The sequence below is a fragment of the Achromobacter spanius genome (assembly GCF_003994415.1).
Lineage (GTDB): Bacteria > Pseudomonadota > Gammaproteobacteria > Burkholderiales > Burkholderiaceae_B > Achromobacter > Achromobacter spanius_C.
Genome location: NZ_CP034689.1, coordinates 1873569 through 1930352 on the forward strand (window position 1 = coordinate 1873569; position 56784 = coordinate 1930352).

The 56784-nt window shown below is 63.6% G+C and carries 51 protein-coding genes and 1 pseudogene (1 of these 52 cut by a window edge); 32 read left to right on the plus strand and 20 right to left on the minus strand.

Annotated features, from left to right (window positions below; genetic code table 11):
- Positions 1-200, minus strand: partial view of a recombination-associated protein RdgC gene (locus ELS24_RS08500; RefSeq protein ID WP_050446026.1) — the beginning only. It extends 700 nt beyond the left edge of the window; the window shows 200 of its 900 coding nt (coding positions 1-200); the start codon lies at positions 198-200; the stop codon falls past the left edge of the window.
- A 151-nt stretch (positions 201-351) separates the two neighbouring features.
- Between ELS24_RS08500 and ELS24_RS08505 the strand changes: the two genes are divergently transcribed.
- Positions 352-561 carry a hypothetical protein gene (locus ELS24_RS08505; RefSeq protein WP_050446025.1) on the plus strand — a complete coding sequence of 70 codons (210 nt, stop codon included), beginning with the start codon at positions 352-354 and terminating at the stop codon, positions 559-561.
- A 309-nt stretch (positions 562-870) separates the two neighbouring features.
- Here ELS24_RS08505 and ELS24_RS08510 read toward each other — a convergent pair whose 3' ends face one another.
- From ELS24_RS08510 to ELS24_RS08520, 3 genes are all read right to left on the minus strand, one after another.
- Positions 871-2532, minus strand: coding sequence for an MFS transporter (locus ELS24_RS08510; protein WP_050446024.1), 1662 nt, complete (start codon positions 2530-2532; stop codon positions 871-873).
- Positions 2533-2752: 220 nt separating this feature from the next.
- Positions 2753-4129, minus strand: coding sequence for a sensor histidine kinase (locus ELS24_RS08515; protein ID WP_127186278.1), 1377 nt, complete (start codon positions 4127-4129; stop codon positions 2753-2755).
- 112 nt (positions 4130-4241) lie between these two features.
- Positions 4242-4931, minus strand: a complete 690-nt coding sequence (locus ELS24_RS08520; RefSeq protein ID WP_006218337.1) for a response regulator transcription factor — start codon at positions 4929-4931, stop codon at positions 4242-4244.
- 274 nt (positions 4932-5205) lie between these two features.
- On the opposite strand from ELS24_RS08520, the gene recA reads away from it, so the two are divergent.
- On the plus strand, positions 5206-6267 hold the full coding sequence (gene recA / locus ELS24_RS08525; protein WP_050446021.1) for a recombinase RecA: 1062 nt from the start codon (positions 5206-5208) through the stop codon (positions 6265-6267).
- 137 nt (positions 6268-6404) lie between these two features.
- Positions 6405-7157, plus strand: coding sequence for a recombination regulator RecX (recX, locus tag ELS24_RS08530; protein WP_240669469.1), 753 nt, complete (start codon positions 6405-6407; stop codon positions 7155-7157).
- 75 nt (positions 7158-7232) lie between these two features.
- Here the strand turns inward: recX and ELS24_RS08535 are convergent, their stop codons facing one another.
- Positions 7233-8153 carry a LysR family transcriptional regulator gene (locus ELS24_RS08535; protein WP_050446019.1) on the minus strand — a complete coding sequence of 307 codons (921 nt, stop codon included), beginning with the start codon at positions 8151-8153 and terminating at the stop codon, positions 7233-7235.
- A 141-nt stretch (positions 8154-8294) separates the two neighbouring features.
- On the opposite strand from ELS24_RS08535, the gene metE reads away from it, so the two are divergent.
- From metE to ppa, 11 genes and pseudogenes are all read left to right on the plus strand, one after another.
- Positions 8295-10592 (plus strand): 5-methyltetrahydropteroyltriglutamate--homocysteine S-methyltransferase, encoded by a 2298-nt coding sequence (gene metE, locus ELS24_RS08540; protein ID WP_127183849.1) that lies wholly within the window; start codon positions 8295-8297, stop codon positions 10590-10592.
- 235 nt (positions 10593-10827) lie between these two features.
- Positions 10828-11429: pseudogene (locus tag ELS24_RS08545) on the plus strand (DUF2889 domain-containing protein).
- 10 nt (positions 11430-11439) lie between these two features.
- A complete protein-coding gene (sucC, locus tag ELS24_RS08550; protein WP_050446016.1) occupies positions 11440-12600 on the plus strand; it encodes an ADP-forming succinate--CoA ligase subunit beta in 1161 nt (386 codons plus the stop codon).
- 103 nt (positions 12601-12703) lie between these two features.
- Positions 12704-13585, plus strand: a complete 882-nt coding sequence (gene sucD, locus ELS24_RS08555; RefSeq protein WP_050446014.1) for a succinate--CoA ligase subunit alpha — start codon at positions 12704-12706, stop codon at positions 13583-13585.
- 287 nt (positions 13586-13872) lie between these two features.
- The gene (locus tag ELS24_RS08560; RefSeq protein ID WP_050446013.1) at positions 13873-14571 is read left to right on the plus strand and encodes a TerC family protein; all 699 of its coding nucleotides are present in this window, start codon (positions 13873-13875) and stop codon (positions 14569-14571) included.
- Between the two features lie 117 nt (positions 14572-14688).
- The gene (locus ELS24_RS08565) at positions 14689-15408 is read left to right on the plus strand and encodes a TerC family protein (RefSeq protein ID WP_039883011.1); all 720 of its coding nucleotides are present in this window, start codon (positions 14689-14691) and stop codon (positions 15406-15408) included.
- A gap of 118 nt (positions 15409-15526) precedes the next feature.
- On the plus strand, positions 15527-16474 hold the full coding sequence (hemC, locus tag ELS24_RS08570; RefSeq protein ID WP_127183850.1) for a hydroxymethylbilane synthase: 948 nt from the start codon (positions 15527-15529) through the stop codon (positions 16472-16474).
- Positions 16474-17274 (plus strand): uroporphyrinogen-III synthase, encoded by an 801-nt coding sequence (locus tag ELS24_RS08575; RefSeq protein WP_050446011.1) that lies wholly within the window; start codon positions 16474-16476, stop codon positions 17272-17274. Before hemC ends, ELS24_RS08575 begins: the two co-directional genes overlap by 1 nt.
- A 37-nt stretch (positions 17275-17311) precedes the next feature.
- Entirely contained in the window at positions 17312-18505 is a 1194-nt protein-coding gene (locus ELS24_RS08580) for a uroporphyrinogen-III C-methyltransferase (protein WP_127183851.1), read from the plus strand.
- Positions 18506-18510: 5 nt separating this feature from the next.
- The gene (locus tag ELS24_RS08585) at positions 18511-20130 is read left to right on the plus strand and encodes a heme biosynthesis HemY N-terminal domain-containing protein (RefSeq protein ID WP_050446010.1); all 1620 of its coding nucleotides are present in this window, start codon (positions 18511-18513) and stop codon (positions 20128-20130) included.
- A gap of 32 nt (positions 20131-20162) precedes the next feature.
- Entirely contained in the window at positions 20163-20693 is a 531-nt protein-coding gene (gene ppa, locus ELS24_RS08590; protein WP_050446009.1) for an inorganic diphosphatase, read from the plus strand.
- Here the strand turns inward: ppa and ELS24_RS08595 are convergent, their stop codons facing one another.
- The 4 genes from ELS24_RS08595 to ELS24_RS08610 form a co-directional block, all read right to left on the minus strand.
- Positions 20694-21530, minus strand: a complete 837-nt coding sequence (locus ELS24_RS08595; RefSeq protein ID WP_127183852.1) for an IclR family transcriptional regulator — start codon at positions 21528-21530, stop codon at positions 20694-20696.
- Positions 21531-21545: 15 nt separating this feature from the next.
- The gene (locus ELS24_RS08600; RefSeq protein WP_127186280.1) at positions 21546-22307 is read right to left on the minus strand and encodes an SDR family oxidoreductase; all 762 of its coding nucleotides are present in this window, start codon (positions 22305-22307) and stop codon (positions 21546-21548) included.
- Entirely contained in the window at positions 22307-23518 is a 1212-nt protein-coding gene (locus ELS24_RS08605; protein ID WP_050446003.1) for an ABC transporter substrate-binding protein, read from the minus strand. Before ELS24_RS08605 ends, ELS24_RS08600 begins: the two co-directional genes overlap by 1 nt.
- A gap of 99 nt (positions 23519-23617) precedes the next feature.
- The gene (locus ELS24_RS08610) at positions 23618-24016 is read right to left on the minus strand and encodes a cupin domain-containing protein (protein ID WP_050446001.1); all 399 of its coding nucleotides are present in this window, start codon (positions 24014-24016) and stop codon (positions 23618-23620) included.
- A 174-nt stretch (positions 24017-24190) separates the two neighbouring features.
- Here ELS24_RS08610 and ELS24_RS08615 point away from each other — a divergent pair, with 174 nt between their 5' ends.
- The 7 genes from ELS24_RS08615 to ELS24_RS08645 all read left to right on the plus strand — a co-directional run bounded on the left by ELS24_RS08615 (position 24191) and on the right by ELS24_RS08645 (position 29663).
- Positions 24191-24970, plus strand: a complete 780-nt coding sequence (locus tag ELS24_RS08615) for an SDR family NAD(P)-dependent oxidoreductase (protein ID WP_127183853.1) — start codon at positions 24191-24193, stop codon at positions 24968-24970.
- 10 nt (positions 24971-24980) lie between these two features.
- Complete coding sequence (locus tag ELS24_RS08620; protein WP_127183854.1) at positions 24981-25751, plus strand: ABC transporter ATP-binding protein; 771 nt, start codon at positions 24981-24983, stop codon at positions 25749-25751.
- A gap of 1 nt (position 25752) precedes the next feature.
- Entirely contained in the window at positions 25753-26445 is a 693-nt protein-coding gene (locus ELS24_RS08625) for an ABC transporter ATP-binding protein (protein WP_127183855.1), read from the plus strand.
- Between the two features lie 13 nt (positions 26446-26458).
- On the plus strand, positions 26459-28336 hold the full coding sequence (locus ELS24_RS08630; protein ID WP_050445996.1) for an ABC transporter permease: 1878 nt from the start codon (positions 26459-26461) through the stop codon (positions 28334-28336).
- Positions 28336-28638 (plus strand): Dabb family protein, encoded by a 303-nt coding sequence (locus ELS24_RS08635; protein WP_050445994.1) that lies wholly within the window; start codon positions 28336-28338, stop codon positions 28636-28638. The genes ELS24_RS08630 and ELS24_RS08635 overlap by 1 nt, the downstream gene beginning before the upstream one ends.
- A 151-nt stretch (positions 28639-28789) precedes the next feature.
- Entirely contained in the window at positions 28790-29485 is a 696-nt protein-coding gene (locus tag ELS24_RS08640; protein ID WP_050445993.1) for a fumarylacetoacetate hydrolase family protein, read from the plus strand.
- A 46-nt stretch (positions 29486-29531) separates the two neighbouring features.
- Positions 29532-29663 (plus strand): entericidin A/B family lipoprotein, encoded by a 132-nt coding sequence (locus tag ELS24_RS08645; RefSeq protein WP_006218367.1) that lies wholly within the window; start codon positions 29532-29534, stop codon positions 29661-29663.
- A gap of 115 nt (positions 29664-29778) precedes the next feature.
- Here ELS24_RS08645 and ELS24_RS08650 read toward each other — a convergent pair whose 3' ends face one another.
- The 3 genes from ELS24_RS08650 to ELS24_RS08660 are packed head-to-tail and all read right to left on the minus strand — an operon-like array spanning position 29779 to position 32458.
- Positions 29779-31479, minus strand: a complete 1701-nt coding sequence (locus ELS24_RS08650) for a PhoH family protein (protein WP_050445992.1) — start codon at positions 31477-31479, stop codon at positions 29779-29781.
- 56 nt (positions 31480-31535) lie between these two features.
- Positions 31536-32000 (minus strand): peroxiredoxin, encoded by a 465-nt coding sequence (locus ELS24_RS08655; protein ID WP_050445991.1) that lies wholly within the window; start codon positions 31998-32000, stop codon positions 31536-31538.
- Positions 31997-32458: an Mth938-like domain-containing protein gene (locus tag ELS24_RS08660; protein ID WP_050445990.1), complete on the minus strand. Its 462-nt coding sequence runs from the start codon at positions 32456-32458 to the stop codon at positions 31997-31999. Before ELS24_RS08660 ends, ELS24_RS08655 begins: the two co-directional genes overlap by 4 nt.
- A 280-nt stretch (positions 32459-32738) precedes the next feature.
- On the opposite strand from ELS24_RS08660, the gene alaC reads away from it, so the two are divergent.
- From alaC to ELS24_RS08680, 4 genes are all read left to right on the plus strand, one after another.
- Positions 32739-33926 (plus strand): alanine transaminase, encoded by a 1188-nt coding sequence (gene alaC, locus ELS24_RS08665; RefSeq protein WP_050445988.1) that lies wholly within the window; start codon positions 32739-32741, stop codon positions 33924-33926.
- Between the two features lie 47 nt (positions 33927-33973).
- A complete protein-coding gene (locus tag ELS24_RS08670; RefSeq protein WP_127186281.1) occupies positions 33974-35278 on the plus strand; it encodes a homoserine dehydrogenase in 1305 nt (434 codons plus the stop codon).
- A complete protein-coding gene (gene thrC / locus ELS24_RS08675) occupies positions 35275-36684 on the plus strand; it encodes a threonine synthase (protein WP_127183856.1) in 1410 nt (469 codons plus the stop codon). Before ELS24_RS08670 ends, thrC begins: the two co-directional genes overlap by 4 nt.
- A 183-nt stretch (positions 36685-36867) precedes the next feature.
- Positions 36868-37089 (plus strand): YgdI/YgdR family lipoprotein, encoded by a 222-nt coding sequence (locus ELS24_RS08680; protein WP_050445986.1) that lies wholly within the window; start codon positions 36868-36870, stop codon positions 37087-37089.
- A gap of 80 nt (positions 37090-37169) precedes the next feature.
- Here the strand turns inward: ELS24_RS08680 and ELS24_RS08685 are convergent, their stop codons facing one another.
- Positions 37170-38195, minus strand: coding sequence for a class 1 fructose-bisphosphatase (locus ELS24_RS08685; RefSeq protein ID WP_050445985.1), 1026 nt, complete (start codon positions 38193-38195; stop codon positions 37170-37172).
- A gap of 10 nt (positions 38196-38205) precedes the next feature.
- A complete protein-coding gene (gene pepN, locus ELS24_RS08690) occupies positions 38206-40911 on the minus strand; it encodes an aminopeptidase N (protein ID WP_127183857.1) in 2706 nt (901 codons plus the stop codon).
- Between the two features lie 150 nt (positions 40912-41061).
- Between pepN and ELS24_RS08695 the strand changes: the two genes are divergently transcribed.
- The gene (locus ELS24_RS08695) at positions 41062-41709 is read left to right on the plus strand and encodes a DUF4136 domain-containing protein (protein ID WP_050445982.1); all 648 of its coding nucleotides are present in this window, start codon (positions 41062-41064) and stop codon (positions 41707-41709) included.
- Positions 41710-41796: 87 nt separating this feature from the next.
- Here ELS24_RS08695 and ELS24_RS08700 read toward each other — a convergent pair whose 3' ends face one another.
- A complete protein-coding gene (locus tag ELS24_RS08700) occupies positions 41797-42180 on the minus strand; it encodes an H-NS family nucleoid-associated regulatory protein (RefSeq protein ID WP_050445980.1) in 384 nt (127 codons plus the stop codon).
- An 816-nt stretch (positions 42181-42996) separates the two neighbouring features.
- Here ELS24_RS08700 and tldD point away from each other — a divergent pair.
- From tldD to glcF, 6 genes are all read left to right on the plus strand, one after another.
- On the plus strand, positions 42997-44457 hold the full coding sequence (gene tldD, locus ELS24_RS08705; protein ID WP_050445979.1) for a metalloprotease TldD: 1461 nt from the start codon (positions 42997-42999) through the stop codon (positions 44455-44457).
- 278 nt (positions 44458-44735) lie between these two features.
- The gene (gene aroG, locus ELS24_RS08710; RefSeq protein WP_050445978.1) at positions 44736-45809 is read left to right on the plus strand and encodes a 3-deoxy-7-phosphoheptulonate synthase AroG; all 1074 of its coding nucleotides are present in this window, start codon (positions 44736-44738) and stop codon (positions 45807-45809) included.
- Positions 45810-45948: 139 nt separating this feature from the next.
- Positions 45949-47358 (plus strand): FAD-binding oxidoreductase, encoded by a 1410-nt coding sequence (locus ELS24_RS08715; protein ID WP_050445977.1) that lies wholly within the window; start codon positions 45949-45951, stop codon positions 47356-47358.
- A gap of 162 nt (positions 47359-47520) precedes the next feature.
- Entirely contained in the window at positions 47521-49020 is a 1500-nt protein-coding gene (locus ELS24_RS08720) for an FAD-linked oxidase C-terminal domain-containing protein (protein ID WP_100857076.1), read from the plus strand.
- Between the two features lie 11 nt (positions 49021-49031).
- On the plus strand, positions 49032-50138 hold the full coding sequence (glcE, locus tag ELS24_RS08725) for a glycolate oxidase subunit GlcE (protein ID WP_127183858.1): 1107 nt from the start codon (positions 49032-49034) through the stop codon (positions 50136-50138).
- Positions 50139-50144: 6 nt separating this feature from the next.
- The gene (gene glcF, locus ELS24_RS08730) at positions 50145-51380 is read left to right on the plus strand and encodes a glycolate oxidase subunit GlcF (protein ID WP_127183859.1); all 1236 of its coding nucleotides are present in this window, start codon (positions 50145-50147) and stop codon (positions 51378-51380) included.
- Between the two features lie 115 nt (positions 51381-51495).
- On the opposite strand, the gene ELS24_RS08735 is transcribed toward glcF, so the two are convergent.
- From ELS24_RS08735 to ELS24_RS08755, 5 genes are all read right to left on the minus strand, one after another.
- Positions 51496-52935, minus strand: coding sequence for an NAD(P)(+) transhydrogenase (Re/Si-specific) subunit beta (locus tag ELS24_RS08735; protein ID WP_050445973.1), 1440 nt, complete (start codon positions 52933-52935; stop codon positions 51496-51498).
- On the minus strand, positions 52932-53249 hold the full coding sequence (locus tag ELS24_RS08740) for an NAD(P) transhydrogenase subunit alpha (RefSeq protein ID WP_008164347.1): 318 nt from the start codon (positions 53247-53249) through the stop codon (positions 52932-52934). Before ELS24_RS08740 ends, ELS24_RS08735 begins: the two co-directional genes overlap by 4 nt.
- 2 nt (positions 53250-53251) lie before the next feature.
- Positions 53252-54370: a Re/Si-specific NAD(P)(+) transhydrogenase subunit alpha gene (locus tag ELS24_RS08745; protein ID WP_050445972.1), complete on the minus strand. Its 1119-nt coding sequence runs from the start codon at positions 54368-54370 to the stop codon at positions 53252-53254.
- Positions 54371-54788: 418 nt separating this feature from the next.
- Positions 54789-55664, minus strand: coding sequence for an N-formylglutamate amidohydrolase (locus tag ELS24_RS08750; protein ID WP_127183860.1), 876 nt, complete (start codon positions 55662-55664; stop codon positions 54789-54791).
- 70 nt (positions 55665-55734) lie between these two features.
- Positions 55735-56724 carry a Bug family tripartite tricarboxylate transporter substrate binding protein gene (locus ELS24_RS08755; protein ID WP_050445970.1) on the minus strand — a complete coding sequence of 330 codons (990 nt, stop codon included), beginning with the start codon at positions 56722-56724 and terminating at the stop codon, positions 55735-55737.
- Positions 56725-56784: the final 60 nt, after the last annotated feature.

Consider the following 56784-nt stretch of genomic DNA (forward strand, 5'->3'; position numbering starts at 1 on the left):
GCGCGCAGGCTAAGCAGGATCTGGCCATTCACCACATGGGCCAGGCCGCCGTTTTCGCGCGGCGGCACCCAGCCCAGGCTTTGCATTTCAAGGTTGTTGCCCGCTTGGTAGGCGTGGCGCGCAAGCGTTTCTTCAAGCTGGTCGCCAACGAGAGTCCACGGCGAGGAAAGGCGGTAAATCTTGAGGTTTTTGAACCACATGAGCGTCGGCCAAAAGGGTTGATTCTATACGACGCGGACGGTTTGCCGAAGCGGTGCAATACGCTTGCGACAGGCGACACGTTCTGTCACTGACAGGGGGCGGCCCATGCGTTAACTTCCGCGCACCGACTTAGAACCGGAGAGGAAAAACATGAAAATCATTGGCGCCATCCTGATCGTCCTGGGCATTGCCGCTTTGGCCTACAAAGGCTTTAACTACAAGTCCGAAGAGACCGTTTTACAGATAGGTTCGGTCAAGGCCACGGCCGAAACCGAGAAGTCGGTGCCGATCCCGACCTGGGCCGGCATCGCCGCCATTGTGGCGGGCGTGCTGGTCATCGGCGTGGGCATGCGTCGTTAAGCGCAAAAAAAAAGCGGCCCGGCTCAATAAAGGCCGGGCCGGTACGGGAGCACACAATACCGCGTCATAAAAGGCTCGCGGGGAACGCGGTATCGGTGTCAGAACACTAGCCCTGCAATCGTCTGACAGGGGGATCAATCGTCAGTCGATCTACCGCAAGGCCGTAATCTGAAGCGCCAGTCTAAGCGTGAGGGTCTGACATCGTCCTGAAAGCGGCCGCGCCCGCCGGCTCAGGGCAAAAAAAAAGCTCCATAAGGAGCTTTCAAGGCCGGGCAGGCGCAGCAGTCCCGCCCGGCGGGGGATGGTCGTTTATGCGTTGATGTCGTTGTCCTTGGATTCGCGCACGAACAGCGTGCCGATGACCAGGGTCATGACTGCAATGATGATCGGATACCACAGGCCGTCGTAGATGTTGCCCGTGGCGGCCACTACCGCGAAGGCGACCGGAGGCAGGAAGCCGCCGAACCAGCCGTTGCCGATGTGGTACGGCAAGCTCATCGAGGTGTAGCGGATGCGGGTCGGGAACATTTCAACCAGCATGGCCGCGATCGGGCCGTAGACCATGGTCACGTACAGCACCAGGATCGTCAGCAGCACCACCACCATGACGTAGTTGATTTGCGCCGGATCCGCCTTGGCCGGGTAGCCGTGGCCGCGGATTGCCGTGGTCAGCGCCTTGTCCAGTTCCGCCGCCCGGGCCTTGAAGTCGGCGGGAGCCATGGCCTTGCCGTCGAACGATTGGAACTCGTCGTTGCCGATCTTGACCTTGGCCACCGAACCAGCCGGCGCGGCTTCGTTCTGGTAGTTCACGGAGTTGCGGGCCATGAACGACTTCACGATGTCGCAAGAGCTGGTGAACGCCGAGGTACCCACCGGATTGAACTGGAACGAGCAGGTGCTGGGGTCGGCAATCACCGTGACCGGGGCCGTGGCCTGGGCCTTCTCCAGCGCCGGGTTGGCGAAGTGCGTAAGGCCTTGGAAGATCGGGAAGTACGTCGCCGCGGCGATCAGGCAGCCCGCCATGATGATGGGCTTGCGGCCGATCTTGTCGGACAGCCCGCCGAAAATCACGAAGAACGGTGTGCCGATCAAGAGCGCGATGGCGATCATGATGTTGGCCGTGTTGGCGTCGACCTTCAGCGTTTGCGTCAGGAAGAACAGGGCGTAGAACTGGCCCGTGTACCAGACCACGGCCTGGCCGGCGGTCAGGCCCAGCAGCGCCAGGATCACGACCTTCAGGTTCTTCCATTGACCGAACGATTCAGCGATCGGCGCCTTCGAGCCCTTGCCTTCTTCCTTCATGCGCTTGAAGGTGGGCGATTCGCTCAGTTGCAGACGGATCCACACCGAGATGCCCAGCAGCACCACCGAGATCAGGAACGGAATGCGCCAGCCCCAGGCTTTGAAGTCGTCTTCGCCCATGACCGTGCGGATGCCCAGGATGACCAGCAGCGACAGGAACAGGCCCAGCGTAGCGGTCGTCTGAATCCACGATGTGTAGAAGCCGCGGCGGCCGTGCGGGGCGTGTTCGGCAACGTAGGTTGCCGCGCCGCCGTACTCGCCACCCAGCGCCAGGCCTTGCAGCAGGCGCAGCACGATCAGGATGGCCGGAGCGGCCAGGCCGATGCTGGAGTAGCTGGGCAGCACGCCCACCAGGAACGTGGACAAGCCCATGATCACGATCGTGACCAGGAAGGTGTACTTACGTCCGACCAGGTCGCCTAGCCGACCGAACACCAGTGCGCCGAATGGGCGCACGGCAAAACCGGCGGCGAACGCCAGCAGGGCGAAGATGAAGCCCGCGGTGGGATTCACGCCCGAGAAAAAGTGCAATGCGATGATGGCCGCGAGCGAGCCGTAGAGATAGAAGTCGTACCACTCGAAAACCGTGCCCAAGGATGACGCGAAGATGACGCGGCGTTCTTCCTTGGTCATCGGGCGCGGTTCCGCGGAAGGGCCGCGGCCTGCCATGGTTGTTGTGCTCATGATGTCTCCTCGTTTTATGGCCGGCGGTTTTCCGCCGTGCTTAGCTCTTTGCCGACGCACCGACACCGAGCCTTACGCAACATTGAGGCGCAACCCTGACGAGGTTCTGACGTAACCCTTACTCGAATCTTAAAATTGAAACTAATAGTAACTGTTGCGTGCGCGGCTAGGGATAGTCCCTATCGGGCTGAAGTGCGTAGCAGACCTAGCTTTCGTACGAATCCGGCGCGTCCATGTAAAGCGGGAACACCACGCTGATGCGTGTGCCCGGCAGGTCCGAGTGCGGGTTGGGGTGGTCGTTGATGAGCACGCTGGCCCCGTGCTTTTGCGCAATCTCGCGCACGATCGCCAGCCCCAGGCCGCTACCGTCGGATGCCGTACCCAGCACACGGTAGAAGCGGTCGAATACGCGTTCCCGTTCGTCTGGCGGGATGCCCGGGCCTGAATCCTCCACTTCCAGCAGCGCCTGGTCGCCATGGCGCATCACACGCACGGTGATGTGGCCGCCGAGCGGTGTGTAGCGCAGCGCGTTGTCCACCAGATTGTTCAGCAGCTCGGCAAGCAGCAGGGGGTTGCCGTTGATGTTGACGGGTTCGTCGGATCCTTCAAACCCCAGGTCGGTACTCAGCGACAGCGCCTGCGGCACCCAGTGCATGGCCTGCTCGTAGGCAATGGCGTTGAGGTCCGTGCGCGTCAGCCCGATCGCGCTGGGGTTTTCAGCGCGGGCCAGCAGCAGCAACTGGTTGACCAGTCGGGTAGCGCGTTCGGATCCCGTCACCAACTGCCGCAGGCTCGACTGCATTTCTTCGGGGCTGGCGTCGCGCAAGGCCAGTTCGGCCTGCGTGCGCAGGCCGGCAAGCGGTGTCTTCAACTGGTGCGCGGCGTCCGCCACGAAACGGCGTTGGGCCTGGACGTTGGCCGACAGCCGGTCCAGCAGGTCATTCATGGCGGCCACCAACGGCGCGATTTCGGACGGCGCCGCCCGCTCGTCAATGGGCGACAGGTCGTCGGGCCGGCGCGCGCGCAACCGTTGCTGCAGCGCGTTCAGTGGAGCCACCCCACGCGACAGGCCAAACCAAACCAGCAGCACCGCGATCGGCAGCACCACGAACTGCGGAATGATCACGCCCTTGATGATGTCGTTGGCCAACTGCGTGCGCTTTTCCACGGTCTCGGCCACGAGCAGCAGCGCGGGCTGCGTGTTGGCCAGGTTCAGGTCCACCCACGTGAACGCCAGGCGGATGCCGAAGCCACGCAAGGTGTCGTCTTCGTACTGGACTTCGCCCGGGCGCGGTTGGCCCACGGTGGCCGGCAGCGGCAGGGCGCGGTCGCCCCCCAGGTATTCACCGCGGCTACCCAGCACCAGCCAGAATACGCTGTCGGTTTCGTCCGCGCGCAACACGTCACGCGCGGCGTCCGTCATCTTGAGCACCGCGCGGCCGTCCTGCGCATGGACCTGCCGGGTCAAGACATGCAGATTATTGGCCAAGGCGCGGTCATACGGCACGTTGGCGATATTCTGGGCAACCACATAAGTGATGGCGACGCTCATGGGCCACAGCAGGAACAGCGGCGCCAGCATCCAGTCCAGGATTTCGCCCAGCAGCGAGCGCTGCGGAGGTGCAAAGCTTGGGCCCTTGGACCCCGCTTGCATGATATCCAGCGCTTCCTGATTCAGTGGCTCTGGCCGGGCATCAACTGGCGAGGTACGCGGCACCCTGGTCCCGCTCCAGACAATAGCCCAGGCCGCGCACCGTCACGATCTTTACGCCGCTGGGCTCCAGCTTCTTGCGCAGGCGGTGCACGTAGACTTCGATGGCGTTGGTGCTGACTTCCTCGCCCCATTCGCACAGGTGGTCCACCAACTGCGTCTTGCTGACCATGCGACCGCTGCGCGTCAGCAGGATTTCCAGCAGGCTGACTTCGCGCGCGGACAGGTCCAGCGTCTGATCGTCGACGATGGCCACGCGACCGGTCTGGTCAAAAAGCAGCCGGCCGTGCTTGAGCATCGTGGCGCCGCCGCCCGCGCCGCGCCGGGTCAAGGCGCGCACCCGTGCCTCGAGTTCGGACAGGGCGAAGGGCTTGGCCATGTAGTCGTCCGCGCCCAGGTCCAGGCCCTTCACGCGCTGCTCGATGCTGTCGGCCGCCGTGAGGATCAGGACGGGCAGGGCAGAGTTGCGGGCGCGCAGGCGGCGCAGTACTTCCAGACCGGCCAACTGAGGCAAGCCCAAGTCAAGGATAAGCAGATCGAACGCTTGAGCGGCCAGCGCCGAATCGGCGGCAAGCCCGTCGCGCACGGCGTCAACGGCGTAGCCGTTGTGGCGCAGTGACCGGGATAGGCCATCGGCCAGAATGCTGTCGTCTTCGGCGATCAGGATACGCATGAGGCTGCAATGGGAAGCGGCAAGGGAAGCGGCAAGGGAAGCGGCAAGAGGGATCGCTGCAAAATGCAGAGGGGAACGCCGGGGTCGGCTTCGATTCTGTCATACGGGACTGGAGTTGCCCACTCAGGGAATACGTGAAAACTCTGGCACACTGGTTTTTTGTACAGTACAATCCGATGCAATAATCTGAACCTGATTCGAAACAGCACGCTGCGGTTCAAGTTTCAGGCTCTTGACGCCGCAACCACCAGATACGTTACAGACAGGACTCTACATGGACGACAAAACCACCAAGGCCGCCGCTTCGGAAAAGGCCAAGGCGCTTGCCGCCGCGCTTTCCCAGATCGAAAAGCAGTTCGGCAAGGGCTCGATCATGCGCTACGGCGATAACGAGGTCTCGCACGACATCCAGGTGGTTTCCACGGGCTCGTTGGGTCTGGATATCGCGCTGGGCGTTGGCGGCTTGCCGCGCGGCCGCGTGATTGAAATCTACGGCCCGGAATCGTCCGGTAAAACGACGCTGACCCTGCAAGTCATTGCCGAAATGCAGAAAATCGGCGGCACCTGCGCCTTTGTCGACGCCGAACACGCGCTTGACGTCCAATACGCCAACAAGCTGGGCGTGAACCTGACCGATCTGCTGATCTCGCAGCCGGACACGGGCGAACAGGCACTGGAAATCACCGACGCGCTGGTGCGCTCGGGTTCGGTTGACCTGATCGTCATCGACTCGGTGGCGGCGCTGGTGCCCAAGGCTGAAATCGAAGGCGAAATGGGCGATTCCCTGCCGGGCCTGCAAGCCCGTCTGATGAGCCAGGCGCTGCGCAAACTGACGGCCACGATCAAGCGCACCAACTGCATGGTCATCTTCATCAACCAGATCCGCATGAAGATCGGCGTCATGTTCGGCAATCCCGAAACCACCACCGGCGGTAACGCGCTGAAGTTCTACGCCTCGGTGCGTCTGGACATCCGCCGCATTGGCTCCATCAAGAAGGGTGACGAGGTCGTCGGCAACGAAACCCGCGTCAAGGTCGTGAAGAACAAGGTTGCGCCGCCGTTCAAGCAGGCCGAATTCGACATCATGTATGGCGCCGGCATTTCGCGTGAAGGCGAAATCATTGATTTGGGCGTGGCTGCCAGCGTGGTCGACAAATCCGGCGCCTGGTACAGCTACAACGGCAACCGCATCGGCCAGGGCAAGGACAATGTCCGCGAATACCTGAAAGAGCACCGCGACATGGCCATCGAAATCGAAAACCGGGTTCGCGAGAACCAGGGCATCGTCAGCCGTGCCGCCGAGTTCGTGCCCACGGCGGAAGACACCGCCGAATAAGCCAGCCTTCGTCCGCCAGCCAGGTTGTGCTGGCGGCTTTGGCAGCTTGGCAGCTTTGGCAGATTTTGTGCCGGCTAGCTAGCCGGCTACACGGCAGGCGCCATGATGGGCCTGCCGTTTTGCATAGCAGGAAGCGCATGAGCTGGAAACCGACCCCCGCGTCAGCCGACCGCCTTCGCGCCAAGTTGGATGACGAATTTGAAACCGTCGCCAAGCCGGAAGGTTTGCGGCGCAGCTCGGACGCGCGCCGCGAACGAGAGGCGGCGCCTCCCTCGGTCGAGCCAGACACCTGGCAGCGCAGTTCCGAACAGCGGGGCAACGCGCGTGGCGGATCGCGTATGGGCTCCGCATCTGGTCGTGCATCTGGGCGAGCCGCGGATCGTGCCTCTGGCAGTGCCTCCGGCGCGGAAGACGAAGCCGCCGCCCCTGAAGGCGACAAGCCAGCCCGCAAAGGGCCATCGCTGAAGATGCGCGCCGTGGGCTTTCTGTCGCGGCGCGAGCACGCGCGCGAGGAATTGGCGCGCAAGTTGGCTGCCTACGCCGAAGACGCCGATGAAATTGAAGGCGTGCTGGATGCGCTGGAAAAAGAGGGTTGGCTGTCTACCGAACGGTTTGCGCAAAGTCTGGTGCATCGCCGCGCATCGCGCCAGGGCGCGGCGCGCATCGTGCAGGAATTGCGCCAGCATGGCGTGGACGACACGCAAGTCGCTGAACTACGAGAACAATTGCGCGCCACGGAATACGACCGCGCGCTGGAAGTATGGAAAAAGCGCTTCGACGCCAAGCCGGAAGACCGCGCCATATACGCCAAGCAGGCGCGGTTTCTGGCCAGCCGGGGGTTCGCGCAAGACGTGATCCGGCGCATTTTGGGCGAAGGCGAGGATGATTGATCGACTGCGCAATTGATCGACTGATCGGATCCTCCCGACCCCTGGCATAACCCGCCGCCCACCCAGGCGGCTTTTTTACGCCTTTGCCGACTTGATGCCCGACAGCGTCTTGAAGCAGACGTCTCGCGTGATGGTCAGGAATTCATCAATGTAGGAGGCGTCCGTGTCTTCGCTGCGCACGGTGGCGTACAGCGTGCGCCAGACGCCCTGCGGCCCTAGTCGGCACAGCCGCAACCACCCCTGATTCATGTATTCGGTCAGCGCCCAATTCGGTAGCGCCGCCACGCCACGGTTGCTGGCCACCAGTTGCGCAATGATGGGCGTCAATTCGGCCTTGCGGACGGCGGCCGGCTCAACGTCGGCGGGGTCCAGAAAGGCGGTGAATACGTCCAGCCGCTGCTTGTCCACTGGATAGGTGATGAGCGTCTGATCCGCCAACTGCTCGGGCGTGATGAATTTGTTGGCGGCCAAGGGGTTCGATTCCGACACGGCCAGCACCAGTTCGTACTTGAACAGCGGCAGGTACTCCACCGAGTCCAAAGGCTGCGGGTCGGATGTGATGACCAGATCCAGGTCGCCGCGCACCAAGGCGGGCAGGGGCGCGAACGAGAATGCCGCCGACAGATCCAGCGCCACGTCGGGCCACTGCATCCGAAAGGCATCCAGCGCCGGCATCAGCCACTGAAAGCAGGAATGGCAGTCGATGGCCAGATGCAGCCGGCCGCTGCGGCCGGCCGCCAACCGTTGCAGATCGCGTTCGGTGGCGCGGATGCGGGGCAACACTTCATCGGCCAGCGCCAGTACGCGTAAGCCCGCCGTCGTCAGCCGGGCGGGGCGGGTGCGGCGGTTCAGCAGGGGCGTGCCCAGCCGCGTTTCCAGGTCACGCAACTGATGCGACAAGGCGGACTGGGTCAGGTGCAGCCGTTCGGCGGCTTCCTGCAGGCTGCCGCCGTCACGGATGGCGGTCAGCGTTTCAAGATGGCGGATTTCTAGCATGAGGCCCCAGCATGGCGGATACGAACGCGCATTATATGAAAATTATTCATCTTATGAATGTAGAGATTGATTTTGATTCATTTAACTTTGACTGCACAATAGCCGTCACTTGAACAAATTTTGTCTAACGGCGGTGTTCTCATGACTACTATTCATAATTTGGGGTTCCCCCGTATCGGTGCGCAGCGCGAATTGAAGCGTGCTGTCGAGGCTTATTGGGCGGGCAAGCAAACTGCCGAAGCGCTGGAAGAATCGGGCCGCGAACTGCGCGCCAAGCACTGGAAGCTGCAGGCGGCGGCCGGCCTGCAATTCGTGCCCGTGGGCGACTTCGCCTGGTATGACCAAATTCTGGAATGGAGCACGTTGCTGGGCGCCGTGCCCGCCCGCTTCGGCCAGAAAGACAACGAGCCAGTGACGCTGGACACGCTGTTCCGCATGGGGCGTGGCCGCGCGCCGTCGGGCAAGCCCGCCGCCGCTTGCGAAATGACCAAATGGTTCGATACCAACTACCACTACATCGTGCCGGAGCTGGTGCCGGGCCAGACCTTTCGTATTGCCCGCGAGTCCCTGTTCGAGCAGATCCAGGAAGCCCAGGCGCTGGGCCACGCTGTGAAGCCGGTGATCCCGGGTCCGCTGACCTGGCTGTATCTAGGCAAGGGCGACGCCTTTGCGGGTGGCCCGGCCGACGAAGGCAAGCTGCAACTGCTGGCCGCGTTGCTGCCGGTGTACCAAGAAGTGTTTGCCCGCTTTGCCAAGCAAGGCGTGCAATGGGTGCAGATTGATGAGCCGATCCTGGTGCTGGACCTGCCGCAAGCGTGGCGTGATGCATTCAAACAGGTGTATGACACGCTGGCTGCAAGCCCGGTCAAGCTGCTGGTCGCCACGTACTTCGACGGTTTGAAGGACAACCTGGCTACCGCGCAGGCGCTGTCCGTGGCCGGCCTGCATGTGGATCTGGTGCGCGCGCCGGAACAACTGGCCGATGTCGTGGCCGGCCTGCGAGCCGACCAGGTGCTGTCCGCGGGCGTCATCAACGGCCGCAATATCTGGCGCACCGATCTGGACGCGGCCATCTCGGCGCTGGTGCCCGTCAAGCAGCAATTGGGCGACCGCCTGTGGCTGGCCCCGTCGTGCTCGCTGTTGCACGTGCCGGTGGACCTGACCAACGAGACGGAACTGGACGCCGAGATCAAGAGCTGGCTGTCGTTTGCCGCGCAAAAGCTGCAAGAACTGAGCCTGTTGGGTCGCGCACTGGAAAACGCGACGGATGCGTCCGTGCAAGACGGCCTGATCAAGCAACGCGCCGCCCTGGCTGCCCGCCGCTCGTCGCCCCGCATCCATAACCCGGCGGTGGGCCAACGGATGGCCAGTGCCGCCGCCGTGTCGCGCGACCGCGCGCCGTTTGCCGGCCGCATCGCCCGCCAGCAAGAACACTTGGGCTTGCCCGCCTACCCGACGACCACGATCGGTTCCTTCCCGCAAACCGCCGAAATCCGCGCGCTGCGCCGTGATTGGAAGGCGGGCGCGTTGACGGATTCCGGCTACGAAGCCGCCATCCGCAAGGAAATCGAGGAAGTCATCCGAGTCCAGGAAAAGGTCGGCCTGGACGTCCTGGTGCACGGTGAGCCCGAACGCAACGACATGGTGGAATACTTTGGCGAACTGCTGGCCGGTTTTGCCTTCACCAAGAACGGCTGGGTGCAAAGCTACGGCTCGCGCTGCGTCAAGCCGCCGATCATTTTTGGCGACGTGGCGCGCCCCGCGCCGATGACGGTGGGCTGGTCGTCGTATGCGCAATCGCTGACCGACAAGCCCGTCAAGGGCATGTTGACGGGTCCGGTCACCATCCTGCAATGGTCGTTTGTGCGTGACGATCAGCCGCGCGAGCAGACCTGCCGTCAACTGGCGCTGGCCCTGCGCGACGAAGTCGTGGACCTGGAAGCGGCTGGCATCAGCGTCATCCAGATCGATGAGCCGGCCATCCGCGAAGGCCTGCCGCTGCGCCGCGCCGATTGGAAGGCCTATCTGGACTGGGCGGTGGATTGCTTCCGCCTGTCGACGGCCGGCGTGCGCGACGAAACCCAGATTCACACGCACATGTGCTATTCGGAGTTCAACGACATCATTGAATCCATCGCAGCCATGGACGCGGACGTGATCACCATCGAAACGTCGCGCTCCAATATGGAATTGCTGAAGGCGTTTGAAGATTTCGACTATCCCAATGACATCGGTCCGGGCGTGTACGACATCCACTCGCCGAACGTGCCGGAGGTGGACTGGATGGTGGGCCTGATGGAAAAGGCGGCCGCCCGCCTGCCCAAGGAACGCCTGTGGGTGAACCCGGACTGCGGCCTGAAGACCCGCGCCTGGCCGGAAACCGAAGCCGCGCTGCTCGGCATGGTGCAAGCCGCTCGCGCACTGCGCCAGTCCGCCTGACGCCGCTGCGCTCAGGTCCGTCTGTGTAAACCCCAAAACCCCATGGAAGGCGCCCGGCAGCGCCTTCCATGGGTTTTTTTCGTGCCCGCCGCCCCGGGGGCAGGGCAAAAGCCGGTGGTGGGCGTAGGCCCGGGCCGCAAACCCGGCATTTGATCCAAGGCCGGCTGCGCTATACTTTCAAGGTTTTGTTGCCGCGCACCATGCGCAGGCCATCTTCGCCCCGCAGGCCCCCAGCATGCCCTTGCCACCGCCGGATTACCCTCGCCAACCGCTGCACACGCGTTCCATACGTGTGCAGTCGTATGCGCGCGAGGACGGTAATTGGGACCTGGAAGCCGAACTGATCGACGTCAAGGCGTACGATTTCCCCAAGAGCGACGGCAAGATGTTCAAGGCCGGGCAGCCCATCCACCATATGCATCTGCGCATCACCATCGACGAGGAATACTCGATCCTGGACGCGCGGGCTGTCTATGATGCGGCTCCTTATGGCGGTCATTGCATGGCCATCGAGCCGGCTTACACTGATTTGATCGGCATGAATCTGCTCAAGGGATTCCGCCGCCAGGTCAAGGAGCGGTTCGGGCATGTAGAGGGCTGTACGCACATGACCGAGCTGTCGCAGGTGCTTCCCACCGCGGCGGTCCAGACCATGGCCAACCGCCGGCGGCAGGATCCCAACCCGAACCGGCGTCCTTTCCAATTGGACGGCTGTCATGCGTTGAGCACTGACGGTCCGGTGGTGGCTGAGCACTATCCCAAGTGGTACACGGGGGCAGCGCTGAGGCATCGGCCGATTCGTCCTCCGATTCACCTTCTCTTTCTCATACGTCCTGACAGGTAACACATGAAAATCCACGAGTATCAAGGCAAGGAACTGCTGAAGCAATTTGGCATCCCGGTGCCGCGCGGGATCCCCGCTCTTTCCGTCGACGAGGCCGTGGCTGCCGCTGAAAAGCTGGGTGGACCGGTGTGGGTCGTCAAGGCACAAATTCACGCGGGCGGCCGCGGCAAGGGCGGTGGCGTCAAGCTGGCGCGCTCGCTGGACGACGTGCGCAAGCTGGCCTCGGAAATCCTGGGCATGCAGCTGATCACGCACCAGACCGGCCCGGAAGGCCAGAAGGTTCGTCGCCTGTACATCGAAGACGGCGCCGACATCCAGAAGGAATACTACGTGTCGCTGGTCACTGACCGCGCCACGCAGAAGGTTGCCTTCATTGCCTCCAGCGAAGGCGGCATGGACATCGAGGAAGTGGCTCACTCCACGCCCGAGAAGATCATCACCGAATACATCGACCCGCTGACCGGCTTGTCCGCCGAGCAAGCCACCAAGATCGCCAACGCGATCGGCCTGCCCGCCGACTCCACCGCCCAAGCCGTGGACGTGTTCCAGAAGCTGTATCAGTGCTACATGGACACCGACGCGTCGCTGGTTGAAATCAACCCGCTGAACCGCGACAGCAAGGGCAACATCATCGCCCTGGACGCCAAGTTCAACTTCGACTCCAACGCCCTGTTCCGCCATCCGGAAATCGTCGCCTACCGCGACCTGGACGAAGAAGATCCCGCGGAAATCGAAGCCAGCAAGTTCGACCTGGCCTACATCCAGCTCGACGGCAACATCGGCTGCCTGGTGAACGGCGCCGGTCTGGCCATGGCCACGATGGACACCATCAAGCTGTTCGGCGGCGAGCCGGCCAACTTCCTGGACGTCGGCGGCGGCGCAACGGCCGAGAAGGTCACCGAAGCGTTCAAGATCATGCTCGCGAACAAGAGCGTGAAGGCCATTCTGGTCAACATCTTTGGCGGCATCATGCGCTGCGACGTCATCGCCGAAGGCGTGATCGCGGCTTGCAAGGCCGTCAACCTGAACGTGCCGCTGGTCGTGCGCATGAAGGGTACCAACGAAGAACTCGGCAAGAAGATGCTGGCCGACTCCGGTCTGCCGATCATCAGCGCCGACACGATGGCCGAAGCGGCCACCCGCGTCGTAGCCGCCGTCAAGTAAATATGCCCCCTCGCCGCGCCCCTTCGTGGCTAGCTGCCCCCCAAGGGGGCGCTTTCCACCTAGGGTCGGCCCGGCGGTAAAAGAAATTGCCAAGGATTCACAAATGTCGATTCTGATCAACAAGGACACCAAAGTCATCACCCAGGGCATCACGGGCAAGACGGGCCAGTTCCACACCCGTATGTGCCGTGAGTATGCCAATGGCAAAGCCGCCTTCGTGGCCGGCGTGAACCCCAAGAAAGCGGGTGAAGACTTTGAAGGCGTGCCGATCTTCGCTTCGGTGAAGGAAGCCAAGGCCGACACCGGCGCAACCGTGTCCGTCATCTACGTGCCGCCCGCCGGCGCCGCCGCCGCCATCTGGGAAGCTGTCGAAGCCGAACTGGATCTGGTGATCTGCATCACCGAAGGCATCCCCGTTCGCGACATGCTGGACGTCAAGAACCGCATGAAGGCCAAGGGCAGCAAGACGCTGCTGCTGGGCCCGAACTGCCCCGGCCTGATCACGCCGGACGAAATCAAGATCGGCATCATGCCCGGTCACATCCACCGCAAGGGCCGCATCGGCATCGTCAGCCGTTCGGGCACCCTGACGTACGAAGCCGTGGCGCAAGTCACCGAACTGGGCCTGGGTCAATCCAGCGCCGTCGGTATCGGTGGCGACCCCATCAACGGCCTGAAGCACGTCGACGTTCTGAAGATGTTCAATGACGATCCCGACACCGACGCCGTCATCATGATTGGCGAAATCGGCGGCCCCGACGAAGTCAACGCCGCCGAATGGGCGAAGGACAACATGAAGAAGCCGGTCGTCGGCTTCATCGCTGGTGTCACCGCTCCTCCTGGAAAGCGCATGGGCCACGCTGGCGCCCTGATCTCCGGTGGCGCCGACACGGCCGACGCCAAGCTGGAAGTCATGGAAGCTTGCGGCATCCGCACCACGCGCAACCCCTCCGAAATGGGCAAGCTGCTCAAGTCGGTGCTGTAAGTCTTTCAGCATTGCGTTCGAAAAGCCCGCTTCGGCGGGCTTTTTTTCGTGCATCCGCCGTGCGGGGGAGGGCGAAAATTTTCTGTGCTTTCCTAGGGTAATCCCGCGTTCCAAAACGCAGTCGTGCAACCATTCGGCAAGCTGAACGAAACTATAATGAAAGAAATTTCGCTCGTACCCAGCAAGAATGCCGTCGCGCTCGCACGAAGACGGCCAGTACGGCTCTTGTATTGTTCATCCATTAATTTGGTTCGTCCTAGGGGGATCAACACCTAGGAAAGAGAGGCATGGAACTCAGTTCAGCGGCATTCTGGATAGCGCTGCTCCAGATCATTTGGGTCAATATTCTGCTATCGGGCGACAACGCCGTGGTCATTGCGCTGGCGGCGCGTTCGCTGCCTCCGGCGCAGCAAAAGAAAGCGATCACGATCGGCTCGGCCGCCGCGATCATCATGCGTATCGTGCTGACCTTGGTAGCCGCCAAGTTGTTGCTGTTGCCGTACTTGAAGCTGATCGGCGCGTTGCTCCTGGTCTACATCGGCGTGACGCTGCTGTTGCCGGAAGGCGAAGAAGATGGCGCGGGCAAGACGCAAGGTAATCTGCTGACCGCGATTCGCACTATCATGATCGCCGACTTGGTCATGAGCCTGGACAACGTGGTGGCCGTCGCCGCCGCGGCAATGGGCGATACGACTTTGCTGGTGTTGGGCCTGGCCATCAGCATCCCCTTGGTCATCTTTGGCAGCACGCTGCTTTTGAAGGTCATCGAGCGCTTCCCCGTCATCGTCTGGGTGGGTGCGGCGTTGCTGGGCTTTATCGCTGGCGAATTGCTGGTCGGAGACCCCGCCTTGCAGGAGCCGGTGGCCCGTATTGACGCGGCCTTGGGCATTACCCATCACAGCTTCGCGCTGATGACGGGCGCACTGGGCGCGGTGCTGGTGTTGGCGATTGGTAAAGTTTTACTGATGCGCCAGAAAGCTGAATGAAAGCTGAATTACAATAATCAGTTGTTTTGAATGATCCTGCCGTGCCGCGCGCGGCGCGGCGGGATGGCCGGCTCGGGACCGGCCTTTCTTTTCATAAATGCCTTCGGGGGTTCTATAGTGCTTGAGTTTTTCCAGACGCTGAGTTGGGCAGCGGTATTCCAGATCATTCTCATCGACATCCTGCTCGGCGGCGATAACGCGGTCGTGATCGCGTTGGCGTGCCGCAATTTGGCGCCCAAGCAGCGCATGCAGGGCATTCTTTGGGGCACCGCGGGCGCCATCATCCTGCGTGTCGTGCTGATCGCTTTTGCATTGACGCTTCTGTCGATTCCGTTCCTGAAGGTCGTTGGCGGTTTGCTGCTGGTCTGGATCGGCGTCAAGCTCCTGATCCCCGAAGACGACGCGCATGGCAATGTGAAGGGCGGAACGTCCATCGCCGCAGCCATCAAGACCATCATCATCGCCGACTTCGTGATGAGCCTGGACAACGTGATCGCCATTGCCGGCGCGGCCCAGAACGCCCACGCCGACCATCAGATCGGCCTGGTCGCCTTCGGCCTGATCGTCAGTGTGCCGATCATCATCTGGGGCAGCACGCTGGTTCTGAAGCTGATCGACAAGTATCCGCTGGTTGTTACCTTTGGCGCGGCTCTCTTGGGCTGGATCGCGGGCGGCATGCTGATTACCGATGTGGTTGTCGAACGTCAATTCGGTGTGCAGCCGACTACGGTTAAAATCGCTGCAGAAATTATCGGCGCCTTGCTCGTTGTTGTCCTTGGACGGTGGCTTGCAAGCCGCAAAACCGCTTCCAAGGAATCAGCACATGAGTCTGCGTAGATCCGTCGATCCCCAGCAATCCGAATCGGGCCTGAGCCTCCTTCAGGGCCTTTTCGTGCTGGCCATCCTCGGGATAGTCGCGACGGTCATCGTCTCCAATTTCGTTTGATGACCGCTCGTGTCTCTTCCGCAACGCCTGGTCATCGCGACCCGCGCCAGCCGGCTTGCCCTTTGGCAAGCTGAGCATGTGCGTGACCGACTGCGCACGCTGTACCCAGCGTGCGCAGTTGAGCTTCTTACCCTGACGACCCGAGGCGATCAGATCCTGGACAGAACCTTGTCCAAGGTCGGTGGCAAGGGCCTCTTCGTCAAGGAACTTGAAAACGCGCTGCTTGACGGGCGGGCCGATCTGGCCGTGCACTCCTTGAAGGACGTGCCGGTGGATCTGCAAGCTCCGTTCGAGCTCTGCGCCATTCTTGATCGCGCGGATCCGCGCGATGCCTTCGTATCCAATCGCTATGCCAGCCTGGCTGATCTGCCGGCGGGTGCCGTCGTGGGTACGTCCAGCCTGCGCCGCGAATCGCAGATACGCGCGCGCTTTCCGGAGCTGGTGGTCAAGCCGCTGCGCGGCAACCTGGACACCCGCCTGGGCAAGCTGGACAAAGGCGAATACGACGCCATTGTGCTTGCCGCCGCCGGCCTGGAACGCCTGGGCCTGGCAACGCGTATCCGCAGCCTGCTGGATCCGGCGGATAGCCTGCCGGCAGCCGGGCAGGGCGCACTCGGCATTGAAATTCGCAACGATCGCGACGACATGCGCGCGTGGCTGGCGCCGCTGATCAGCGCGCCCACCACGTCGTGCGTGCTGGCGGAACGGGCGGTGTCGCGCAGGTTGGGCGGCTCCTGTCAGGTGCCCTTGGCAGCCTTCGCCCAGATCTCGGGCGATACGCTGTCGCTACGCGCACTGGTGGCCTCGCCGGATGGCGTACGCATGGTCCGTACGGCCCACAGCGGCCCCGTGGCCGATGCTGAAAAGCTGGGCGAAGCTGCTGCACAAGAGCTGCTGGATGCCGGCGCCGCCGCCATCCTCCAGGAACTGCTGCAAGCCGATCCTCGGCCGGACTGATGTCCAGCCCCGCCCGAGTCGCCGTCCTGACGCGGCCCGAGGGCCGTAACGAGGCGCTGGCCGACCGTCTGGCCGACGCCGGCTGGTTGGCTTGCACGCTTCCAGCCCTGGAAATCCATGCATTCGAGGTTCCCGCCGCGCAGGTGCCGCGTCCGGCGGACTTCGACATGGTTGTGTTCGTCAGTGGCAACGCGGCCAAGCAATACCTGCGGCAACTTTCAGTCGCGCATGGCGAAGGCGTGTGGCCCGCTGATGTAATCGCCGCCACAGTGGGCCCCGCCAGCGCGCAAGCGTTGCGCGAATCGGCCGCCTTTTGCGCGAATACAACAGTCCTGCATCCCGGCGACGACGCGCCCAGCCACGATTCCGAAGCCTTGTGGAAGGTCCTTTGCGGGCTGCCCGGCTTGCCATCCCGCGTGCTGCTGGTGCGCGGCACACAGGGCCGCGACTGGCTGGGCGACAAGCTTGAGGCTCACGGCGCCGTCGTGACGCGCCATGCGGCCTATCTCAGGCGTCCGGCTGTCTGGGATGCCGAGGCGCTGGCGGCGTTGCGGCGCTGGGCGGACGCGGGCGTTCGCGCCACCTGGCTCATCACCAGCGGGGAAGGCGCGGATGCCATACGCGCGAACCTGGACGCGGCGGGCCTTGCCTCATGGTGGCAACAATGCCGTTTTGTGTTGACGCACCCGTCGCTGGCGCGCCGCGTCCCACCGGCCTGTCATGGCGCCGACGGGCCAGCAATGGTAAAAATCTGCTTGCCCAACGACGAGTCGATATTCCAGGCTTTTGTTGCTGCTTGATTCGTTGCATCGGACTGACACCGAATACAATCGCGTCATGACAGACAAGACTCCCGCTACCGATCCGGTCGTTCAAACGGCCGCCCCGGGCGCAAGCGCGCCCGCATCGGCCCCGGCCGATCCCGTCAAGGCCCGTCCGGCCAAGCGCGGCAATGGCCCCTTGGTCACCGCCCTGATAATCGTCATCCTGCTGGCCGTGGGCCTGGGTTATGCGCTCTGGAAACAACGCACCCAGTTCGTGTCCGCCGGGCGCGAGGTGGCTTCCCGTATCGACACCCTGACCGCCGACGTCGCACAGGCACGCAAGGACACGCGCGAAGCGCTGGCCTTGGCCCAGGCGCAAGCCGGCCGCGTGGGCGAGCTTGAAGACACCGTCCGCGAAACGCAAAGCCAATACAACGCGCTGCAACTGGCCTGGCAGAACTTCAATGACAGCGCCAGCGATGAACTGCTGGCCAACGACGTTGAGCGACTTCTGACCATTGCCAATCAGCAATTGCGCCTGGCCGGCAACGTCTCCAACGCCATCGTTGCGCTGGAAACCGCGCAATCGCGTCTGGCGCGTGCCGACCGCCCGCGTTTCTCCAGCCTGCAGCAAGCCATCAACGGCGACCTGGACCGCCTGCGCGCGGTGTCCACGGTGGATATCCCCGCCCAATCCGCACGCATCGAACGCCTGGTGGCGCTGGTGGGCAAGGCGCCGCTGCTGGTGCCCGATGCCGTGGCGCCGGGCGTGGCCGCCGCTGGTGAAGCCCAACCGGCTGCCGCACCCGCGCCCGCCATTGATCCGCAAGCCGGCCTGCCCGCCGACGCGCCGTGGTGGCAGCGCTGGCGTGCCGAGGTCGTCTCCTGGCCCGGCCGTGCCGGCTCGGCACTGGCCCAGGAACTGGGCGGCTTGATCACCATTCAGCGCGTTGACGAACCCGCCGCGCTGCTGCTGTCGCCAGAACAGGCCGACCAGGTGCGCGGCACGCTGCGCCAGCGCCTGCTGACCGTTCAATTGGCCATGCTGATGCGTCAGCCTGCCATCTGGAAGAGCGAGCTCGACAACGTGGGCGTGACCTTGTCCAAGTATTTTGACAGCCGCTCCCCCGACACCGTCGCCGCGCAAACGCTGGCACGCGAGTTGGCCCAGACCGACATCGCCGTGCGCATGCCTGATGTGGCCGACAGCTTGAACGCCGTGGCCGCCTTGCGCGCCGCGGGCTTCAAGACTAGCGAGCAGGACTGAACCTTATGCGTACCTGGTTCTGGACACTGCTGCTCGCCGTCATCGCCGTCGCCCTGGCGGTGGTGCTGCGCTCGCATTCCGGCAACGTGCTGTTGCTGGTCTGGCCGTGGCGCATCAACATGTCGCTCACGCTGGCGGTGCTGCTGATCGTGGCAACCTTCATCGTGCTTTATGTGGGGCTGCGTCTTCTGGCGTGGCTGCTTGCCATTCCGGACCGCGTTCGCGTGTGGCGCGGCAAGCGTGCGCAGGCGCGCGACCATGAATTGCTGGAACGCGGCTGGATCGGCCTGCTTGAAGGCCGCTACGCCGTGGCCGAGAAAGATCTGACCAAGCTGCTCGACCAGACCAAGGTGCAGACGCGCCGCGTGCTGGCGGCCTTGTCGGCGGCGCGTGCCGCGCACGGCTTGGGCGAGTTCGATCGCCGCGACCGTCTGCTTGCCACCGCGCAAGAGCAGGCTGGCACGGACCCGGGCATGGTTGAAGCCGCCGCAACGGTGTCGGCCGATATGCTGCTGGACCAGGGCCGTCCCGAACGCGCGCTGGCGGTGCTTGCGCCCCTGGCTGACGGCGGCGCTCGCCACCTGCACACGATGCGCCTGCTGCTGCGCGCACACACCGCGCTGCATCACCATGAACAAGTCTTTACCCTGGCTCGGGGCCTGGTGCGCCGCAATGCGCTGGCCCGCTCCGAAGCCGATGCGCTGATCGACGCTTCCGGCGCGGCGCGTTTGCGCGCAGCCGCCCATGGCGACGCCTGGCGCGCCATCTGGAAAGACTTGAAAGCCGAAGAGCGCCTGCTGCCCGACGTCGCCTTGTCCGGTGCGGCTGCCTTTGATGCCGCTGGCGAAGCCAACGAAGCGGCGCGCGTGCTGGAAGCCGCCATTGCCGTCAAGTTCAATCCGACCTTGGTGGCGGCTTACGCCCGCTGTGAAGCCGAGCAGGTGTCGCGCCGTCTGGCCAAGGCCGAGACATGGCTGCAGCAGCGCCCGACCGACCCCGACCTGCTCACCGCATTGGGCATGCTCTGCCTGAACGGCCAGTTGTGGGGCCAGGCCGAACGGTACCTGTTGCGCAGTCTCAGCCGGCGCAGCGATGCACAAACGCACGCCTTGCTGGGTAGCCTGTATGACCGCCTTGACCGGCCTGCTGACGCAATGCGGCACTGGCGCCTGGCAACCGCCGCCAGCATGGCGCTGCCGGTACTGGCCGCCGACGGCGCGCTGCCCGCCGCGGATACCGGCTCAGACCCGTATCGTGTAGACGCCGAAGGCGGCTATGCGGTGGGCTTGTCTGACACGGATGGCGACGCCGATATCGCTGGCGATTACCTGCCGCTGCCGCCCGCCGTGGCGGCCTCGGCCTCTGATTACGTGCTGGACCCGGATGCCCGCGTCAGCCGCGACCAGCGCGACCGCGCGCTGGCGCCCGAAGACGCGCCGCTGGCTGGCGGCACGTCCGACATTGACGAGTACTTCGACAGCGCCCCGATTCCGGCGGCGGCTTTCGATGATCCCGTGCCCACGTATTCGCAGGCGCCTGCCACCAGCCCGAAGCCCGCGCCCGCCCCGGCGTCGGCCCCCGTGCCGGCGACCAAGCCGCCGTTCAAGGACGACGGCTCGCTTTGAACATTTCTTCAGACAAACAACAAGGTTGAATCATGAGTCTTGATCGCGTCTCCCCTGGCAAGAAGCTGCCGGAAGACTTCAACGTCATCATCGAAATCCCCATGAACGCCGACCCGGTGAAGTACGAGGTCGACAAGGACACGGGCGCGATTTTCGTTGACCGCTTCATGCTGACCGCCATGCACTACCCGTGCAACTACGGCTACATCCCGCAAACCTTGTCGGAAGACGGCGACCCCGCCGACGTGCTGGTTCTGACCCCGTTCCCGATCCAGATCGGCGCCGTGGTGCGCTGCCGCGCCATCGGCGTGCTGGAAATGGACGATGAGTCGGGCGGTGACGCCAAGCTCTTGGCCGTGCCGATCGAAAAGCTGTACCCCCCGTACCGCAACATCAAGTCGTACGAAGACCTGCCGACCGAAGACGTCGCCCGCATCCAGCACTTTTTCGAGCACTACAAAGATCTCGAAAAGGGCAAGTGGGTCAAGGTCAAGGGTTGGAAGGGCGTGGACGCCGCTCACGAAGAAATCGTGAACAGCGTCGAACGCTACAACAAGGCCTGATCAGGCTTTGGTCCGCGCCGGTGCTGCACCGGCCGGGGCCCTGATGCGGCGTGGCCGCGACGGCATGATGCCGATCGCCGCCGCGCCGTTGCTTTGTGGGGCTTGCAGGTTCTGCGACACCTCGGCCGCCGCCACCTGGATGCGCGCCTGCAATACCTCCAGGCGCTGTGGCGACGTATGCGCCTGGGCGGCAATGAACACCAGGCTGCCCACCACTTTTTGCTCGGGGCTGAAGATGGCCGCGCCGATCCCCATCAGGCCGCGGTCGACCTCGCCGTGCGACACACACACGCCCGCCGTGCGCAGCCGTTTCAGGTTGGCGCGGAATTCGTCCCAGTCTTCGCCCAGGCCGGCCTCGCGGATTTCGGCCGCGTGCCACAGCATCAGGTTGCGCAACTGGTAGGGCGGCAGGTTCGCCAGGATAGGCTTGGCCGTGGCGCCCCGGAACATGGGAAAGGGCCGGCCGCGCGCGTAGCTCGATTCGATGGAGTTGTCGGTCCAGTAGCGGTCCACGCACATGACCTTGTCGCCGTAATAGCTGCACAACATCAGGTTGGCGTGCAGTTCGTCGCCCGTGGCGCGCATGACTTCGCGCGCGGCGCGCATCAAGGGATCATGCTGGCGCAGATGGCGGTCCAGTTCGATGATGCGTGAACCCAGCACATAGGCGCCGCCCGCCGTGGGCGCCAGCAGCCCGCTTTCGGTCAATGACTTCAAATACCGATACGCCGTGGCGCGCGAGCAATCCAGATGCGCCATGACGTCCTCCTGGAACGCGGCGGTGGTGTCGTCGCGAAAAAGGTCGAGTATGGACAGCATGCGATCGGGAGTGCTCATTGCTTCGGGACGTGCCTAGTGAATGTGGAAGCCGCCGTTGACGTCGACCACGATGCCGGTTGAATACGAGGACAGGTCCGAGGCCAGGAAGAGTATGGCTTGCGCCACTTCGGCGGGTGAGCCGAAACGTTGCAGCGGAATGCCCTGTTTGAGTTCTTGTTCCCAATTTTCGCCGAATTTTCCCAGCGTCATGTCGGTTTCAATAATGCCCGGCGCCACGCAGTTGGCGCGCACGCCGCGCGGGCCCAATTCGCGCGCCAGCGCTTTGGTGAAGCTGATGACCCCGCCCTTGGACGCCGCGTAATGCGAACCGCCCAGCAGCCCGCCGCCGCGCAAGGCGGCGGTGGACCCCAGGTTGACGATGGCCGGTTGCCGCGTGCTCTCCAGCAGCGCGGGCAGGGCGGCATGCGTCACGTTGTAGGTGCCGGTCAGGTTGACGTCGACCATGCGGCGGAATTCATCTTCGGGCAAATCCCAGATGCGTGTGGCGGCGACGATGCCGGCGTTGTTGACCAGCACGTCGATGCCGCCCAGAGCCGCGTTGGCCAGTTCCAGGGCAGCCTCGCACGAGACGCCGCGCGAGACGTCGCAGTGCAGGTTGACGCGGCGATCGGTCAGCGCGCTGGCGCCGCCCTCGGGGTAGGCGTAGTCCAGCACCGCGACGCTGGCGCCCTGCGCAAGAAACAGGTCGACGACCGCCGCGCCGATGCCACGGGGGTTGGCGCCCCCCGTGACCACGGCGCGCTTGCCAGCCAAGAGCGACAGCGCGCCGTCCATCACGACTTCACCAGCGAGCAGCCGCCTTCCTTGAGCGGGCGGAACGCCTGTTCGGCCGGAATCTTGCGCACCAGCTTGTAGTAGTCCCAATCGCGCTTGGATTCAGACGGCTTCTTGACCTGGAACAGGTACAGGTCGCGCATGATGCGCCCGTCTTCACGGATGCGTCCGTTCTCGGTCATGAAGTCGTTGATGGGGGTCTCGTGCATCTTCTTCAGCACGGGTTCCGACGCATCCGAGCCGGCGGCCTTGATGGCGTTCAGGTAGTGCATCGTGGCGCTGTAGTTGCTGGCCTGCACCATCGACGGCATGCGGCCGGTGCGCTTGAAGTAGCGTTCGGACCACTGGCGCGCCTTGTCGTCCTGGTCCCAATAGAAGGGCTCCACCAGGTTCAGGCCCTGCGCGTATTCCAGCCCCACGCTGCGCACGTCGACGATGCTCATGAAAAGCGCCGCCACGCGTTGCTTGCTGCCCATGATGCCGAATTCGAACGCCTGCTTGATGCTGTTGATGGTGTCGCCGCTGCCGTTGGCCAGGCCGATGACCTGCGCTTTCGATGCCTGCGCCTGCAACAGGAACGACGAGAAGTCCGAGCTGGCGATGGGGTGGCGCACACTGCCCACCACTTGCCCGCCCTTGGCCTTCACCACGGCCATGGCGTCGCGTTCCAGCGAATGGCCGAAGGCGTAGTCGGATGTGATGAAGAACCAGCTCTTGCCGCCGTCTTCGATCACGCCATTGGCCACGCCGGTGGCGTAGGCATAGGTGTCGTAGGTCCAGTGCATGCCGTTGGGCGAACACGCCTTGCCCGTCAGGTCGGCCGAGCCCGCGCTGGTGAAGATCACCACGCGCTTCATCTGGCGGGTCAGGTCCTGTACGGCCAGGGCGATGGCCGAGTTGGGCACATCCAGAATCAGGTCCACCTTGTCGTTCTCGTACCAGCGGCGCGCGACCGACACCCCGATGTCCACCTTGTTCTGATGGTCTGCCGAGATCACTTCGATGGGCTTGCCCAGCACGGTGCCGCCGAAATCCTCAACTGCCATCTTCACGGCCTCGACGCCAAACTTGCCGGACAGGTCCGCCATCATGCCGGACTGGTCGCCCAGCACGCCGATCTTCACGACATCGTCCGATACCTGCGCCATGGCGGGCACGGACAGGGCGCCCAACACGCAGGCGGCAAGGCTGTTCTTGAAACGGGTCTTCATGGGGTGTCTCCTTGGGGGCTAGTTCTTTTGCGCGCCGCCCTGTGCCGGGCGGTCATGCGGGTTAGTGCAGGGTCTTGCAGGGTTGAAAAGCCGGTCGGCCTATTCCAGCGTCTGGCCGGCGTAGGCGTCGATGAACAGATTGGGCTTGAGGAAAAAGCTGAGCACCAGCGCGCCGTTGGGCGCGCGAGCCACGTGCTGGTTGCCGCGCGGACGCCACACATAGTCGCCCGCGCAGACCTCGCCTTCGGCGTCCACGATGGAGCCTTCCAGCACATAGGTTTGTTCCACTTCCACGTGTTCGTGCAGCGGCAGTTCGGTGCCGGGCTGCCAACGGAACAGGGCGGTCAGCAGGCCGCTTTCCTTGTCCTGCATCAGCACCTTCATGTCGATGCCTTCCACCTGCGTGGGCTTCCAGGGCAGCTCGGCCACTTTCAGGAAGCGCGATGCCAATGGCGGCAGCGCATTGGCCGCGGGGCAGCCGGGGGTTTCAAGGGCCATGATTGTCTCCTAGCCATTACTCGTTATCGAAGATAAAGCAAGAATCTTGTTATTGAGCGTTTAAAAATAGTCGCGTATATTGAGATTGATGTCAACTTTGTTTTTGCAGCCGAAAAGCAAGGACGACACAGGCCGGACCTAGAGATTCGGTGCATATAAAACAAGGAGACAAGCTTGAAACACGACTATCTGGACCAGACGTTCGGTCTGGCGGGACGCGTCGCGCTGGTAACGGGCGCGGCACGGGGGCTGGGCTACGCCATTGCCGAAGCGCTGGGCCGAGCGGGTGCAAGGGTGGTGGTCAACGACCTGTCGCAAGCTGCCTGCGACACGGCCGTTGCCAGCCTGGCGGCGCAGGGCATCGCGGCCCATGGCGTGCCTTTCGACGTGGCGGATGCCGGCGCGGTCGCCGACGCAGTGGCTCAGTTGGAAAACGCGGGCCTGGCCATTGACGTGTTGGTCAGCAACGCCGGCAATCAAAATCGCAAACCCGTGGTCGAGATGACGCCCGCCGAATGGCAGGCGTTGCAGAACGTGCATGTGAACGGCGCCTTCCATTGCGCGCGCGCCGTGCTGCCGGGCATGGGCAAGCGCGGCTTTGGCCGCATTGTGCTGATGTCTTCCGTGGCGGGGCAGGCCACCATGCCCAACATTGCGGCCTACGCCACCGCCAAGGGCGCCATCGCTGCGTTCACGCGCGCCTTGGCCGTGGAATACGGCGCCAGCGGGGTCACCTGCAACGCGCTGGCGCCGGGTTTCGTACGCACCGATTTCACGCAAGGCCTGCAAGACAACCCGCAGTTTCAATCGTTCCTATCTACATCGGTGCCGGTGGGCCGCTGGGCCACTCCGGAAGATGTCGCGCCCGCCGTGGTGTATCTGGCCTCGAAGGCCGCTTCGTTCGTCAACGGGCATGTCCTGGCGATCGACGGCGGCCTGTTGGCCCGCATGTAAGAGGCCCATCATGACGACCCCAAGCACCCAAGCGGTTCTATCCGCCCAGGGGCTGGTCAAGCGCTTTGGCGGCTTCAATGCCGTCGACGGCGTGACCCTTGCCCTGCACGAAGGCTCCATCCACGCCCTGATCGGCCCCAATGGCGCCGGCAAGACCACCTGCTTCAACCTTCTGACCAAGTTCCTGACGCCCGATGAAGGCGTCATCCACTACCGAGGCCGCGACATCACGGCGCTGGCGCCGGAACAGATCGCGCGCCTTGGCATCGTGCGCTCATTCCAGATCTCGGCGGTGTTCCTGGGCCTGACCGTGCTGCAGAACATGCGCGTGGCGCTGATGCGCCAGCATGGCGACGGCATGCGCTTCTGGCGTAGCCGGCGCAGTGTGGACCACCTGAACGAACGCGCGATGGAACTGCTGGACGCGGTCGGCCTGGCCAACCTGGCGGACGCGACGGCGGCTCTTTTGCCTTACGGCCGCAAGCGCGCGCTTGAAATCGCGATGACGCTGGCGCTGGACCCCGAGATCATGCTGCTGGACGAACCCATGGCTGGCCTGGGCCAGGAAGACGTGGTCCGCATCACGGCGCTGATCCGGCGCGTGTCGGTCAAGCGCAGCATCCTGATGGTTGAGCACAACCTGTCCGTGGTGGCGGATCTGTCCGACACCATCACCGTGCTGGCGCGCGGCGCCGTGCTGGCGCAGGGCGACTACGCGGCGGTGTCGCGCGACGAACGCGTCATCACCGCGTACATGGGTTCGGACGAGGAGGCGCACTGACATGCTGGCGATCAAAGACCTTAACGCCTGGTACGGCGAATCGCACGTGCTGCATGGCGTGAACATCGACGTGAATCGGGGCGAGCTCGTCACCATCCTGGGCCGCAACGGCGCCGGCAAGACGACCACCTTGCGCGCCATCATGGGCATCATGGACAAGCGGCGCGGCTCCATTCGGCTGAACGGACAAGAAACCGTGGGCATGGCGCCGCACCGCATTCCGCGTCTGGGCGTGGTCTATTGCCCCGAAGAGCGCGCGGTGTTCCGCAGCCTGAGCGTCACGGAAAACCTGATGCTGCCGCCCCGGCTGGCCGACGGCGGCATGTCGTTGGACGAGATCTACACGCTGTTTCCCAACCTGCGTGAACGCAGCGCCAGTTCCGGCGGCAACCTGTCGGGCGGCGAGCAGCAGATGTTGGCCATCGCGCGCATCCTGCGCACGGGCGCGCAATTGATCCTGCTGGACGAGCCCACCGAAGGCCTGGCGCCCGTCATCGTGCAGCAGATTGGTCAAGCCATCCGCACGTTGAAAGCGCGCGGCTTCACCATCGTGCTGGTCGAGCAGAACTTTCGCTTCGCGACCAAGGTGGCCGACCGCCACTACGTCATGGAACACGGCTGCGTGGTGGATCAGTTGTCGGCGGATGAGGCGCGCCGCGATCCCGCCCGGATCGCACGCCGCCTGGGCGTCTGAAAGGAGAATTCCTGTGTTCGAAATTTTCGGTGTGCCGTCCTCGGCGCTGTTCGGCCAGCTTCTGCTTGGCCTGATCAACGGTTCTTTCTACGCCTTGCTCTCGATTGGGCTGGCGGTGATTTTCGGCCTGTTGAACATCATCAACTTCGCCCATGGCGCGCAGTACACGGCCGGCGCGTTTCTGGCCTGGATGCTGCTGAATTACCTGGGCGTGAACTACTGGGCCGCGCTGGTGCTGGTGCCGCTGATCATGGCGGTGTTCGCCGTCGTGGTTGAACGCCTGTTGATTTCCCGCACCTATCGCATGGACCACTTGTATGGGCTGCTGCTGACCTTTGGCATTGCCCTTCTGATTGAAGGCGGGCTGCGTCAGGCCTATGGCGTGTCGGGCCTGCCCTACACCATTCCCAAGGCGCTGACCGGGGGTGTGAACCTGGGCTTCATGTTCCTGCCTTGGTACCGCGGCTGGGCGGTGGTGGTGTCGCTGGTGCTGTGCCTGGCGGTATGGGTGCTGATCGAGAAAACGCGCGTGGGCGCCATGCTGCGCGCCGCCACCGAGAACCCCACCATCGTGCGCTCGTTCGGCATCAACGTGCCCTTGCTGATCACGCTGACCTACGCGCTGGGCGTGGCGCTGGCCTCGGTGGCGGGCGTGATCGCGGCGCCCATCTACCAGGTGAGCCCGATGATGGGGTCGAACCTGGTCGTGGTGGTGTTCGCGGTGGTGGTGATTGGCGGCATGGGGTCCATCATGGGCGCTATCGTCAGCGGCTTCGGGCTGGGCATCATCGAAGGCCTGACCAAGGTGTTCTACCCCGAGGCCGCCAACCTGGCGATCTTCATCATCATGGTGCTGGTGCTGCTGTGCAAGCCGGCCGGGCTGTTCGGCAAGCCTTTGCAGGTGCAAAACGTGCTGGCCGCCGAAGCCACGCGCCAACCGGTGCAACTGAGCCGCCGCGCCATGCGCGTGGCGATGGCGGTGCTGGCCGTGGTGGCCTTGGCCGCGCCGTGGTTCGTCTACCCCACGTTTTTGATGAAGGTGCTGTGCTTTGCGCTGTTTGCCGCGGCATTCAATCTGCTGGTGGGCTACGTGGGCTTGCTGTCGTTCGGCCATGCGGCATTCTTTGGCGCGGCCGCGTATGCAACCGGTATCGTCATGAAGTTGCTGGGCGCCACGCCGGAACTCGGGCTCTTGGCGGGCGTGGTGACGGGCGGGCTGCTGGGGCTGGTGTTCGGCGCCATCGCCATCCGCCGTCAGGGCATCTACTTCGCGATGATCACCCTTGCGCTGTCGCAACTGGTCTACTTCATTGCGGTGCAAGCGGGCTTCACGGGGGGCGAAGACGGCTTGCAAAGCGTGCCGCGCGGCAAGCTGTTCGGCATTTTCGATTTGCAGAACGTGATGCCGATGTACTACTTCACGCTGGCCGTATTTGCCCTGGGCTATGCCTTCGTGTTGCGCGTGCTGAATTCCCCCTTCGGCGAAGTGATCCGTTCGGTGCGCGACAACGAGCAGCGGGCGCGGTCATTGGGCTATTCCACGTCGCGCTACAAGTTGCTGGCGTTCACGCTGTCGGCCTCGGTGGCGGGCTTGGCGGGGGGCTTGAAGGTGCTGGTGTTTGGCGTGGCGTCGCTGACGGACGTGCATTGGCACGCCAACGGCGAAGTGGTGTTGATGGCGCTCTTGGGCGGTATCGGCACGGTGTTCGGACCGCTGGTCGGCGCTTTCACGTTTGTGTCCCTGCAGAACTATCTGGCGCCGCTGGGGTCCTGGGTGCTGATTGTGCAGGGCGCAATCTTTGTCCTGTGCGTGCTGCTGTTCCGAGACGGCATCATGGGTTTGGTGTCGCGTGCCTGGTTGGCCGCGACGGGCGCAAAAAAGGAGTCCTGATGTTTCTGCATGTGGTGATGTTGCAACTGTCGCCCGCCGCCGACAGCCATTTTCATGCCCGCGTTCAAGCTTATTGCGACCGCATCCTGGCCGAATGCGAGGGGGTGGCCGGCTACGCGTTCCGGCCTAACCAGGCCAACCGCGCCGATGGCCTGACGCACGCCGTGGTGGCGGCCTTTACGGACAGCGCGGCGCATGACCGCTACCAGGTGTCGCCCGCGCATCAGGAAATGAAAACCTATATGGCGGATTTCATCGACCGCCTGGTGGTTTTCGATGGCGAGATCCCTACATTTTCCTGAACGAAACGTGGCCGCGCCGGGCTGCCGGGAAAGGGATAAACTCGCGGAAGATTTTTATCGCCGGGCGGCCCCCGGCTGAGAATGCCCTCGGTCGCCGGGGGTAAGATATTGGCCGGTTTACAGTCACGTACTTGTCATAGGTTGATCGCTCATGGACTACGTATTACCTCCCCAACCGCCCGTGGCGGTCCCCGTTGCCGGCAGCGCCGCGCTGTTTCCGGTGCGCCGCGTTTACTGCGTGGGCCGCAACTACGCCGAACACGCCAAGGAAATGGGTTTCACCGGCCGTGAAGACCCGTTCTTCTTCTGCAAGCCCGCCGACGCCGTGCGCTCGGTGGCTGATGGCGAGACGGGCAAGATGACGTACCCGCCCAAGACCTCGAACCTGCACTACGAAATGGAGTTGGTTGTGGTGCTGGGCAAGGGCGGCCGTGACATTCCGGTCGACCAAGCCAATGACTGCGTGTGGGGCTACGCGCTGGGTCTGGACATGACCCGCCGCGATCTGCAAGGCGAAATGAAAAAGCAGGGCCGCCCCTGGGAAATCGGCAAGGCCTTCGATGAGTCCGCCCCGATCGGCCCGATTCACCCGCGCAGCGTCGTGGGCACGCTGGACAAGGGCGCGATCTGGCTGGACGTGAACGGCCAGCGCAAGCAGGCGAGCGACATCTCGCAGATGCTGTGGAATATTCCGGAAAGCATTTCCTACCTGTCGGGCCTGTTTGAACTGCAACCGGGCGACATCATCTTCACCGGCACGCCCGAAGGCGTGGGCGCCGTGGTGCAAGGCGACGTGATCACGGGTGGCGTGGAAGGGCTGGGCGAACTGCGCGTGCAGATCGTCTGACCCGTCTTGGCCTAGATTTTGTTTCTATCGTTCAGGAGTTGACAGTATGCGCGGCAAGATCGTGCTGACCGCCTTTGTTGTATTCGGATTCGTGCTCGCCGGTTGCAATACCGTGGCGGGGATGGGCCGCGATATGTCCCGGGCCGGCAATGCCATCACCAACGCGGCCGACAAGTAAGACATCGTCGGCCAGGTTGTAAAGGCAGGAAAAAGCCCCTTGAAATTTCTTTCAAGGGGCTTTTTTCATGCGGAGAGCACCGTGCCGTGACGGCACAGGCCTTATAGAACATGCCTTACAGCACGTCCCCCGCGTAGTCGGCCAGGCGTGAACGTTCGCCGCGCTGCAAGGTGACGTGGCCGGAATGCGGCCAGCCCTTGAAGCGGTCAACCACGAACGTCAGGCCCGAGCTGCCTTCGGTCAGGTAAGGCGTATCGATCTGGGCGACGTTGCCCAGGCAGATCACCTTGGTGCCGGGGCCCGCGCGGGTTACCAGCGTCTTCATCTGCTTGGGCGTCAGGTTCTGCGCTTCGTCGATGATCAGGTACTTGTTCAGGAACGTGCGGCCGCGCATGAAGTTCAGCGACTTGACCTTGATGCGCGAACGGATCAGGTCCATGGTGGCGGCGCGCCCCCAGTCCCCGTTGCCTTCGCCTTCGCCCATATTGAGCACATCCAGGTTGTCTTCCAGCGCGCCCATCCACGGCAGCATCTTTTCTTCTTCCGTGCCGGGCAGGAAACCGATGTCTTCACCAACCGGCACCGTGACGCGCGTCATGATGATTTCGGTGTAGCGCTTGGTTTCCAGCACCTGCGTAATACCTGCCGCCAGCGCCAACAGCGTTTTGCCCGTGCCTGCCTGGCCCAGCAGCGACACGAAGTCGCACTCCGGATTCATCAGCAGGTTCATGGCGAAATTCTGCTCGCGGTTGCGCGCGGTGATGCCCCAGACGTTGTTCTTGCCGTGGGTGTAGTCGCGCAGGGTGGCCAGCACCGCCATCTTGCCGCTGACTTCGCGCACTTGCGCGTAAAGCGGCATCTGGCCTTCGAAGTAGACGAACTGGTTGACGACGAATTGCGAGCACAGCGGGCCGTGGATGCGGTAGAAGGTGGTGCCGCCTTGCTGCCACGATTCCACGTCCTTGCCGTGCTTGTTCCAGAAGTCTTCGGGCAGTTGCATCACGCCCGAATACATCAGGTCCGAATCTTCCAGGACGTGGTCGTTGAAGTAGTCTTCCGCGGCCATGCCCAGCGCACGCGCCTTCAGGCGCATGTTGATGTCCTTGGACACCAGCACCACTTCGCGCTGCGGGAATTTTTCTTGCAAGGCGCGCACCACGCCCAGGATCTGGTTGTCGGCCTTGCCCATGGGCAGGTCGGACGGCAGCGTGCTGTGGATGGCGGTCGTCTGGAACATCAGGCGGCCGGTGGCGTCCTTGTTGCCCAGCTTGGCCAGTTCCAGCCCTTCGTCCAGTTGCGTGGCGTCTTGCACCAGCGCGTCCAGCGAGCGGCTGACCTGGCGCGCATTGCGCGCCACTTCCGACATGCCTTTCTTTTGGTGGTCCAGCTCTTCCAGCGTCATCATCGGCAGGAAGATGTCGTGCTCTTCGAAGCGGAACAGCGAGCTGGGGTCGTGCAGCAGTACGTTCGTGTCCAGGACGAACAGCTTGCGCGGCTCGTTCTGGGCGCGCGGCTTGGCGCGTTTGGTTGGGCTGGTTGCGGCCTTGGCCGGACGCGCCGGTGTGCTGGCGGCGGGTGCGGGGGCGGGCGGAGGCACTTGGCGAGCGGGCGCGGGAATCTGCGCCTTGCGGGCCGGGGCCGTCATGCCGTCGAGTTCGGGCTGCATGAGCAGCTCGTCATCGTCATCGGCAAGCGCGACTTGGGCGTTGGACTGCGCAGCGGCAGTCTTGGTGGTGCGGGCCTGCGCCCGGGCGGTCTCGCCCGAGGGGAAGGTCAGGATGGCTGCGGGACGGGTGGGCAACTTCGGAAGCGGCATATGCGTCACTCTCCAGGGTGGGCCAGCTATAGCGCCTGACGGCTGTTCCGGTACGGCTAACCGATGCTTTTTGCGGCCTGCAGGACTTCCTTGGCGTGGCCCGGGACCTTCACCCCGCGCCACTCCTGCACCAGCACGCCATAGGCGTCGATCAAAAAGGTGCTGCGCTCAATGCCTCGCACCTGCTTGCCGTACATATTCTTCTGCTTGATGACGCCGAACAGATTGCACACGGTTTCGTCGGCGTCGGAGATAAGGGGGAAAGGAAGTTCGTACTTGGTCTTGAAGTTCTCATGCGACTTGAGTGAGTCGCGCGAGATACCGATGACCACGGCGCTGGCCGCCAGGAATTCGGCGTGCAGGTCGCGGAAGTCCTGGCTTTCGGTGGTACAGCCAGGCGTGTTGTCCTTGGGGTAGAAATACAGGATCACGGCGCGGCCCTGGCATTGTTCCAGGCTGATCGGGCCAATGGTGCTTTCCGCGGTGAAGGGCGGGGCGGGCTTGCCGATGCTGGGCGTCATTTCTGTGATTCTCCGTTGGGAGGGATAAGGGCGACGACCACGCGTCGGCCCTCGGCCATCAGGATGTTGTAGGTGCGAGAGGCGGCGTGCGTGTCCATGATCTCGACGCCGATTCCCATGGCCAACAGGGGACGCAACACTTCGGGACGCAGGAACTGTTGCCGGGCGCCCGTGCCCACCAGCAGCACTTCGGGCGCATTGGCCGGGCGGCTGGGGCTGGCTTCCGGTTCGTCCAGGAAGGCCATCGGGTCGCGGACGGGCTCGGTCAAGCCGGCCGCCTGATGCAACAGGGAAGAGGTGATGTCGGCCGGCGATGCAGCGGGCCATTCGGCAACTTCGCCTTCGGGGCCAAATGCGACCGACGAAGAAAAACGGACTTGGTTGACCTCGATGTAACCCTCACCGTAAGCGGTGACGGTGTTCAGCGCGGCCGTTGCAGGATCGGTATGCAGCTTCAATAAAAACTCCGGCTTGATGGGCTTGATGATAGCGCATCAGACTCGCCATGGGTTGCCATGATGGGCGCTTTTTACGAGGTGGGAACGGCCGAAAAAAACCCTGTCTTTTCAATGGGGAAACGGGCCCGTTTTTGCCCCATTTGCCGCATGGCCGTCGTTGCGCTAGATTACAGGGTTTTGCTGCGCTGCAAACGTGTGCTGGCGCGGCCTTGAGCCCTTTTCCCCTTCGCGCGACCGCGCCCTGGTTTTTTCGCCCTTTCCGCCCCTAAGGATTCCCATCATGAGGAAGTTCTCTCGCATCGAGCGTTTGCCCCCGTACGTTTTCAACATTACTGGCGAGCTCAAGATGGCGGCGCGTCGGCGGGGCGAGGACATCATCGACATGTCCATGGGTAATCCGGATGGCGCAACGCCCAAGCACATCGTCGACAAGATGGTTGAGGCCACCTCGCGCCCGACCACGCACGGCTATTCGGTGTCCAAGGGCATCCCGCGTCTGCGCAAGGCCATCTGTGACTGGTATCAGCGCCGCTACGCGGTGGAATTCGATCCGGATTCCGAAGCCATCGTCACCATCGGTTCAAAGGAAGGCCTGGCTCACTTGATGCTGGCCACGCTGGACCGCGGCGACACGGTGCTGGTGCCCAACCCCAGCTACCCGATCCACATCTATGGCGCGGTGATTGCCGGCGCCAACATCCGCTCGGTGCGCATGACGCCCGGCGTCGATTTCTTCGAAGAGCTGGAACGCGCGGTGCGCGAGTCCATTCCGAAGCCCAAGATGATGGTGCTGGGCTTTCCCAGCAACCCGACCGCGCAGTGCGTGGACCTGTCGTTCTTCGAACGCGTCGTGGCGCTGGCCAAGGAACACGACATCCTGGTGGTGCATGACCTGGCCTACGCCGACATCACCTTCGACGGCTACGTGGCTCCGTCCATCATGCAAGTGCCCGGCGCGCGCGATGTGGCCGTCGAGTTCTTCACGATGAGCAAGAGCTACAACATGGCGGGCTGGCGCATCGGCTACATGGTCGGCAACCGTGAACTGGTCAACGCGCTGGCGCGCATCAAGAGCTATCACGACTACGGTACGTTCACGCCGATCCAGGTGGCCTCGATTGCCGCGCTGGACGGCCCGCAGGACTGCGTGAACGAGATCGTGGCCCAATACCAGAGCCGCCGCGACGTGCTGGCGCGCGGTCTGCACGAAGCAGGTTGGAATGTGGAAATTCCGAAGGCGTCCATGTATATCTGGGCGCAGATCCCCGAACCCTACAAGGCGATGGGCTCTTTGGAATTTGCCAAGCGTGTCCTGTCGGATGCGAAAGTGGCCGTGTCCCCCGGGATCGGCTTCGGCGAGTATGGCGACGACTACGTACGCTTCGCTCTTATCGAAAACGAGCAGCGCACCCGTCAAGCGGTGCGCGGCATCAAAGATATGTTCCGCAAGGACGGATTGCTGAAATGAATACCCCTGAACGCTCACCCGTCGCGCAAGGCCCCGAGGGCGGCGCGATGCGTCCCATGAAGGTGGGCCTGCTTGGTCTTGGCGTGGTTGGCGGCGGCACATGGAGCGTGCTGTCGCGCAACGCGGAAGAAATCGCGCGCCGCGCCGGCCGCCGCATCGAAGTCACGCGCGCCGCCGTGCGCGACGTGGCCAAGGCGCGCGCCCGCGTGGGCGACTCGATCCTGGTCGACACCGATGTGCATGCGCTGGTGCGCGACCCTGAAATCGACATCGTCGTTGAATTGATCGGCGGCGACACGCTGGCGCTGGAATTGGTGATGGAAGCCATCGTCAACGGCAAGCACGTCGTCACCGCCAACAAGGCGCTGCTGGCCAAGCACGGCAACGAGATCTTCGCCGCTGCCTACGAGCGCGGCGTCATGGTCACGTTCGAGGCCGCGGTGGCCGGCGGCATCCCCATCATCAAGGCGATCCGAGAAGGCCTGACCGCCAACCGCATCCAGTGGGTGGCCGGCATCATCAACGGCACCACCAACTTCATCCTGTCCGAAATGCGCTCGCGCGGGCTGCCGTTCGCCGAGGTGCTGGCCGAAGCCCAGCGCCTGGGCTACGCCGAAGCCGATCCCACCTTCGACGTGGAAGGCGTGGATGCCGCGCACAAGCTGACGCTGCTGGCGTCCCTGGCCTTTGGCGTGCCGGTGCAGTTTGACCGGGCCTACATCGAAGGCATCTCGCAACTGGCCGCCGAAGACATCGAGCACGCCGAGCGCCTGGGCTACCGCATCAAGCTGCTGGGCGTGACCAAGCGCCGCCCCGACGGCATCGAACTGCGCGTGCATCCGGCACTGGTGCCGTCCGAGCGCCTGCTGGCCAATGTGGAAGGCGCGATGAACGCCGTGCTGGTCAAGGGCGACGCGGTCGGCCCCACGCTGTACTACGGCCAGGGCGCGGGCGAAGAGCCCACCGCTTCGGCCGTGGTGGCCGACCTGGTCGACGTGACGCGCCTGCACACCGCCGACCCGGGCAACCGCGTGCCGCACCTGGCCTTCCAGCCAGACGCCATGTCGGACACCCCGATCCTGCCGATCGAACTCGTCAGCACCTCGTACTACCTGCGCCTGCGCGTGGACGATCAGCCGGGTGTGCTGGCCGACATCGCTCGTATTCTGGCCGACCGCTCCATTTCGATTGGTTCGATGATCCAGCAGCCCTCGCACATCGGCGGCGCCGACATCATTTTCCTGACGCATGAAGCGGTGGAAGGCAACGTCAATCAGGCTATCGAGCAGATCGAGTCGATGCCGTTCGTGCGCTCCAAGGTGACCCGATTGCGCGTGGAGAACCTGACATGAAATACGTCTCGACCCGTGGCGGCATGGCCGCCCAGCCGTTTTCCGACATCCTGCTGGAAGGCCTGGCGCCCGATGGCGGGCTGGCCGTGCCGGAGCAACTGCCGCAAGTGTCCGAGCAAACGCTGGAATCGTGGCGCGGCCTGTCGTACGCGGACCTGGCGTTCGAAGTGCTGTCGCTGTTCGCCACCGACATTCCCGCCGACGACCTGCGCCGCCTGACGCGCGCCGCCTACACGCAAGAGATCTTCAACAGCGAAGACATCGTGCCGCTGCGTCCACTGGACGGCGGCCTGACGCTGCTGGGCTTGTCGGAAGGCCCGACGCTGGCGTTCAAGGACATGGCCATGCAGTTCCTGGGCCAGGTCTTCGAATACGTGCTGGCCAAGCGCGGCACCACGCTGAACATCGTGGGCGCCACGTCGGGCGACACGGGATCGGCCGCTGAATACGCCTTGCGCGGCAAGCAGGGCGTGGCTGTCTTCATGCTGTCGCCGCATGGCCGCATGAGCGCCTTCCAGCGCGCGCAGATGTATTCGCTGCAAGACGAGAACATCCACAACATCGCGGTGCGTGGGGTGTTCGATGAAGCCCAGGACATTGTCAAGGCCCTGGCCAGCGACCTGGACTTCAAGACCAAGTACCGTCTGGGCGCGGTCAACTCGATCAACTGGGCGCGCATTGCCGCCCAGGTGGTGTATTACTTTCACGGCTGGTTGCGCGCCACCGACAAGCCGGGCCAACAGGTGTCGTTTGCCGTGCCGTCGGGCAACTTCGGCAACATCTTGTCGGGCCACATCGCGCGCAGCATGGGCTTGCCGGTGCGCCGCCTGGTGCTGGCCACGAACGAGAACAACGTGCTGGAAGAATTCTTCCGCACGGGCGTTTATCGTCCGCGTCCGGCCGAGCAGACTTACGCCACGTCCAGTCCGTCCATGGACATCTCGCGCGCGTCCAACTTCGAACGCTTCGTGTTCGACCTGGTGGGCCGTGACGCCGCCCGGGTGAAGGCTTTGTGGGCGGCGCTGGCGCAAGACGGCTCGTTCGACTTGTCCGACCTTAAGCCGCAGTTCGAATCGCGCTACGGTTTCGTGTCGGGCCAAAGCTCGCACGAGGCTCGCTTGTCGACGATCCGCGCACTCTACGACGAGACCGGCGTGCTGGTCGATCCGCACACGGCGGACGGCGTGAAGGTGGCGCGCGACTTCGTCGAACCGGGCGTGCCGATGCTGGTGCTGGAAACGGCCTTGCCGGCCAAGTTCTCCGAGACCATTGAAGAGGCCCTGGGCCGCCCGGCCACGCCGCCGGGCAACCTGGCCAATCTGGAATCGCTGCCGCAGCGCGTGGAAATCATGGATTGCACACTGGCCGATGTGCGCGGCTTCATCGAGGCGAACGCGAAGGTCTGAACCTGTAACCGCTTGCGGTTTATGTAAGTGCAAAAACCCCTTGCCGGCTTGTCCGCAAGGGGTTTTTTACGATGTGGGACGCGGGTATTACGTTCTTTCGCAATTTGGCCACAACCCGACACCTTATTGGGGCCAGGTTCCCGATACAGTGAATTCACCTATTCACACTTGGAGAACACGCCCATGAACCTGAAGACCATGACGTTGGCCCTGGTGGTGACCGGAGTTGGGGTACTGGCCGGATGCTCGTCGCCCTCGGTCATTCAGCAACGGGACGGAAGCTCGACCGTAACGTCCGATGCTCCGTCTTATGACGAAGACGCCGGCATGTACGAGTACGACAAGGACGGCAAGAAAGTCAAAGTCAACAAGGACGATGTGAAGTCCATCGAAGAGGTCAAGTGACCGCCGTTGCGCCAGAGACGCAATGAAAAGAAGCCCCTTGAGCAGTCAAGGGGCTTCGCGTTTCTGGCGGGGCTTACGTCTTACGTCGCCTTCGCCGCTTCTTCCGCGTGGTAGCGGCCCACGCGCTCGACTTCGTTCTTCGAGCCCAGGATCACGCTGACGCGCTGGTGCAGCTTGTCGGGCTGGATGTCCATGATGCGTTGGACGCCGTTGATGGACGCGCCGCCGGCCTGTTCAACCAGGAAGCTCATGGGGTTGGCTTCATACATCAGGCGCAGCTTGCCGGCCTTGCCGGGTTCGCGGGCGTCCCAGGGGTACATGAAGATGCCGCCGCGGGTCAGGATGCGATGCACGTCCGCCACCATCGAGGCGATCCAGCGCATGTTGTAGTCCTTGCCCAGGGGGCCGGTGGCGCCGGCCAGGCAATCGTCGACGTAGCGCTTCATGGGCGGAGCCCAGTGGCGCATGTTCGACATGTTGATGGCGAATTCCTTGGTGTCTTCGGGCACGCGGATGTTCTCGTGCGTCAGCACCCAGGAACCCATCTCGCGGTCCAGCGTGAAGCCCACCACGCCGTTGCCGATGGTCAGCACCAGCATGGTCTGCGGGCCGTACACGGCATAACCGGCCACGACCTGCTTGTTGCCCGGCTGCAGGAAATCTTCTTCGCAGACGGGGGCGCCCGACACATTGTGCGGGGCCTGCAGTACCGAGAAGATGGTGCCGATGGAGACGTTCACGTCGATGTTGGACGAGCCGTCCAGGGGATCGAACAACAGCAGGTATTCGCCCTTGGGGTAGCGGTTCGGAATCAGATGGATGGTTTCCATTTCTTCCGAGGCCATGGCCGCCAGGTGGCCGCCCCATTCGTTGGCTTCAAGCAGAATCTCGTTGGACAGCACGTCCAGCTTCTTCTGCACTTCGCCTTGGACGTTTTCGCTTTCCAGGCTGCCCAGGACGCCGCCCAAGGCGCCCTTGCTGACCGCATGGCTGATGGCCTTGCAGGCGCGCGCGACCACTTCGATCAGCAGTCGCACTTCCGGCGCCAGGGCTTGGGCGGAGCGTTGTTGCTCCACCAGGTATTGAGTCAGTGTTTTACGTTTCAAAAGGGTCTCCCTATGCTGCGAATTCTAAAGCCTTGGATACGATTTCCTGCACGTTGCGCGACAGCCCTTCATGGGCGCGCACCTGTTGCAGGGCGGCCTGCATGGGCGCGCGCAGGGCGGGCACGAAGCGCGACCAGTTATCCAGCGCGCGCGCCAGCCGGGCCGCGATTTCGGGATTCAATGCGTCCAGCGCCAATACCTGTTCGGCCCAGAACGCATAGCCCGAGCCGTCCGGGTGGTGCATGCCGCGCGCGTTGTTCAGGCAGAACTGGAAAATCAGCGCGCGGGCGCGGTTGGGGTTGCGCAGCGTGAAGGCGGGGTGCGTCATGAGTTCACGCGCGGTTTGCACCGTGGTCGAGCGCGCCGCGGCCTGCAAGGCGAACCACTTGTCGACCACCAGTGGGTTGTCGCGCCACTTGTCGTAGAACGCCGCCAGCGCTTCCTGCGGGAAGTCGCCCTGGCCGTAGTTGATCAGGGCGGACAGCGCGGCCATGCTGTCGGTCATGTTGCCGGCGCGTTCGTACTGCTGTTCGGCCAGGCGTTGGGCATCATGTTCGCCTGCGGCCAGCAGGTGGCCGAGCGCCAGGTTCTTCAGCGCGCGCTTGCCGGCGGGCACCGGAGCGGGGCTGTATTCGCCCGGCGTCTGGTTCTGTTCGACAGCCTGGCGGAATTCGGCAGCCAGTTGGCGACCAAGTTCGGCGCGCAGGAAATCGCGGGCCACGGCCAATGCGGGCGGGTCCACCGCGTGCATGCGCTCGGCCAGCGTTTTTTCGGACGGCAGAGCCAACGCGCGGGCGCGGTAGGCGGCGTCGATGGCCGGGTCGGTCAGCAGCGCCCGCCAGGCGTTGATGAAAGCCGCTTCGGCGTGCAGGGTGCGACCCGCCTGGCGGGCTTCGGCCAGGGCAAGAATCTGGCGCGTGGCCAATTCCTGGCCGGCTTCCCAGCGGGCGAAGGGGTTGGTGTCGTGCGCGGACAGCAGCGCCAGCTCTTCGTCGGTCCAGTCATAGTCGACGATGACCGGAGCCGAGAAATCGCGCAGCAACGAGGGCACGGGGCGCTCGTCGATGTCTTCGAACACCCACTGCTGGCTGGGTGTCGTCAGCTCCAGCAACGCGGTGTCGCGGGTGGCGCCGTCGTGACGCAGCGGCAGGGCGTGGCCGGCCTGATCCAGCAGCCCGATTGCAAACGGGATGTGGTAGGGCGCCTTGACGTAGTCGGGGCCAGCTTTCTTCTCGACGCCCACGGGCAGGCATTGCTGGGTCAACGTGACCGTGCAGCGGCGCGTGGCGGGGTCATGTTCCAGCTTGACGGCAACGCGCGGCGTGCCGGCCTGGCGATACCAGCGGCGGAACACGGAAAGGTCGCGGCCCGGGTGCTGGCGGACATAGACCGACTCCATGGCGTCAACGAAGTCGTCGCAGGTAACGGCTTGGCCGTCGTGGCGGCGGAAGTATTCGTCCATGCCGGCGCGAAAGCCTTCCTCGCCCAGCAGCGTGTGCTGCATGCGGATGACTTCGGCGCCTTTTTCATACACGGTCGCCGTGTAGAAGTTGCCGATCTCCTGGTAGCTTTCCGGGCGGATGGGGTGGGCCATGGGGCCGGCGTCTTCGGGGAACTGGGCGGCGCGCAGCGCCACCACGTCGTCGATGCGCTTGACCGCGCGCGCGCTGGCCGCCGCGGCGGCATCCATGTCGTGCGCCATCATGTCGGCGCTGAATTCCTGGTCGCGGAAAACCGTCAGGCCTTCCTTCAGACTCAATTGGAACCAGTCGCGGCAGGTGACGCGGTTGCCGGTCCAGTTGTGGAAGTATTCGTGGCCGATCACGGATTCGATGCCCTCGTAATTGGCATCCGTGGCGCTGTCGGCGTCGGCCAATACGTAGGCGGCGTTGAAGATGTTCAAGCCTTTGTTTTCCATCGCGCCCATATTGAAGTCATGGACGGCGACGATCATGAAGCGGTCCAGATCCAGTTCCAGGCCGAAGCGGGTTTCGTCCCAGCGCAGCGCGCGCACCAATGAATCCAAGGCCCATTCGGTCTTGGTCTCGGAACCCGGGTCGCTATAGACCTGAAGCAGCACGTCGCGGCCACTGGCCGTCTTGACGGTGGTTTCACGGTGCGTCAGGTTGCCAGCCACCAAGGCGAACAGATAGCAGGGCTTGGGGAACGGGTCTTCCCATTCAACTTCGTTGCGGCCGTCAGGCAACTGGCGTGATGCCATGAGGTTGCCGTTGGACAGCAATACCGGGTATTGGGGCTGGGCGCGCAGCGTGACGCGATAGCGCGACATCACGTCCGGACGGTCGGCAAACCAGGTGATGCGGCGAAAACCCTCGGCTTCGCATTGCGTGAAGAAATTGCCGCCCGAGACATACAGGCCCATCAGCGTGGAATTGGCGGACGGCTTGCAGCGGCTGACGATCTCGACGCTGGCGTCGGCGGGCAGCCCGTAAATGGCCAGGTGCTGCTCGGACAAGTGATAGCTGTCGGCCGCCAGCGCGGTTCCGTTGACGCCTACCGACACGAGTTCCAGGTCTTCTCCGTCCAGGATCAAGGCCGCGTCGGCGCTGACGCCGGGCTTGCGTTGCACGCGCATCGTGCAGTGCACCTCGGTGGCGTCGGGCGCCAGATCGAAGGCCAAAGCGACTTCGGGAATGTCGTAGGGGTAGGGCTGGTAATCCTTGCGATAAACGGTAATGGGCGTGTCGGTGCGCATGGAGTTGCAGTCCTGGTTGAACGAGGGGTCTATTGTAGTAGCTGGGCGCGATGCGCCGTCTGGGGCTTGCGGGCTACGGCAAACTTTTTAGGGTGGCCATAGTCAAAGCTCAGTATGATGGCGCCGTCGTGCGCAACAGGAGTCGCAAAAATGTTCCAAATGTCATTGTTCAGTGCAGGCCGTTGGGCTGGATTATTGGCTTTGGCCGGGGCGCTGATGTTGACGGGTTGCGCCGCCCCTTCCGTGTCGGCGCGTGTCACGTCATTCCAGCAATGGCCCGCTGGCGTCGAAGGACAGACTTATCAGTTTGTGGCCGCGGACCCCAACCAGATCAATAATCTGGAATACCAGTCTTATCAGGACATGGTGCGCGCGGGCATTGGCGCAACCGGCCTGGTTGAAGCGCAACCGGGCGCCAAGGGGCGTTTCGATGTGTCTTTCACTTATGGCACGAACCAGACGCAGATCATGGTGCGCCGGGCCTACGATCCCTACTTCTATGGTGGTTATGGCTATGGCGGCTATAGCGGATTTTATGGGCCGCGCCCATGGGGGCCAGGCTTTGGCTACTGGGGGCCGGAGTGGGTGGACGTGCCCATGGCGGTGCAACGCAACACGCTCAGCCTGAAGATCCGCGATACCCAGCGGGGGGGCGCCGAGGTATACCGATCCACCGCCTTCATACTCAGTCAGGGTGATGATTTCATGCGCACAATGCCGTATCTGGTGCGCGCGATATTCGACAATTTCCCCGGAAATAATGGGGCCGAACGTGAAATCGAGTTCCCGTTGAGGTAGGCGCGGGGTCGATTCCCAGGCAAGTTTGAAAAATAAATCGGCGCACCAATGTGGTGCGCCGATTTATTTCTTACTACGGAATAGGTTTTATTCTTTGATAAGAAAACTCTCGCGGGTGGCGCCGGAAGCTTCTTCGGCTGCGAGCCAGCGCGGTGCTTTACCACGACCGCTCCAGGTTTCGCCAGTTTGGGGATGGCGATACTTGGGCGCAACGGCGCGCTTGGGGGCGGTAGCGGGGCGGGCAGCCGCGCCAACCTTGCGTCGGCCGCCCGGGGCCACGCGTGCGGGCTTGCCGGAACCGTAAGCCGCGATGATCTCTTCCGGGGTAATGTCGTATTCGCGCATGGACGTGATGATGGAGCTGATCACGGGCTTGCGACGCTTCGTTTGAAGGACTTCCGCCTTCTTTTGAAGCTTGTTGATTTCCTTCTCGATCTTTGCTTGCAGTGCTGCGTATGTTTCTCGGGCCATGGTTTATTCCTGATTATGGAACTGCTTTAATCGCCGGCGAAGTTATGTTTAATTGTTGTGCTTCGCATAATACATAAGTTACGGCTTGACTTCTCTATTTTCGGCCTAATTACTTTGTATCAAAAGGGCCGCATAGCCCGCGAGTATGCGGTTGGAGGTCTGGTGCAAGATTTGGGAAGGATATTCCCGAATTTGGGACGATTTGAAACAAACGTCGCGTTGGTCCGCAGGGCGGTCGAAACCGCCTGACAACGCCAGTTGCACGCCGCTGTTGTTTCAAATGACGAGCGAATACAGGTGTATGTCAGGTCATGTCAGGGGCATTTTCGCGCGGCCCGACTTCCATTTAACGCGGCGTGCTCAAGCTCTGTTTCGTCAAGCCATCCGGCGTCGTTCGGGGTTCCAAACCACGCCCGGCAAGACGCGCTATGCATTTTGGCATTGCTGATTTCGCGGATTGATATGGGAGCAAAAGCGTACGCCTTTAGCTGCGCCTTGTATTTTTGGCGGTGCTTGTATGACGACCTATGACTATCCGCTTACCTTGTAGGCCAAGGGCGCCGTACGGAAAAAAAAAGTGGCGTTCGGAACCGACGAAGTTGTTATGCCGCTGAACAATATTTGGTTGTAATTGCTTAACTTGATACGCACTCTTGCGTCCCCATCTTATTGGGGTGCCAATAATGTCCACCCCCGCCGCCGCTTGATCTGAACCTGGGCGGGACGCCGGACCCCGGTCGGCGGTACGATACGGTCTTGCGCATCAATGCAAAGCGCGTGCGCTCGTGTCGCGCCGATGCCCCCTGAATAGAGCCTATGAAAATCACTGATCCCGCTATTGCTTCCCTTGCCACCGCCAAATCACTACTGCTGGACCCTTGGGGCCTGACCGAAGCGGATATGGCTCGCGCATTGGGTGAAATCTTCACCCACAAGGTCGACTACGCCGATCTGTACTTCCAGTACACGCGCAGCGAGGGCTGGAGCCTGGAAGAGGGCATCGTGAAGACCGGCAGCTTCTCGATCAGCCAGGGCGTGGGCGTGCGCGCCGTCAGCGGCGAGAAAACCGCCTTTGCCTACTCTGATTCCCTGTCCGCCGACGCGCTGCTGTCTTCCGCGCATGCCGTGCGCGGCATTGCGCGGCGCGGGGCGGGCAAGGTCAAGGTGGCCGCGCAGGTCGAGGCCGAAATGGGCCGCAGCCTGTATGCCGACATAGATCCCGTTGCCACGCTTAGCGCGCCGGAAAAGGTGGCGCTGCTGGAGCGCATCGAGCGCATGGCGCGGGCGCAAGACCCGCACGTGATTCAGGTGATGGCGGGCTTGGGCGCTGAATACGACGTGGTGCTGGTGGCGGGCAGCGATGGCCGCCTGGCCGCGGATGTGCGCCCGCTGGTGCGCCTGTCGCTGACCGTGATCGCCGAGCGCAACGGCCGCCGCGAAATGGGCCATGCCGGGGGCGGCGGACGCCTGGGGCTGGCGTACTTCACCGACGAAATGCTGCAAGGTTACGTGGAACGCGCCGTGCACGAAGCCATGGTGAACCTGGAAGCGCGTCCCGCGCCCGCTGGCGAAATGACGGTGGTGCTGGGGTCGGGTTGGCCGGGCATTTTGCTGCACGAAGCCGTGGGCCACGGGTTGGAAGGCGACTTCAACCGCAAGGGTTCCAGCGTGTTTTCGGGCCGCATCGGTGAGCGCGTCGCCTCCAAGGGCGTGACGGTGGTGGATGACGGCACCTTGCCGGACCGCCGCGGCTCGCTCAACATCGACGACGAAGGCAACGCCACCCAACGCAACGTGCTGATCGAAGACGGCATCTTGCGCGGCTACATGCAAGACACGCTGAACGCGCGCCTGATGAAGACGGCGGCCACCGGCAACGGCCGCCGTGAATCCTTCGCGCATCTGCCGATGCCGCGCATGACCAACACCTACATGCTGGCCGGCGACAAGCCAGCCGAAGAAATCGTGTCGTCCGTCAAGCGCGGCCTGTACGCCGTCAATTTCGGTGGTGGCCAGGTTGACATCACCAGCGGCAAGTTCGTGTTCTCGGCGTCCGAGGCCTACATGATCGAGGACGGCAAGGTGACCTACCCGGTCAAGGGCGCCACGCTGATCGGTAACGGCCCTGACGCCATGACCCGCGTCACCATGATCGGCAACGACCTGCAACTGGATTCGGGCGTGGGCACCTGCGGCAAGGACGGCCAAAGCGTGCCGGTGGGCGTGGGCATGCCAACCGTGCGCATGGAAGGCCTGACCGTGGGCGGCACTGCCTGATCGCAAAACGGGGCCGCCACATACGATTAAAAACGATGTGACGGCCCAAAAAAATTGTGCTAGAGTCGTTTCCCATGAAATTCGCGTCCCCCGCCTTTTACTTTTATTTTTATAAGTTTCTGAAGCCGCTGGCGGAGGAAGGGACGCGCTCAATCTGAAGTTTGGAAAGAATCCCCCCAAAAAAGCCGCCAGCGAACTGGCGGCTTTTTTTGTGCCGCCGGGATCGGAACAGACCGATCGGATTTGGACCCGTTGGCGGGCAACCCAGGAGCAGTACCGTGTCACACAATACCGACGACCTTCGCATCCGAGAAATCAAGGAACTGAATCCGCCCGCGCATGTGATGCGCGAGTTCGCGTGCACCAAGGAGGCGTCCGATACCGTGTTCGCCGCCCGCCAGAGCATGCACCGCATCCTGCACGGCATGGATGACCGCATGATTGTCGTGATCGGGCCGTGCTCGATTCACGACACCCGTGCCGCAATCGAATATGCGAAGCGTTTGAAGCCGGTGCGTGACCGCTTGAGCGCCGACCTTGAAATCGTGATGCGCGTGTATTTCGAAAAGCCGCGCACCACGGTGGGCTGGAAGGGCCTGATCAACGATCCGGACCTGGACGGCAGCTTCGACATCAACAAGGGCGTGCGCGTGGCCCGCGAACTGCTGCTGGACATCAACAGCCTGGGCTTGCCGGCGGGCTGCGAGTTTCTGGACATGATTACGCCGCAGTACATCGCGGATCTGGTCTCCTGGGGGGCGATCGGGGCGCGCACGACGGAAAGCCAGGTGCACCGCGAACTGGCGTCGGGTCTGTCGTGTCCGGTGGGGTTCAAGAACGGCACGGACGGCAATGTGAAGATCGCGGTTGACGCCATCAAGGCCGCGTCGCAGCCGCACCATTTCCTGTCGGTGACCAAGGGCGGGCATTCCGCCATTGTGTCGACGGCGGGCAACGAAGACTGCCACGTCATCCTGCGCGGCGGCAAGACGCCGAACTACGACGCGGCCAGCGTGGACGCAGCGTGCCACGACGTGTCCAAGGCCGGCCTGGCGCAACGCATCATGGTCGACGCCAGCCACGCCAACAGCAGCAAAGACCCCGAAAACCAGCCCCGCGTGATCGACGACGTGGCGCGCCAGATGGAAGCGGGCGACGCCCGGCTGGTCGGCGTCATGGTGGAAAGCCACCTGTTGGGCGGCCGCCAGGACATGGTGCCCGGCAAGCCCCTGGTCTACGGCCAGAGCATTACCGATGGCTGCATCGATTGGGATGCCTCGGTTGCCGTGCTGGAGCGCCTGGCGCAAGCCGTGCGCGAGCGCCGCCGCGTTGCGCTGACGTCGGGCAAGTAAGCGTGACGCGCCGCGAACCGTCTTCCTGGGGCGGTTTGCGGTGCAGCATGCGCAGCGGCGTAGAATATTCGGGTTGACGAACCCCGCAGATCCCGCGAACCCTCGCAAACCCCTGCGACTCCCCGAGAACACGCTGATCATGAACGCTCCCTTGCACGCTGAAACGTTGCGCCGTCCGGTGCCCGCCGCCTGTCTGGATGCCTTGCGCGCGCGCTTTGGCGACCGCCTGTCCGAGTCCGCCGCCGTCCGTGAACATCACGGCCGCGACGAATCGCCGTACCCCGCCATGCTGCCTGACGCCGTGGTCTTCGCGCACAGCACGGAAGACGTGGCCGCGGTTGCCAAGCTGTGCAATGAGCATCACGTTCCCTTGATTCCCTATGGCGCCGGCTCGTCGCTGGAAGGCCATATCCTGGCGATCCAGGGCGGCATCAGCCTTGATCTGTCCCAGATGAACAAGGTGTTGGCCATCAACGCCGAAGACCTGACCGCCACGGTGCAGGCCGGCGTGCTGCGCAAGCAGCTCAATGAAGAAATTCGCAGCACCGGTTTGTTTTTCCCGATTGATCCGGGCGCCGACGCCAGCCTGGGCGGCATGGCCGCCACGCGCGCGTCGGGCACCAATGCCGTGCGCTACGGCACCATGCGCGAAAACGTCATGTCGCTGACCGTGGTGACGGCCGACGGTCGCATCATCCGCACGGCGGGCCGCGCGCGCAAATCATCCGCTGGCTACGATCTGACGCGCATCTTCGTGGGCAGCGAAGGCACGCTGGGCATCATCACCGAAGTCACCGTGCGCCTGTATCCGCAGCCTGAAGCCGTATCGGCCGCGGTCTGCAACTTCCCCACGCTGGACGACGCCGTGCAAAGCGTCATCGAGATCATCCAGATGGGCGTGCCGATCGCGCGCGTGGAATTCATGGATGCCGCCAGCGTGCGGTCGGTGAACCAGTACAGCAAGCTGACCCTGCGCGAAACGCCGCTGCTGGTGTTCGAATTTCATGGCAGCCCGGCCGGCGTGCAGGAACAAGCCGAAACGGTGCAAGCCATTACCGCCGAACATGGCGGCATGGACTTTGAATGGGCCGAACGCCCCGAAGATCGCAGTCGCCTGTGGACGGCGCGCCACAACGCCTACTTCGCCGGCCTGCAACTGCGGCCCGGCTGCCGCGCCAGCACCACCGACGTCTGCGTGCCGATCTCGCGCTTGGCTGATTGCGTGCGCGATACCGTTGAAGAGTTGGAGCGCGCCAGCTTTCCGTACACCATCGTCGGCCACGTTGGCGACGGCAATTTCCATGTGCTGATGTTGTTGGACGCCGACAATCCGAAGGAATGGGAAGAGTCGGAAACGATCAACCACAACCTGGTGCGCCGCGCGATCGCCGCCGACGGCACTTGCACGGGCGAGCACGGCGTGGGCCTGCACAAAATGCAGTTCATGGCGGAAGAACATGGCGACGATGCGCTTGAACTGATGCGCAGCCTGAAGCATGCGTTTGACCCGAACAACATCTTGAACCCGGGCAAGATCGTGTCCTGGTAAAACGCCCCGCGCATCCTGAAAAGCCGACGCTTCGCCGTCGGCTTTTTTGCGTCTGATGCGCGCGCCATTACTGCTGGTTACGTATCGTGCGCGTCGGTAATCTCATGGATGCGGGTAAATCCCGGCCTGTTTTCATAGTGCGCTCGCGCTATTGTTGCGCTCATGAATTCACTGGTCGAAACCGGCCTGGCACAAGTGCAGGCGCCTTATTCGTTGCAGCAGCTCATCGAGGCGTTGTCGGCCGCGTTGCCCGCGCACTGCGTATTGTTCCGCGAAGAAGATACTCGCCCCTACGAATGTGACGGCCTGTCGTTGTATCGCGCGCTGCCCGCCGTTGTTGCACTGCCTGAAACCGAAGAACACGTGCAAGCCGTCATGCGGATCTGCAAACGCTTGAACGCGCCGGTGGTGGCGCGTGGCGCGGGCACCGGTTTGTCGGGCGGCGCCATGCCGCACAGCCAGGGCGTGTTGCTGGGGCTGTCCAAATTCAACCGCATCAAGCATATCGATCTGGCGAGCGCCACGGCGGTTGTGCAGCCCGGCGTGCGCAACCTGGCCATATCCGAAGCGGCGGCCCCTTACGGCTTGTATTACGCGCCAGACCCATCCAGCCAGATCGCCTGTTCCATCGGCGGCAATGTGGCTGAAAACTCCGGCGGCGTGCACTGCCTGAAGTACGGCCTGACCGTGCACAACGTGCTGCGCGTGCGGGTCGTCACGATTGACGGCGACATCGTAGAACTGGGTTCCGAAGCGCCCGATGCCCCGGGCCTGGACCTGCTGTCGGTCTTCATCGGCTCCGAAGGCATGTTGGGCGTGGTCACCGAAGTGACGGTGAAACTGATTCCCAAGCCTGCTTGCGCGCAGGTCGTCATGGCCAGTTTTTCCAGCGTCGAGGCGGCGGGCAATGCCGTCACGCAGGTGATCGCGGCGGGCATGATTCCCGCCGGCCTGGAAATGATGGACCGCCGCGCCACGCACATGGTGGAACCTTTCGTGCGCGCGGGCTACGACATGGACGCGCAAGCCATTCTGTTGTGCGAGTCTGACGGCACACCCGACGAAGTGGCGCACGAGATTGCGCGGATGGAAGCGGTATTCCGCGATGCGGGCGCCACACGCTGCCAGGTGTCCACATCGGAAGCCGAGCGCCTGAAATTCTGGGCGGGCCGCAAGAACGCGTTTCCGGCGGCAGGCCGGGTGTCGCCCGATTACTACTGCATGGATGGCACGATTCCGCGGCGCCACCTGGCGCGCGTGCTGGGCGCCATCGAGCAGATGGAAGACGAATTCGGCCTGCGCTGCGCCAACGTGTTCCATGCGGGCGACGGCAATCTGCACCCGCTGATTCTGTTTGATTCGAACAAGCCGGACGAGGTGGAGCGTGCCGAGAAATTCGGCGCGGCCATTCTTGAGCTGTGCGTGCAGGTAGGAGGCACCGTGACCGGAGAGCACGGTGTGGGTATGGAGAAAATAAATCAAATGTGCGTGCAATTCTCTCGCGAAGAACTCGACGCGTTCCTGGCGGTCAAGCGGGCGTTCGACCCGCCGTGCCTGCTGAATCCTGAAAAAGTCATTCCCACGCTGGCCCGCTGCGCCGAATACGGCAAGATGCACGTCCATGCGGGTGAGTTGCGGTTCCCCGATCTCGCTCGTTTCTAGGACGTATCCCTATGGATTTTGTCCTGTCGGAATTGTGCGACCAGGTCATGACGGCCCGTGCCGGCCACAAACCGCTGTTTGTGATGGGCGGCGGCAGCAAGGCGTTCTACGGCAACTACCGCCCGGTCACGCCGCAAGACGGCCACTGCCTGTTGGATATGACACCGTATCGCGGCATCGTCAGCTACCACCCGTCCGAGTTGGTGGTGACCGTGCGCGCGGGCACGCCCTTGGCTGAACTGGAAGCGACGCTGGCCGAGAACGGACAGATGCTGGCCTTTGAACCGCCGCACTTCGCCCAAGCCGCGACGGTGGGCGGGTGCGTGGCATCGGGCCTGTCGGGCCCGCGCCGTATGAGCGCTGGCGCGCTGCGTGATTTTGTACTCGGCACGCGGCTGCTGGATTCAGAAGGGCGGATGCTGTCGTTCGGCGGTGAAGTCATGAAGAACGTTGCGGGCTACGATGTGTCGCGCCTGTTGGCCGGATCGCACGGCATCTTCGGCGCCATTCTGGATGTGTCGTTGAAGGTGGTGCCCCGCCCCATGGAAGAGCTGACGCTGGTGCTGCCCGCCACGCAGGCGCAGGCCTTGGCCAGCTTTGCGTTATGGCGTGGCAAGCCCTTGCCGATTTCCGCCACCAGTTGGACGGGCGGTGATGACAACGCCGAAGGCAGCATGCACGTGCGCCTGTCGGGCGCCCCGCCGGCAATCGCCAGCGCACGGCGGGTCGTGGGGGGAGACCCGCTGGCGCCCGATGCGGCCGATGCGTGGTGGCAGTCCCTGCGCGAGCAGACCCATGAATTTTTTCAGCCGGACCGCCCCTTGTGGCGTCTTGCCTTGCCGCCCACCGCCGCCGTGCTGGGTCTGGGCCAGACCCTGATTGAATGGGGCGGCGGGCAGCGTTGGCTGTCCGGCCAGCACGACGCGGCCACGCTGCGCGAGACCGCCGCGCGGATGGGCGGGCACGCCACCTTGTTCCGTCTTGGCAATACCAAGCCGCCGGCTGACGGTGTCTTCCATCCCCTGGCGCCTGGCGTCGCGGCGATTACCCGCCGGCTCAAGCAGGAGCTTGACCCGTCCAGCCTGTTCAACCCTGGCCGCCTGGTTCTGGAGCTATAGCGCGTCATGCAAACCAACCTGGCATCCTGGGCCCGCGACACCGACTTGGGCAACGAGGCCGACGCCATTCTGCGTCGGTGCGTGCATTGTGGTTTCTGCACGGCCACCTGTCCCACGTATCAGGTGCTGGGCGATGAGCTCGACAGCCCGCGCGGTCGCATTTATCTGATCAAGCAGGTGCTGGAGGGCGCGCCGCCCACGCAATCCACGCAACGGCATCTGGACCGCTGCCTGACCTGCCGCAATTGCGAAACCACTTGCCCGTCGGGTGTGGAGTACGGTCACTTGATCGATATCGGCCGCAAGATCGTTGACGAGCGTGTGCCGCGTTCCTGGGCGGACAGGACCAAGCGCAATCTGCTGCGCCGGGCGATGTTGTCGCCGCTGTTCGCGCCCGCGATGCGGGTGGGGCAGGCGATGCGTGGACTGTTGCCCGATGCGCTCAAGCGCAAGGTGCCCGAGCGCCGCGACGCGGGCGTGCTGCCCCAGGTTGCGGGGCACGCGCGGCAAGTGCTGATGCTGGCAGGTTGCGTGCAGCCGGCCATGATGCCCACGATTGACGCCGCCACCATCCGGGTGCTGGACGCCGTGGGTATCGGTGCGCGCATTGCGCCGGGCGCGGGGTGCTGCGGCGCGGTCAGCTTCCATCTGGATGCGCAAGAGGCGGCGCTGGCGCAGATGCGCGGCAACATCGACGCCTGGTGGCCGCTGGTGCAAGACGGCGCGGTCGAAGCCATCGTCATGAATGCGTCCGGTTGCGGCGCGATGGTGAAGGAATACGCGCATCACCTGAAGCATGATCCCGCCTACGCGCAGAAGGCGGCGGATATCGTTGCGCTGGTCAAGGACGTGGCCGAAATCGTGGCGCCGCATGCCGCGCAACTGCGTGCGCGCTTGCCTGATGGCGTGCGCGCCGCCTTTCATCCGCCGTGCACGCTGCAACATTGGCAGGGCTTGCGGCCCTTGTCCGAGCAGCTATTGGTGGACTTGGGCTTTGATTTGCAGCCATTCGCCGACAAGCATCTGTGCTGCGGATCGGCGGGGGCGTACTCGGTGTTGAACCCGGAGATTGCCCTGGAACTGCGCGACCGCAAGCTGAGCGCCATCGCGGCGGGCGGGCCGGATGTGATTCTGTCGGCCAACATCGGCTGCATCGGCCATCTGCAAAGCGGCACCGACACGCCGGTGCGGCATTGGGTGGAAGTGGTGGACGAGCAGCTGCGCCAGGCGGCTGCGGGATAAGGCGAGACCTTGTGGGCGGGACAAGCCTTGCGGGGAAGTGCTGGGCCGCCTGCCACGAACGCCCGGGCTCAGGCGTTCGTGGACGGTGAACAATGCTCGATGCGTGGCAGGCGCTCTATTCGACCGCTTTCACCATGTCTTCCAGCACCTTCTTCGCATCGCCGAACACCATCATCGTGCGGTCCATGTAGAACAACTCGTTATCCAGGCCGGCGTATCCCGAGGCCATGGAGCGCTTGTTCACGATTACGGTGCGTGCCTTGTAGGCCTCAAGAATGGGCATGCCGGCAATGGGCGACTTGGGGTCGTTCTTGGCGGCGGGGTTGACCACGTCGTTGGCCCCCAGCACCAGCACCACGTCGGTCTGCGCGAACTCGCTGTTGATGTCTTCCATTTCGAAGACCTGGTCGTAGGGCACTTCGGCCTCGGCCAGCAGCACGTTCATGTGGCCCGGCATGCGGCCGGCAACGGGGTGGATGGCGTACTTGACCGTCACGCCGCGCTCGGTGAGCTTGGTGGCCAATTCCTTCAGCGCGTGCTGCGCGCGCGCCACGGCCAGGCCGTAGCCCGGCACGATGGTGACGCTTTCGGCGTTGCTCATGAGGAAGGCCGCATCATCCGCGCTGCCCGACTTGACGCTGCGTTGCTGCGCCGCGCCCGCATCCGCCGCGCCGCCCGCCTGCCCACCGAAGCCGCCCAGAATCACATTGAAGAACGAGCGGTTCATCGCCTTGCACATGATGTAGGACAGGATGGCGCCGGACGACCCCACCAGCGAACCGGCGATGATCAGCATCGGGTTGTTGAGCGAAAAGCCGATGCCGGCCGCCGCCCAACCCGAATAGCTGTTCAGCATCGACACCACCACCGGCATGTCCGCGCCGCCGATCGGAATGATGATCAGCACGCCCAGCACGAAGGCGATCAGCGTCATGATGATGAAGGGCGTCCATTCCTGCGTCAGCATGAACCACACGCCGCAGCCCAGCATCACCAACGCCAACGCCAGGTTCAGCATGTGCTGGCCGGAAAAGACGACGGGCGCGCCTTGGAACAGCCGGAACTTGTACTTGCCCGACAGCTTGCCAAACGCGATGACCGAGCCCGAGAACGTGATGGCGCCCACGAACGTGCCGATGAAGAGCTCGAAGCGGTTGCCGGTGGGAATCAGCATGCCGGCCGGCACGATGCCGAACGCATGCGGTTCGGCCACCACCGCCACTGCGATGGCCACCGCCGCCAGGCCGATCATGCTGTGCATGAAGGCGACCAGTTCGGGCATCTTTGTCATCTCGACGCGGCGCGCCATCAAGGTGCCGATGGAGCCGCCCACCAACAGGCCCAGCACGACCCAGCCCAGGCCGATGGTGGCGGTGCCCTCGCGCGCCAGGCCGATGATGAGCGCCGCCGTGGTCAGCACCGCGATCGCCATGCCGGCCATGCCGAAGGCGTTGCCCAGCCGCGACGTGGTCGGGTGCGACAGGCCCTTGAGCGCCTGGATGAAGCAGATCGAAGCAATCAGATAAAGCAGGGTGACCAGATTCAGCGAGATCATTTCGCGTCCTCCTTGCCCGGCTTGCGATCTTTTTTCTTGAACATTTCCAGCATGCGCCGCGTGACGAGAAAGCCGCCGAATACGTTCACCGCCGCAAGCGCCACCGCGAACACGCCCATGCCGCGCGCCAGCCCGCCTTCGGTCAGCGCGGCCGCCAGCATGGCGCCCACGATGATGATGGCCGAGATGGCGTTGGTGACCGCCATCAGCGGCGTGTGCAGGGCGGGCGTGACATTCCAGACGACGTGGTAGCCAACATAGATGGCCAACACGAAGATGATGAGGTTCATCAGGGTGGGGTTGATCGCTTCCATGTTCAAGTCCTCCGCGTCACATTGCCGCCTTCGCATACCAGGCAGGCCGCCACGATTTCATCGTCGCGCTGGATCGCCAGCGCGCCGTCCGCATTGATGATGAGCTTCAGGAAGTCCATGACGTTGCGCGCATAGAGCGCGGACGCGTCGGTGGCGACCAGGCCCGGCAGGTTGGTCAGGCCGATGATCGTCACGCCGTGTTTTTCAACGATCTGGCCTTTTTCGGACAGCGGGCAATTGCCGCCGCGCTCGACAGCCAGGTCGACCAGTACCGAGCCGGGCCGCATGGCGGCAACGGTGTCGGCGGACACCAGGGTCGGGGCGGGGCGGCCGGGGATCAGCGCGGTGGTGATGACGATGTCGGCCTGCTTGCAGCGTTCGGACACGAGCGCCGCCTGACGCGCCATCCAGCCGGGAGGCATGGCGCGCGCGTAGCCGCCCTTGCCTTCGGCAATTTCGCGTTCCTCGTCGGTTTCAAAAGGCACGTCGATGAACTTGGCGCCCAGCGACTCCACCTGTTCGCGCGCGGCGGGGCGTACGTCGGACGCTTCGACCACCGCACCCAGCCGCTTGGCCGTGGCAATAGCCTGCAAGCCGGCCACGCCCGTGCCCAGCACGACGGCCCGCGCGGCCTTCAGTGTGCCGGCGGCGGTCATCATCATGGGAATCAGCCTGCCGTAGTGGTGGGCGGCCAGCAGCACGGCCTTGTAGCCGGCCAGGTTGGCCTGCGAAGACAGCACGTCCAGGCTTTGCGCGCGCGTGATGCGTGGCGCGGCTTCCAGGGCAAAGCCGGTCAACCCCGCGGCGGCCATGTGTTCAATGCCTTCGGCGTCGAATGGGTCGAGCATGCCGATGACGACGGCGCCCGGCTTCATCTGGGGCAATTCGGTGGGGGAGGGGGCGCGAACCTTCAGGACAAGTTCCGCGCCCAGGGCATCCTGGGTGGAACCGAGCGTGGCGCCCGCGGCCTCATAGGCGTCGTCCGGATAGCGGGCGGCGTCGCCTGCCCCACGCTCCACGACAACGGTGTGTTTGCCGCCTACGTACTTCTTGACGGTCTCCGGTGTTGCTGCGACACGGGTTTCCCCGTCTCGGGTCTCTTTTGGTATCCCGATGTGCATCGACGCCTCTCCTCAGAAGGTTCGCCGTAGTTATACACGCTAATGTTGCCCCCACGCGCGCTCATTGCATTCGCGCGCTGCCCCCGAGGGGGCTGGCCCGCCTTGGGGCGGCCCGGCGGCGGGCCGTTGCGCCACGAGGGAGTGTGCCCCCACGCCGCGCTCATTGCATTCGCTTGCTGCCCCCGAGGGGGCTGGCCCGCCTTGGGAGCGGCCCGGCGGCGGGCCGCCGGCCTCCCGCTGGCGCGTTCGTTGCTTGCGCGCGTCTTGGGCGGCAGGGGCGGTTAGTTCTTTTGGTTGAGGGCTTTTATAGGGCGAAAAAAAGCCCCATGGCGAACCATGGGGCTTGGGCTTTGCAGCCCACTTGCTCCGGCCAGTCTTACCACGCCGCTGGCCGGCACTTGCGCGTAAACGTCCGGCGTCAGGCCGTTTGCGCGCGAGTCCAGTTGATCAGCGCGGCGGTCAGGTCGCGCAGATCGGCCTTCAGGCGGCCATAGTTTTCGGTGGGACGCAGCGTGACTTCGTCCATGTACAACTTGCGGTTGATTTCGATCTGCAGGCTGTGGCGGCCTTCTTCGGGGCGGCCAAAGGCGCGCACCAGTTCCACGCCCTTGTAGGGGTCGTTCACGGTCACGTTGTAGCCGCGTTCACGCAGCCAGGCCGCGATGAATTCACGGAAGGCCGGATCGCTGGTGCTACCGTCGCGATCACCCAGCACGAAGTCGGGGTGGACCAGGCCGGGGCGATCGGTGGCGAAGGCGCCGGCCACGCTGGGCATGGAGTGGCAGTTGATGTGCCAGACCTTGCCGAACTTTTTGTGGGCGGCATCCAGCACCTGGCCGAGCGCGGCGTGGTACGGCTTCCAGCAGGCGTTGATGCGGTGGCGCACTTCTTCCACCGTCAGCTTGCGCTTGTACAAGGGCGTGCCGTCATCCAGCATGCGCCAGATCAGGCCCTTGCCCAGCTTCACCTTGGGCGACGCATTGATGGCGTCGGGCCAGGCTTCGTCCAGCAGCAATTCGTCGATCTCGTCGGGTGCGCGGTTGGCGTCGATGTAGGCGCGCGGGAACGCGGCGGCCACCATCGGTACGCCCAGATCAAGCGCATCGCCCCACAGGTCGTCAACCCAGGTGTCCTCGGCAGTGCGCAGCGCGCCAAAGTCCACCGCGGCGGCGAAGTCCGGAGGGTAGGCGGTGCCGCTGTGCGGAGAGTCCAGCACAAGCGGGGCCGAGGAGTCCGAATCCGGATATTGCTGCGGAAGGTCGAGCCGGTAAGACAGGGGTTGGGTAATTCGCATATAGAGGTACTGCGTTCGTGAATCGGAGGCCCCCGCGGCCGAAGACGGCGCGGCGGGGGCCGAAGACCGCTTAGTCGATCTTCACGTTGGCTTCTTTGGCGATGCGCTTGTTCTTGGCGATTTCGGCGGCGATCTGCTTGCTGAAGTCTGCCGGGCTGTTGGCGGCTGGCGCGGCGCCCAGCGCTTCCAGGCGCGACTTGACGTCGGCTTCCGCGCTGACCTTCTGCACGGCGGCGTTCAGCTTGGCCAGGATGGGCTCCGGCAGCTTGGCCGGGGCAACCAGGCCAAACCACGACGAGTCGTTCACGGCCGGCAGGCCGGCTTCGGCGAACGTGGGCACATCAGGCAAGGCAGCCACGCGCTTGGGCGCGGCGACGGCCATGGCGATCAGGCGGCCGGATTGCACATGCGGCAGGGAGGACGGCAGGTTGTCATACATGACGTCGACCTGGCCGGCCAGCGCGTCATTCAGCGCCGGGCCCACGCCACGGTAGGGCACGTGCATCAGGTCGGTGCCCGAGGCCATCTTGAACAGTTCGCCCATCATGTGCGAGACCGAACCATTGCCGGCCGACGCATACGTCAGTTTGCCCGGCTCGCTCTTGGCCAGCGTGATCAGTTCGGCGATGTTCTTGGCCTTCACCTTGGGGTTGATCGTCATGATGTTCGGCACGGCAGCCAGGTTCGAGATGGGCGTGAAGTCCTTCTCGCCATCGAACGGCAGGTTCGGGTAGATGGCCGGGTTGATGCCGTGGGTGCTGACGGTGGCGATGCCCAGGACGTAGCCGTCCGGCGCGCTGCTGGCGACGAAGGCGCTGCCGATCGAGCCGCCGGCGCCGCCGCGGTTTTCGACCACCACGGTCTGGCCCAGTTCCTTGCCCAGCTTGTCCGCGAACAGGCGACCGACGATGTCGGTGGTGCCGCCGGGCGGGAAGGGAACGATCAGGCGGATGGGCTTGCTGGGATACGCGTCTTCAGCGTGCGCGATACCCGAGGTCAGCGGCGTGGCCAGGGTCGCGGCAGCGACACACAGGCCCAGTACTACGTTACGGCGTTGCATGGATTCCCCTAATAAATTGGAAAGCGGATGCGCAAAGGCAGACGCAAACGCAATGATTCT

Coding starts and splice junctions, on each gene's coding strand:
- ELS24_RS08505 (WP_050446025.1), top strand. CDS start 352: ATGAAAATCATTGGCGCCATCCTGATCGTCCTGGGCATTGCCGCTTTG.
- ELS24_RS08510 (WP_050446024.1), bottom strand. CDS start 2,532: ATGGCAGGCCGCGGCCCTTCCGCGGAACCGCGCCCGATGACCAAGGAA.
- ELS24_RS08515 (WP_127186278.1), bottom strand. CDS start 4,129: ATGCTGGCGCCGCTGTTCCTGCTGTGGCCCATGAGCGTCGCCATCACT.
- ELS24_RS08520 (WP_006218337.1), bottom strand. CDS start 4,931: ATGCGTATCCTGATCGCCGAAGACGACAGCATTCTGGCCGATGGCCTA.
- recA (WP_050446021.1), top strand. CDS start 5,206: ATGGACGACAAAACCACCAAGGCCGCCGCTTCGGAAAAGGCCAAGGCG.
- recX (WP_240669469.1), top strand. CDS start 6,405: ATGAGCTGGAAACCGACCCCCGCGTCAGCCGACCGCCTTCGCGCCAAG.
- ELS24_RS08535 (WP_050446019.1), bottom strand. CDS start 8,153: ATGCTAGAAATCCGCCATCTTGAAACGCTGACCGCCATCCGTGACGGC.
- metE (WP_127183849.1), top strand. CDS start 8,295: ATGACTACTATTCATAATTTGGGGTTCCCCCGTATCGGTGCGCAGCGC.
- sucC (WP_050446016.1), top strand. CDS start 11,440: ATGAAAATCCACGAGTATCAAGGCAAGGAACTGCTGAAGCAATTTGGC.
- sucD (WP_050446014.1), top strand. CDS start 12,704: ATGTCGATTCTGATCAACAAGGACACCAAAGTCATCACCCAGGGCATC.
- ELS24_RS08560 (WP_050446013.1), top strand. CDS start 13,873: ATGGAACTCAGTTCAGCGGCATTCTGGATAGCGCTGCTCCAGATCATT.
- ELS24_RS08575 (WP_050446011.1), top strand. CDS start 16,474: ATGTCCAGCCCCGCCCGAGTCGCCGTCCTGACGCGGCCCGAGGGCCGT.
- ELS24_RS08580 (WP_127183851.1), top strand. CDS start 17,312: ATGACAGACAAGACTCCCGCTACCGATCCGGTCGTTCAAACGGCCGCC.
- ELS24_RS08585 (WP_050446010.1), top strand. CDS start 18,511: ATGCGTACCTGGTTCTGGACACTGCTGCTCGCCGTCATCGCCGTCGCC.
- ppa (WP_050446009.1), top strand. CDS start 20,163: ATGAGTCTTGATCGCGTCTCCCCTGGCAAGAAGCTGCCGGAAGACTTC.
- ELS24_RS08595 (WP_127183852.1), bottom strand. CDS start 21,530: ATGAGCACTCCCGATCGCATGCTGTCCATACTCGACCTTTTTCGCGAC.
- ELS24_RS08600 (WP_127186280.1), bottom strand. CDS start 22,307: ATGGACGGCGCGCTGTCGCTCTTGGCTGGCAAGCGCGCCGTGGTCACG.
- ELS24_RS08605 (WP_050446003.1), bottom strand. CDS start 23,518: ATGAAGACCCGTTTCAAGAACAGCCTTGCCGCCTGCGTGTTGGGCGCC.
- ELS24_RS08610 (WP_050446001.1), bottom strand. CDS start 24,016: ATGGCCCTTGAAACCCCCGGCTGCCCCGCGGCCAATGCGCTGCCGCCA.
- ELS24_RS08620 (WP_127183854.1), top strand. CDS start 24,981: ATGACGACCCCAAGCACCCAAGCGGTTCTATCCGCCCAGGGGCTGGTC.
- ELS24_RS08625 (WP_127183855.1), top strand. CDS start 25,753: ATGCTGGCGATCAAAGACCTTAACGCCTGGTACGGCGAATCGCACGTG.
- ELS24_RS08635 (WP_050445994.1), top strand. CDS start 28,336: ATGTTTCTGCATGTGGTGATGTTGCAACTGTCGCCCGCCGCCGACAGC.
- ELS24_RS08640 (WP_050445993.1), top strand. CDS start 28,790: ATGGACTACGTATTACCTCCCCAACCGCCCGTGGCGGTCCCCGTTGCC.
- ELS24_RS08645 (WP_006218367.1), top strand. CDS start 29,532: ATGCGCGGCAAGATCGTGCTGACCGCCTTTGTTGTATTCGGATTCGTG.
- ELS24_RS08650 (WP_050445992.1), bottom strand. CDS start 31,479: ATGCCGCTTCCGAAGTTGCCCACCCGTCCCGCAGCCATCCTGACCTTC.
- ELS24_RS08655 (WP_050445991.1), bottom strand. CDS start 32,000: ATGACGCCCAGCATCGGCAAGCCCGCCCCGCCCTTCACCGCGGAAAGC.
- alaC (WP_050445988.1), top strand. CDS start 32,739: ATGAGGAAGTTCTCTCGCATCGAGCGTTTGCCCCCGTACGTTTTCAAC.
- ELS24_RS08670 (WP_127186281.1), top strand. CDS start 33,974: ATGCGTCCCATGAAGGTGGGCCTGCTTGGTCTTGGCGTGGTTGGCGGC.
- thrC (WP_127183856.1), top strand. CDS start 35,275: ATGAAATACGTCTCGACCCGTGGCGGCATGGCCGCCCAGCCGTTTTCC.
- ELS24_RS08680 (WP_050445986.1), top strand. CDS start 36,868: ATGAACCTGAAGACCATGACGTTGGCCCTGGTGGTGACCGGAGTTGGG.
- pepN (WP_127183857.1), bottom strand. CDS start 40,911: ATGCGCACCGACACGCCCATTACCGTTTATCGCAAGGATTACCAGCCC.
- ELS24_RS08695 (WP_050445982.1), top strand. CDS start 41,062: ATGTTCCAAATGTCATTGTTCAGTGCAGGCCGTTGGGCTGGATTATTG.
- ELS24_RS08700 (WP_050445980.1), bottom strand. CDS start 42,180: ATGGCCCGAGAAACATACGCAGCACTGCAAGCAAAGATCGAGAAGGAA.
- tldD (WP_050445979.1), top strand. CDS start 42,997: ATGAAAATCACTGATCCCGCTATTGCTTCCCTTGCCACCGCCAAATCA.
- ELS24_RS08715 (WP_050445977.1), top strand. CDS start 45,949: ATGAACGCTCCCTTGCACGCTGAAACGTTGCGCCGTCCGGTGCCCGCC.
- ELS24_RS08720 (WP_100857076.1), top strand. CDS start 47,521: ATGAATTCACTGGTCGAAACCGGCCTGGCACAAGTGCAGGCGCCTTAT.
- glcE (WP_127183858.1), top strand. CDS start 49,032: ATGGATTTTGTCCTGTCGGAATTGTGCGACCAGGTCATGACGGCCCGT.
- glcF (WP_127183859.1), top strand. CDS start 50,145: ATGCAAACCAACCTGGCATCCTGGGCCCGCGACACCGACTTGGGCAAC.
- ELS24_RS08735 (WP_050445973.1), bottom strand. CDS start 52,935: ATGATCTCGCTGAATCTGGTCACCCTGCTTTATCTGATTGCTTCGATC.
- ELS24_RS08740 (WP_008164347.1), bottom strand. CDS start 53,249: ATGGAAGCGATCAACCCCACCCTGATGAACCTCATCATCTTCGTGTTG.
- ELS24_RS08745 (WP_050445972.1), bottom strand. CDS start 54,370: ATGCACATCGGGATACCAAAAGAGACCCGAGACGGGGAAACCCGTGTC.
- ELS24_RS08750 (WP_127183860.1), bottom strand. CDS start 55,664: ATGCGAATTACCCAACCCCTGTCTTACCGGCTCGACCTTCCGCAGCAA.
- ELS24_RS08755 (WP_050445970.1), bottom strand. CDS start 56,724: ATGCAACGCCGTAACGTAGTACTGGGCCTGTGTGTCGCTGCCGCGACC.